Consider the following 57,671-nt stretch of genomic DNA (forward strand, 5'->3'; position numbering starts at 1 on the left):
AGCCCCAGTGGCGCCGGTGATTACGATTACCTTGCCCGCAACGGAGAACCGGCTCGACGAACTAAATGCTTTGGCCATCGGGCTCTCCTAATTGCGAATTGGTGATGGAGGCGCCATAACCACCAACATGGTTGCTGGCAAGTTGCTGCGGTTGACCAGGCTCCGCCGCTCACCCGCCTGTATGCAGCAGGTGTCGAAGGCTTTGAGTACAGTCTCCGTGTCGTCTGTGCAGACGGTGATTTCACCGCTGCACACGACGTAGATTTTCTCAACCGGAGATGCATCCCACACCGCCCTGCCTTGAGGCAGAAGGTGAGAGAGGCCAACAACCGCATCCACGGCAGGCGTAGCTTCAGCCCCCTGAAGGCGCAGACAGAAAATCCCGTGATGACCAGGAGGATCGTAGGGCCGCGCGTCATCGATTCGAGTGACGAACATGGCTCACTCCTCAGCGCCCGATTCAATACGGAAGTCTTGATTCGGGTCAATCATGGCGACCAGACGCACGATGCAGCCGTCACCTTTCTCCCAGCGCCATGGGAATGCTGCGAAGGTCACGCGTTTACCAGTGACCTTATCCAGGTCGCCGCCGACGTTCTCGATACCAGGAATACCGGCATTGAGCAGCGCACGGTGCGCGGGCTCCCACAGAGGGAAGTCCTCAATGACTTCACGACCCGTTTCCGCCTTGTATTCCTCCATGACCCGAGGAAGAAGTGGGCCGACGCCATGCGGGCCGATTGCAGTAGCCAGTGGGTGGTCAAGCGCCTGCTGGTCAACACCCACCATTTTCACGCCTTTGGCGGCGAGCCACTCACCGGCCTCTTTGTACAGGCCAGGCGAGTAGGCGTAGTACTGGCTGTTGTCGCCGTAGTGGTGATGCCATCCGGTGTTGATGATGACGATGTCGCCCGGACGAATGCGCGGACGAGCATTTTCGAGATCCTGGGCAGTGATCACTTCCCACTTTTTCTTCGGAATCGATACCACTACGCCTGTACCGAAGAAACGCTCAAGTGGGATTTCATCAAGGAAGGGTGTGCCTTCGACCACGTGCGCAGGTGCATCGATATGGGTGCCGCTGTGCATGACCGTGGTGATGCGCTGGGTCAGCACTCCGGACTTGGCGTGGTAGTGGATACGTTCAATCTTCACATCTTCGAAGTAAGGCCAATTCGGCACACCGATACCCCACGGGTGGCTGAGTTCGAAGAACTCAATGGAGTCGGTGCTGCTAGGGGCGGCTTTCGGATAAGTAGTCATGACATCTCCAGGATTATTGTTTTTGTTCCACTAAACGGACGACTGGTCCGCTGCGTAAAAAGTAATGAGCCTGAGGTTTCGGGATGTCAACGAAGGGAAAGACAATTGCGCAGTTTTTTTCAGGACCACAGATACGCAAAGTCTGTCAAAGCCGCGTCCGTGTTGGTCTGAAGGGGTAAATAGCGGGAGAAACAAACGATGCAAGTTCTGTATCGCATTGCGGTACATGCGAGCATTTATCAGAAAAATAGAAAACCGTTATTGGGGATGCAAAAATACTGAAAATCATCTGCAGACCGGGCAAACCCATAATGCGGTACATTACCTTGCTATCGAATCAGGCAGCCAAGACAAGCCGTGAAAAATGTATAAACACATGAAAATACTGGATAAAACTTGAATTTTACTTCCCGGGCGGTACCACTCGCCCCGGCATTCTTCCTACTTTCTTTATCAAAACGCCGCCCGCCGATTGACACCTTCGAATGGCCAAACCTAGGCTGAGCCTCATGTGAACCCATGTACCGTAATACGGACATAACAATAAGAGAGTTTCACATGACCCAGCCCTACATTACCGCCAGAACAGTCAAGCGAGTCTGCATTTCAACAATGCGGGCGATGCGTATCGCCGCGAAGAACACCTTCTCACTTGCGAAACGCCTGTTTGACGCTGTCATCAAGGAGTATTCAAAACCTTATCTTTGAATCCGCACATCCAACTGACAACAAGAATAAGTGGAGTGTCAAATTGAGTAAGCACAAGCGGATAACTTATCCATTGGCAGCAGCCTCATTCCTTGCCAGCGTAATTGCCCCGTTGTATGCGCAAGATTATCCAGCTGATGGCTCTTTAAGCCGATGGATGCTTGGCCCTGACTTCGAAAAAAGCACCGGCGTACGCATCAAAGGCGTCATCGATGTCGGCTTTTCACAAAACGACAATACCTCTGATGGAATCTCGCCCAAGCAAGGAAGTGGCAACCATCCCATCACCGGTCCGGCTGACGAAGGTTTCCAGCTCAACGCCTTTCAGCTCACCGTTGAAAAGCAGATCAAAAGCAATGTGATTCCGCGGGTGACACCGCTGCCAGGTCCCCGGCCAGATGAGTTTTCCTGGGGTTTTACTGCAGAGCTGTTGTATGGCCGCAACGCGCTTCCAGCCGCTATGTTCGGGTTTGACCAGCACTGGGGAATCAACCGGCCTGGCAATGTCGACCCGGTTGAGGCGGCGACGAATCGCGACAATTACCTCGCGATGCCTCAAGCGTTCCTTCAGGCCTACATTCCCGTACTGGACGGCCTGGCGATTACTGCGGGACGTTTCGGCTCGGGAGTAGGTTATGAAATCCCACCACCAACTCGTCCAAGCCCCAACTTCTTCTACTCCTACAGCTACGCCCTGGTCGCTCAACCAGATCAGGTATCAGGCGTGCTTCTGTCCACCAACCTGTATCGAGGGTCTGCGGGGCTGCTCGCTGCTGAGTTTGGTGTCGCCGTTGGCCGACAGAATTGGCAGGACAATAATGCTCAGCAGAGCGTATTGGGTGCGTTGAGATACCGTACCCCCGACATGCAGACATGGGTTGATTACAGCTTCATGAGTGGCGATGAGCAGAATGATATCGACCACGACATCCAGATGCCCGTCTCGCGCATCCTTGCAGATGAAGGTCTGCGCCGAGAGCATCACTCACTTGTAGTGCAGCATCAGCTGACGCCGCAATGGAAAGTCATCGTTGAAGGTCTGTACGGTCGACAAGAGGGCGATCGCTCCAATGCCATTGACCTTGTCACTGGCCAGCCCTTTAGTGGTGCACATTATCGAGGCGTGAATGCCACTGCTCGCTACAAATACAGCGAAACCCTTGAGTACGGCGTTCGTCTCGAACGCTTCGAAGACCCTGACGGTTTTGCTCTTTTCCCCACGACGGCGGTTGCCGGAACATTCAACGCAGTCACCCTCGGCGTGAACTGGAATCCCACGCCTCACGTGCTGGTGCGTCCGGAAATTCGATACGACTGGCAATCCGACAATGGTGAAGAAAAAGCCTTCGCTAACGCGCGCGACGACCGGCAGACCACACTTTCAGTCGACGCCAAGTACTACTTCTAACAGTCCTCTCTATAACAACAATCGGAGACTGACATGCATTCCCTCCCTAACCCTCGCTGGGTACTTACTCGTTTCAAACTGTTCTTGGTGATGGCACTGGTTCTCCTTGCCGATTTCACACTCCATGCCCATGCAGAGCCCGCTCCGGTCGTAATCGGTGCGTCACTTCCGTTGTCTGGTTCATTGGCGGGTTTTGGTAGCTATCAGAAGTGGGGCTATCAAACAGCTGTTGACGAAGTAAACGCAGCAGGCGGCTTGCTGATCAACGGTGTGAAAACCCCCGTCAAACTGGTCGTTCGGGATGACAAGACTGATCCCGTGACCACCTCGCGCAACACCCAAACACTGATTACTCGCGACCAGGCCGTGGCCATGTTGGGGTCTTGCACGCCGGCTCTGGTCAACGCCGGCGCCTTGATCGCCGAGCGAAATCGCGTGCCGCTCGTCGCTGGCTGCAATCCCCTCGGCGCGTTCCGGGCGGTGCGCCAGTGGCAATACGCCTGGTCAGTGTTCTTCGATGAGAAGGACGTTGCTGAAGCTCCATTCTTGCTACTCAAAGAACTGAACGTCGCTACGAACAAGAAAATCGCCATTCTTCATGACAACGGTCCAGATGGATCGGTCATCGGCGGCAAGCTCTGGCCAAGCCTTGCCGAGCGCGACGGTTATGAAGTCGTGAGCCGCGCCTCGTTTCCAATCGATAATACTCAGTTCAACTCCATGATCATGGAGGCTCAATCCAAAGGAGCCGAGATCGTGCTGGTGGACGCGATCACGCCGCAAGCTGTGGCCATTCGCAAGCAGATGGAAGCTGCTGGATTCCGTCCAAAAGTTCTGGTGATGGAGAAAGGCGCGGAACCGGAGCAGTTTGCCCTGGCGCTGGGGAAGTTGTCCGATGGCGTCCTCGTGGGCAGCTACTGGGATCCCAGTTTCCCATTCCCACAAGCGCGTGAATTGGCCACCCGTTTTGAGCAGGAAACCAAATCGAGCTTCAGTCAGCATATCGCCGACTCCTACGCCACTGCACAGATCCTCCTGGATGCCATCAGCGCAGCCAACAGCACTGACAGTGCAGCAATCAACGCCGCGATCGCAAAAACGGATAAGGAGTATGTGATCGGCCCCGTCAAATTTGCAGCCGACCATACCTCTCCAATCGTCATGTCAGTAGTGCAATGGCAGGACGGCAAACCGGTAGTTATCTGGCCGAAAAGCAGAGCTACCGGCAAAGCAATCCCTCAGTGAGAAAGCCACCATGCCAAGCCTTGTGATCATCCTCAACAGCCTCGCATCCGGCGTCCTGCTAGGCGCTACATTGGCACTGGCCGCACTGGGGCTTTCGATCGTGTTGGGTGTAATGCGACTGGTAAACCTCGCACACGGCGAGCTGTTGCTGATCGGTGCCTACCTCGGTTACTACCTGCTCAGGCTTACCGGTCTAGATCCGATTCTTTGCATTCCGTTAATCGCGATACTTGCCGCCGCAGCCGTTTACCCACTGGAGCGTTTGCTCGTCGCGCCCTTGATAAACAAAGGGATGGAAGCGGGCATGATGACCATGTTCGGCTTATCCATCATTGCCCAGAACCTGTTTCTCATGTTCTTCAGCGCCGATACACGTTCCATCGATATTCCCTACGCGGCCACGGCACTGCATCTAGGCCCACTCACCATCTCCAGCAGCTACGCGATTGGATGCGGCATATCGCTTTGTGCGATTGCCCTGGTTTATTGGGTAACCGAGAAAACAGCTTTCGGTCGCGAGCTTCGAGCGAGCTCCGCAGATCCCGTGATAGCCCAAGTGCACGGAGTAAATGTTCGCAGGGTGCGTTCAATGGCTTTTGCCCTTGGGGCTGGTTGTGCAGCACTGAGCGGCGTGCTGATCGGGACTGCGTTTTCGTTCACGCCCTCCTCGGGGGCAAGCTACCTGCTGACAGCCTTCACTGTCGTCGTTCTGGGTGGTCTTGGGAGTATCAGGGGAACACTGTTTGGCGGCATCACGCTGGGCGTGCTGCAGAGCGTGGGAGCGATGATGCTTGGAGATGGTTATCGGGATCTCGTTGGCCTGGTTCTTTTCATTGCGGTTCTCACCTTCCGTCCCACAGGCATCATGAATCGAGGAACCGCTTAAATGGATCCGCATGCGGCTGTCACCATGAAAACACCTAAATCACTTTCCAAGCCCACATATTCAACCATTGGCATGTGCGTGACGATCACCGGGTTCGCTCTTGTTTCGACCCGGCTCGATAACTACGGCTTCGAGATTGGCTTCCAATTTCTTTTGTTGCTGGTCATGGCCGAAGCCTGGAACCTGCTAGCTGGCTACACCGGGCTGGTATCCCTTGGCACTGCTGCGTTCGTCGGCATCGGTGGATACATACTGGTAGGCCTGATGAACCAATACGGCATCGACGTTCCGGTGGCACTTTTGCTGTCGGGGCTGGGCGCCGTAGTGGCCGCAGTCCTCGCATCCCGAGCGGTATTCAGACTCCGAGGTCTCTACTTCACGATCGGCACATTGGCGCTTGCCGAGGCACTGCGTCTGTTCATGGTCAACTGCGAAACCCTGGGTGGTGCAACGGGGGTATTCCTCTCGCCTGACCCACCCGAGCTCAAGCATCTGTACTGGCTCGCCTTTGCGACCTTCGTAATGACCTGGTCAATCATCCATGCCTGCGCGGAAAGCAGGCTTTCAGTTCTGTTCCGAGCCGTTCGGGACGATGAGGATGCTGCAGCTCAATTCGGTGTCAGGGTCTTCCGAATCAAGCTGATCGCCTTCGCCATTTCGAGTTTCATCATCGGCGTAGCCGGTGGCCTGCAAGCATTGAAGATGGGCGCCATCGAACCGTATGGAATGTTCAACCTGCAGTGGACGGTCAGCGTGCTGACGGTCGTCATCATCGGGGGCCAGGGACGGCGGTTGGGACCGGTTTCAGGTGCATTTCTGGTCGTGTTGCTAGGTGAGCTGTTCGCAGATTACCCCGCAGTCCATCTATTGCTACTCGGTCTCTTCCTGATCATTGCTATTCGCTTTGCTCCTCAAGGCCTGGTGGGTCTGGCTGAGAAGGTATTCGTACACGCCAAATTCGGAGGTAAACGCTCATGAGCGCAACAACGTCGAGCAACTCGCTCATCAGCGTACAGGGCCTCAGCAAATCATACGGTGGTGTGCATGCCATTCAGGATATGTCGTTCGATCTGCGAAAAGGTGAGATCTGCGGCGTAATCGGTCCCAACGGGGCAGGCAAGTCAACCTTCATTGGCCTGCTTGGCGGCGCCTTGAAACCTACTGCCGGCACGATCCACTTTGACGGAAATGACGTGACGCGCCTGGATGCTGCCGGGAGGGCACGCCTCGGTATAGGCCGGACGTACCAAGTTCCCCGCCCCTTCCTGGACATGAGTGTTCGAGACAATCTGCTCACTGCGATGTTTGCGCTAAACCCCTGGTGCGGCAACGGCGAAGCCAACGACACCTGCGACGCCATTCTGGAGCGCACGGGACTTCTGGGTCAGCGCAATCTCAAGGCCCGTAATCTGCCCCTCCTGCGGCGCAAACGCCTGGAGATTGCCCGGGCGCTTGCGATACAACCCAGGCTCCTCCTTCTGGATGAAGTAGGTGCAGGATTGCTAGACAGTGAGGTTGGTGAACTCATAGACCTGATTCAGTCTCTACGCAGCGAATTGGATTCGGTGATCATCATCGAGCACGTTTTAAGGGTCGTGAGGGAGTGCTGTGATCGCTCCCTGGTAATCAACTTCGGCAAAAAAGTCACCGAAGGACGTACTGATGATGTCTTGGACAGTGAGGAAGTCGCTCAGATTTATCTGGGCGCTCATGGCGGGGCCACATCGCAGAGCAAAGACGCCCCACTTTCAGGTAAAGCTTTGAATCTGGATCGACTGATTGCCCCACGCACAACGACATCCCCTCCCAAGACCTTGCTGTACCTTCAAGACATTCATGCTGGTTATGGCCAGGCCAAGGTCCTCCAGGGCATTACCATTGAGATTGTCGAAGGGGAATCAGTTGCCATTCTGGGCACTAACGGAGCCGGCAAGACCACGCTGTCCAACGTGATTAGCGGCGTGCTGAAGCCCACGAGCGGTGCGCTGCGATTTGATGATAAAGAAATTACAGTAGTCTCTTCGCACCTAAGGGCGCGCTCAGGCATCGCCTATTGCCCCGAAGGCCGCAAGATTTTTGCCAACCTTACGGTTGAAGAAAACCTGCTGATCAACGCCAGAACCAAGGATGTGGCCGAGCTCAGTGAAAGGCTGGAACAAGTGTACAGTTTGTTCCCTGACCTGAAGCAGCGCAGGCGAGATCCCGGTACCGCAATGTCAGGCGGCCAGCAGCAGATGCTTGCCATCGGGCGCGCGTTGATGAGTCGGCCGAAGTTGGTAATCTTCGATGAAATCAGCCTTGGTCTCGCCCCCGTGATGATGGATAAGCTTTACCAGGCTCTAAGCATCCTCAAAGCCGAGGGTATGACGATGGTGATTGTTGAACAGGATGTTCAGCGGGCGCTGGAGATCGCTGATAAGGTTCACGTGCTGGAGCGTGGGCAAATTGCTCTGTCAGGCTCGGCACATCAAATAATGAATGACCCGCGACTACGGGCAATGTATGTGGGAGAGGCCAAATGCTGAACCCCGAGATATCGTCTATGGAAAGCGTGGACTCACAGATCCAGGGCGCACTTGCCAGCGCCGACGACGCAAACGCCAGAAAATCCGGACGGGACAATGGCATTCAAGTCATTGCCCGTGCCGCCGCAATACTCAATGCCTTGAGCGCAGATCCTGAAGGGCTGAGCCTGGGTCAGATCGCTACGAAAGTGGCTCTGGCCCGTTCCACCGTGCAACGGATTGTGCAGGCACTTGAAACCGAGGGGCTGGTCACAGCTGGGCGCAAAGGCGTCAAATTGGGTCCTGCACTGGCTCGCCTCGGCAGTATCGCGCGGATGGACGTGAAAAGTCTGGCCCATCCTCACATGAAGGCGCTTTCGAACGAGATCAATGAGACAGTCGACCTTTCCATGCTGGTCGACAATCAATTGCTCTTCATCGATCAGATCGTATCGGACCGCAAACTGCGAATTGTCTCGGCGGTAGGTGCGCTCTTCCCGTTGTATTGCACCGCCCACGGAAAGGCCTACCTCGCGACACTTTCTGACAAAGAAGTCAGGCAAATCATAGCCGGCAAAATCCGACGTCATACGCTGCATACGGTCACCGATGTGACCGCTTTGATCGAACAATTGCACGCAGTAAGGCGCACCGGCTTTGGTTACGATCTGGAAGAGCATACAGAAGACATCAGCGCAGTGGGCACCGTCCTGGAGGACGTATCGGGCCTCCATTACACGCTGAGCATTACCGTCCCGGCAGCGCGGTTCATGCGCAACAAGGATCAGTTGACCGAAGCACTAGGTCGCTGTCGCAATGCCATCCAGGAGACCTTGATCAAAGCCCGCTCTTGAGCCATTGCCCGCTGAACAGATCGCTCAGCGGGCACTGCGCGACTATCGAGCACTCTTCAAAATCGACTCGATTTCGACCTTGCACTCAAGCAGCGCGTGGATAATTTTCTCGGCCTCTCTTTCAAAACGCAGCTGAGGTACGGCAACCGCAATTGCAGTAACCGCCACTTCGCCAGTTCCCACAGATGCCCGCCCATATAGAGGCGCCAAGTTTGAGAGAACTGGCTTGTCGGCGGTTCGAAACGTCAACCCACCTCAGAAGCAGCCGCCTCCCCCACCACCAACGGCTCCGGCCTGAACAACGGCTTCTTCATCACCAGCTTCACCCACAGCACCGCGATCAGCGAAATCACCCCGAGCACCACCCCGGCGGTACCGAAGATCTTCGCGGTCATCTCCGGCGCGGGCGAGGCGTGCCAGATGGCGAACAGCATGCCGGCGATGCCGACGATCTGCGGCAGCGGGTAGAACGGCGTGCGGAACGGCCGCTTCGCGTGGGGATAGCGCCGGCGCAGGGCGATCACGTCGATGTGCACGACGATGTAGGCCAGCAGCCAGGCCAGCGCCGCGGCCAGCAGCAGCAGGCTCACCGCCTCCGGGTTCTGCCCGAGGATCAGGATCGGCAGGCCGGTGATCGCGGCGATGAACAGCACCGCCACCCAAGGCGTGCGGGTCCGCACGCTGAGGCGCTTGAACTGCGGGAATGCCTGGCCGTTCTCGGCCATGCCATAGAGCATCCGCGGCAACGCGGCCAGGGACGAGTTGACGGTGCTCGCGGTGGCGGTCACCGACGCGGCCACCAGCAAGGCCTTGCCGCCTTCACCGAACAGGGTGGTGGCATAGAGGAAATGCGGCAGCGGGTCGCTCGCCAGCTGCTCCCGCGGAATCAGGAGCAAGGCGCCCAGGCAATAGAGGACGATCACGCCGAAGATGATGCTCAGGCCAAGCATCATCGAGCGCGGGATGTTGCGCTCCGGCCGCTTGGTTTCCTCCACCAGCGGACAGACGAACTCGGCACCGACGAAGCCCCAGATCGCCATCGCCGCGAGGGTCAGGGCACCGGCACCCAGCGGGTTCCAGCCCTGGTCCAGGGCGGTCTGCAGGCTGCCCTCGGCGTGCCCCAGCGCGCCGACGCCCAGGGCCAGGAGCATGGCCACCATCACCAGCGCGAGCACGGTCTGCAGCTTGGCGAAGACGTCGATGCCGAGCAGGTTGAGGCCGGTGAACAGCGCCAGCATGCCGCCGGCCACGACCATCGGCGGCAGCACGCCGGGGTAGACCTTGCCGATGATCAGGTCGAGCAACAGCAGCTCGGCGGACAGGGCGAACATGGCCACCACCATGTAGCCGGAAAAGGTCGCGAGGATCGCCGGGAAGTGGCCGATGGCAACTTCCGTGTAGCTGCTCAGGCTGCCGGCGCGGGGCACCATCAGCGCCAGCTCGGAGAACGACATGGCATAGGTCAGCGCCAGCACATAGGCGATGCCCAGCGGGATGATGAAGCCCAGCCCGGCCATGCCCGCGCCTTGCAGCATCATGACCATCACACCCTGGGACACTACCAGGCCGATGGCCACCGACAACAGGGCCCCCAGGCCCAGAACCCGGCGCAAGCCGCCGGCAGGCTGCGGCGTCGCCGCCATCACTGAAGCGTTCATTGCAGCATCCTTCTTATCGTTGTTGTGTGCAGCGGTATCGCCCGGCGCCGCACGCACGGCGCCGGGCGGGTGAGTCGGCGGTCAGCGCGCGGCCCAGGCGTTGAAGCGCTCTTCCAGCTCCTCGCCGTGATCGACCCAGAAGCTGGAATCCACCAGCAGGCCCTGCTCCAGGTTGGCCGGGGCGGTGGGCAATTGCGCCTGGATGTCCATCGGCAGCGCGCCGAGGGTCTGCTTGTTGACCGGGCCGTAGGGGATGTTCGAGGAGAAGGTCTTCTGAGTGTCCGCCTGGCTGGCGAAGACGATGAAACGCTCGGCCAGGGCCTTGTTCGGCGAGCCCTTGACGATGGCCCAGTGGTCCGGGTCGTAGAGGCCGCCGTTCCAGACGATGCCGAGGTTCGTGCCCTCTTTCTGCGCCACGGCGATGCGCCCGTTGTAGGCCGCGGACATCACCACGTCGTTGGCCGCCAGCCATTGCGGCGGCTGGGCCCCGGCTTCCCACCACTGGATCGAGGACTTGATCTGGTCGAGCTTGGCGAAGGCGCGGCTGACCCCGGCGGGGGTGGCGAGCACCTGGTACAGCTCGGCCTTGCTCACGCCGTCGGCGAGCAGCGCGGCTTCCAGGGTGTATTTCGCGCCCTTGCGCAGGCCGCGCTTGCCGGGGTACTTGGTCGTGTCCCAGAAGTCCGCCCAGGACGCCGGCGGCGTGCCGACCTTCGCCGGGTTGTAGGCCATGACCATCGACCAGACATAGCTGGCCACGCCGCATTCGCTGACGGTGTTGGCGATGTAGTGATCGGCATTGCCCAGCAGCGCCGGGTCGAGCCGCTCGAACAGGCCCTCCTCGCAGCCGCGCAGCAGCTCGGGGCTTTCCACCTCGACGATATCCCAGGAGATCTGCCCGACACTGACCATGGCCTTGACCTTGGACAATTCGCCGTTGTAGTCCCCGGCCACCACCTTGCCGGCGCCGCTCTGCTCGAAGGGTTTGAAATAGGCCTGGTCCTGGGCGGCCTTGGTCGCGCCGCCGAAGGAGATGACGGTGAGCTTGTCCGCCGCCGCCATCGTATTGCCCGCCAGCAACGCGGATACCACTGCCAGTGCGCACGCATGCATTTTCAAAGACATCGACACTTCCTCCCTACTTCTCAAGGTAAATGCCGGGGCAACGCGCACGCGCGAGCGGGCGCGGGTATGGAACCCCGGCACAGTTGGAACGGACAGGCTTGAAAGGGCAGCTAAAGGCGGGTGCGGATTGTTGTTATTGGCCCGCGCAGTGGATGGTCGCGGGTCCGGCACCGGCCTGGTATCGATCGCTCGGGAGCGTCGTTGATTATTCGTATGGCTTCGATTCTGCGGTGTTTCGTGGAACAGGAAAAATATGAAATATGTTCTGTGAAGGCATGAAAAAGCTTTGTAGTGTCAGGCGGGATCTCGACTGCAGCACCGACCTCATCGCGGGCAACGCCCGCTCCCACAGGGTCCTGCGGTGTACGCGAAACTTGTGGGAGCGGGCGTTGCCCGCGATGAGGCCCTCAAGGGCTCAGAGAATCCCGATCTCCCGCGCCGTCCGGTCCACCGCCCGCCGGGTCTTCTCCACCAGTTCCTCCAGGTCGCCCCGGGTCGCCACCAGCGCCGGCGCCATGATCATCCGGCCCAGGGTCGAACGGATGATCAGCCCTTCCTCGAAGCCCAGGGTGCGGCAGCGCCAGGCGATGTCGTTTTCATTGGCGAAACGCTTGCGCGTGGCCTTGTCCTCGGCGAACTGCAACGCCGCCACCAGCCCCGCGCCCTGGATGTCGCCCACCAACGGATGGTCCTGGAAGTGTTCACGCAGCAGTTGCTGCAGATACGGGCCGGTATCGCCCTTGACCTTCTCGACAATCTGCTCGTCACGCAGCGCCTTGAGGTTGGCGATGGCCACCGCCGCCGCCACCGGGTGGCCGCCGTAGGTCAGGCCGTGGGCGAACACCCCGCCCTCTTCCACCAGGGTCTCGGCGATGCGCCTGGACAACACCAGCCCCCCCATCGGCACGTAACCGGAAGTCAGGCCCTTGGCGATGCTCAGGGTATCCGGCTCGAAACCGAAGTACTGGTGGGCGAACCACTCGCCGGTGCGCCCGAAGCCGCCGATCACTTCGTCGGCGCACAGCAGCACGTCGTACTTGCGGCAGATGCGCTGGATCTCGGCCCAGTACCCTGCCGGCGGGAAGATCATGCCGCCGGCACCCTGGAACGGCTCGGCAACGAAGGCGGCGACGTTCTCGGCGCCCAGCTCGAGAATCTTCGTCTCCAGCTCGCGGGCCGCCTGCAGGCCGAAGGCCTCCTCGCTCAGTTCGCCACCGTGCACGTAGTAGTACGGCTCGCCGATATGGGCGAAGTCCGGAAGCATGCCGCCCATCTCGTGCATGAAGCCCATGCCGCCCAGCGCGGTACTGCCCAGGGTCGAGCCGTGGTAGCCATTCCAGCGACCGATCATGATGCGCTTGCGCGGCTTGCCGGCGACCTGCCAGTAGCGGCGCACGGTGCGGATCAGCAGTTCGTTGGCCTCGGAGCCGGAGTTGGTGTAGATGGCATGGCTGTAGTGCTTGGGCAACAGGCTGAAGAGCAGCTCGGACAGCTCGATCACCCGTGGGTGGGTGGTCTGGAAGAACAGGTTGTAGTACGGCAGTTCCTCCAGCTGGCGGGTCGCCGCGGCGGCCAGATCGGCGCGGCCGTAGCCCAGCGCGGTGCACCACAGGCCGGACATGCCGTCCAGGTAGCGCTTGCCCTCGGTGTCCCACAGGTTCAGGCCCTGGCCTTTCTCGATGACCAGCGCGCCCTTCTCGTTCAGCACCTTCTGGTCGAGGAAGGCATGGATATGGTGCGCCGCGTCGAGTTTCTGATAAGCCTGGGTGGTCTTGCCGTTGTTGTTGTTCATGACGGTCATCGAGGATCTCCGTACCTGGCGGGATGGCGACCTACCGATTGGTAGGCTTGCTGGTCAGCATTGTGCGCCAGCCGGCAGGGCAGCGGAAACCAGTAAAAATATGCTCGGGGGATAGGCGAAAGCTATGCAGTGCCACGGCCCTCATTAAATGCAAAATTCGCATACAAGATAATTTGATTTATGCGATCAGTTATTAGAAAAGCACCAAGCGATATTTCACAAACCCCACCCCGCCGCCTTACCTTGCTCGCCACCTTTCCCGCCGACGAAGCCCTGCCATGCCCGCGACCGCCACCTTGCTGAACCAGCGCTACGGCGCCGAACACGCCACGCCCGCCCTGGACAACCCGATCATCGAGCACCTGCTCAACCACCGCAGCCTGCGCAGCTACGCCGACCGCCCACTGCCCCCCGGCACCCTGGAAACCCTGGTCGCCGCCGCGCAGTCGGCGGCCACCTCGTCCAACCTGCAGGCCTGGAGCGTGATCGAGGTGCGCGACCCGCGGCGCCGCGCACGCCTGGCGGCCCTGGCCAACAACCAGGCGCATATCGTCCAGGCGCCGCTGTTCCTGGTGTGGCTGGCGGATTTCTCGCGGGCCCAGCGCATCGCCGATACCCAGGACATCCAGCTCCAGGCCCCGGCCTATTTCGACAGCCTGCTGGTGGGCAGCATCGATGCCGCGCTGGCGGCGCAGAACGCCGTGATCGCCGCCGAAGCCCTGGGCCTGGGTACGGTGTACATCGGCGCCCTGCGCAATGACCTGCAGGCGGTGATCGACGAGCTGCAACTGCCGCCGCTGGTGTATCCGGTGTTCGGCCTGTGCGTCGGCTACGCCGCCACGCAGACCGCGATCAAGCCGCGGCTGCCCCAGGCCGTGACGGTGCACCGCGACACCTATCAGGTCGACCCGCAACAGGAGCCACGGCTGATCCGCCAATACGAAGCGCTGGCCGCCGAGTTCAGCCAGGCCCAGGGCCAGGACACGCCGCCGTGGCGCGAGCAGGTGATCAACCGCCTGAAGGATGAAAGCGCCCTGCACGGCCGCGAACGCATCGCCGCGACGCTCAACGCCCAGCGCCTGGCGCTGCGCTGAGGCCGGCCCGCTGAACGCCCTCACCCATCCCGAGCCGACGCCGGTCGCCAGCACCTTTCAACGCAAGGTGCCGATGATCATCGGCTGCGCGCTGTTCATGGAACTGCTCGACTCCACCGCCGTGCTCACCGCCCTGCCGCAACTGGCGGTGGACTTCGCCGAGCCCGGCGTGCGCATGAACCTGGTGGTGACCCTGTACCTGCTGGCCGTGGCGATGTTCATCCCGCTCAGCGGCTGGCTCGCCGAACGCCTGAGGCCGCGGCGGGTATTCGTCGCGGCGATCGCCCTGTTCGTGGTCAGTTCGCTGGCCTGCGCGCTGTCCGCCAGCCTCTGGCAACTGGTACTGGCGCGCTTCTGCCAGGGCATGGCCGGGGCGCTGATGGTCCCGGTGGGCCAGGTGATCCTGCTGCGCTGGTCGGGCAAGGGCGATCTGCTCAAGGCCATGGCCTACCTGACCATGCCTGCCCTGCTCGGCCCGGTGTTCGGTCCGCCACTGGGCGGCCTGCTGGTGACCTGGCTGTCGTGGCACTGGATCTTCCTGCTCAACCTGCCCATCGGCCTGCTCGGCATCGCCCTGGTACTGCGCCATGTGCCGGACTATCCGGGACAACGCGGTCGACCCCTGGACCTGCGCGGCTTTCTCCTCGGCAGCCCGGCGCTGGCCTGCCTGGTGCTGGCCTTCGAAAGCCTCGGCCATGGTTCGCTGCGCTGGCAGTGGTCATGCCTGTTGCTGGCGGCCGGGGTGCTCTTCGCCCTTGGCTATCTGCGCCACGCACGGCGCAGCAGCGCACCGCTGCTGGACCTGTCGCTGCTGCGTATTCACGGGTTCGCCGTGGTGCTCGGCGGCGGCACGCTGTTCCGCCTGGGCAGTGCCGCGCTGCCGTTCCTGCTGGTCCTGCTGTTCCAGCTCGGCTACGGCATGAGCGCGCTGCAGGCCGGCCTGCTGACCTTCGCCGGCGGCGCCGGAGCGCTGTTGATCAAGTTCATTTCCGTGCCTCTGGCGCGGCGTTTCGGCTGCCGCACCCTGCTGGTCTGGAACAGCCTGCTGGGCGCGTTCTCCATCGCCGTGTGCGCGCTGTTCAGCGCCGATACCGCCCCCGTGGTGGTGATGTTCCTGCTGTTCATCGGCGGGCTGTCGCGCTCGCTGCAGATGACCGCCGTGGGCGCGCTGACCTACGCCGACATCCCGCCCGAGCACTCGGCCAGCGCGGCGACCCTGTCGGCCACCAGCGTGCAGCTCAGCCTGAGCCTGGCGGTGTGCCTGGCGGCCATGATCCTCGGGCTGATCCAGGGCCTGCGCGGACATGCACAGCCGGAGGCCGGGGATATCCAGTTGACGTTGTTGCTGGTGAGTTCGATGTGCCTGGCGGCGGGGTTGGTGTTCAGGCGACTGGCGAACGATTGAGAGTGCGTGTAGAGACCGGACACATCTTCCGGCGCCTGGAGGGAAATCGCATTGAGGCTGCCAGGTGCCTGTCTTGAGTGTTGCAGCGCCTATGAGATCGAGCGCCGCCCGCGCGGCGCTTCGCGAGCAAGCTCGCTCCCACAGTTTGTTGCAACGAACCTATGTCTGATAGACCGCCATTGACCGCCTTGTGCGTTCGACTCGATACCGAGTCGAACCCAACAGCTTTCCCGCGATACATCGCAGTAAGACAAAGGCTGACCACCCAAATCCCACAGGCCATGGCGCGTTGCAACAAACTGTGGGAGCGAGCTTGCTCGCGAAGCGCCGTGCGGACGGCGCTCGATCTCAAGGGCGCTGGCAGAGCATCGTCATGCACAGCGATGCGCCGCGCGGGCGGCGCTCGATCTTGAGGGCGCTGCAAGACTCAAGACAGGCACCTGGCGGCCTTGATGCGCCCCCCACAAAGCCTTCAACGATATGTAGATACCCCTGCCCCTCCAGACACCGCCACTCAACCCAAGCTCCCGGGACTCCGTGAAAAACCCCAAAAAAAAGCGCCCGTCAACGGGCGCAAAGTGATCCACCTTCAACCAAAGGAGTTGTGCAGCCAAAGGTGAATGGGGTGTGCTGCGCAAGTACCGATCAGGCAAGTACCGATCAGAGTACCGACAGCGGGTATTCGACGATCAGGCGAACCTCGTCCAGGTCCGATTCGAAAGCCGTGGCACGGGTATTGGCCTGGCGCACGCGCAGCGACAGGTCCTTGGCCGCGCCGCTCTGCACCACGTACTTGACCTCGATATTGCGCTCCCAGCGCTTCTGGTCGGTGAGCGGGTCGCCATTGGCGTCGCGGCGCATGTACACGGCGTTGGCATTGGAGTAGTCGGCGTCGCTGCCCCTGCCATAGCGGGTCATGAACGACAGGCCGGGAATCCCGTAGCTGGCCATGTTCAAGTCGTAGCGCAGCATCCACGAGCGCTCTTTCGGCGAGTTGAAGTCGCTGTACTGGATCGAGTTGTCGAGGAAGATCGAGTCGGAATGGCGCAGGTAGTCGAAGTCGTCGTCGCCGTTGTTGCGCTGGTGGGTCAGGGCCAGGGTATGGGCGCCGAAACGCAGGCCGAGCTTGCCACTCCAGATGGTGTTGTCGAACTCGCCGAGCAGTTGCCTGCCTTCATCCACGGCACGGTAGGCGTTGAAGCCGGTGATCAGGTCGAGGTCGTCGGCCAGCGGGTAAGTGAAGCTGGCACCGGCGTAGTACTGGTTCCAGGCGTCCTTCAGGCGACTGCCGTAGAGGCTGACGCTGAGGTGCTCGGTGACCGCGTAATCGCCACCACCGTAGGCGACCCAGGGCGAATCCACCGCGCCGCCATAGAAGGTCGCGAAGCCGTCGCGCATATTGCTCGACACCGGCTGGCTCATCGCATGCAGGCGCCCGGCCTGCAGGGTGAGGCCGTCGAAGCTGGTGTTTTCCGCGGTCACCCCGCGAAAGCTCTCCGGCAACAGGCGCGAGTCTCCCGCCGCCACCACCGGCGTGGCCGGGAACACGTCGCCGACCCGCACCACGGTGTCGAGGAAACGCACTTTCGCCGCGCCACCGAGCTTGCTGTATTCGTCGCGGGCCTCGCCATCGCGGTTCACCGGCAGCACGTCGAAGGAACTGCGACCGCCGTTGCGACCACCACCGGTATCGAGTTTCAGACCGAGCATGGCGAAAGCATCGACACCGAAACCGACGGTGCCCTGGGTGAAGCCCGAGGAGAATTTGCCAATGATGCCGTGGGCCCAGGCTTCGGAATAACCGTTGTCACCCGCCTTGCCGTAGGCCGGCGCGGGACCGTCGCGATGGTCGCGGTTGAAGTACAGGTTGCGGTTCAGCACGCTGAGGTTGCTGCCCTCGATAAAACCTTCGGCCTGTTCTTCGGCGTTGACCGCATAACTTGCGGACAATGCGCATAACGCCACCAGATAACGTGGAAACGTGTAACTCATGCAATGCTCCTTCGAGGTGCGGCAGTTTTTATTATGAGAAACCCGACAGGCGCTGTTGGAAGTTGCTTATGCCCACGGGGCGCCGGACAAGAGCGCCGAAGCGATAGTTGCAGAGGACGAATAACAGGAAGGTGATTGGATAATTACAGTTTCGTCATTCGGGACGTTGGCTTGATTACAGAATTGTAATGTTGCCGCCACCGCGCTGATAGCTGCCGCTCATTAGAGTGCCACGACTCTTTCCATCAGGGCCTGGTGGCACGTTCGGCGTTCTCGTCAGGCTTTGCGCCCACGAGGACCCGCAAGTGCCCCGATCCCCCACCCTTTCCCGAACGATCGCCGCGTTCTGCGCGATGCTGGCAGCGCCGTTCGCCCTGGCCGACAGCCTCAGTCTGCCGCAGGCCATCGCCAGCGCCATGGCCCACAACCCGGACCTGGCCGCCGCCCGCCAGGAAATCGGCATCGCCGAAGGCGCCCGGCGCCAGGCCGGGCTGATCCCCAACCCGGAACTGTCCTGGGAGGTCGAGGACACCCGGCGCGACACCAGCACCACCACGGTGACCCTCAGCCAGCCGCTGGAACTGGGCGGCAAGCGCGGGGCACGGATCGAGGTGGCGCGGGTCGGGCAAAGCCTGGCGCAGATGACCCTGGAACAGCAGGTCAATACGCTGCGCGCCGAGGTCGTCCAGGCCTTCCATGGCGCCCTGCGCGCGCAGACCGCGGTGGAGCTGGCGCAGCAGTCCCTCGACCTCACCGAGCGCGGCCTGCGGGTGGTCGAAGGCCGCGTGCGCGCGGGCAAGTCGTCACCGGTGGAGGCCACCCGGGCCGAGGTGCAACTGGCCGAAGCACGCCTGCAACTGAACCGGGCGCGAAGCGAAAAGAGCAATGCCTACCGGCAACTGGCCCAGGTCACCGGCAGCGCCGCCGATGGCGTGGAGCGTCTCGACGCTACCTCGCTGTCGCCTGGCCTGCCGCCCGCCGAAGCGCTGTTGCTCAACCGTCTGCGGGACACCGCCGAACTGCGCCAGGCGGTCGCCCATATCGAACAGAACGACGCCGCGCTGGGCTCGGAAAAGGCCCAGCGCATCCCCAACCTCACCGTCAGCCTCGGCAGCCAGTACGACCGCGCCGAGCGCGAGCGGGTCAATGTGGTCGGCGTGTCCCTGCCCCTGCCGCTGTTCGACCGCAACCAGGGCAATGTCCTCACCGCCGCGCGCCGCGCCGACCAGGCCCGCGACCTGCGCAATGCCGTGGAACTGCGCCTGCGCGGGGAAACCCGCACGGCGCTCAACCAGTGGAGCACGGCCATGCAGGAGGTCGCGGCCTATGACAGCACCCTCCTGCCCGCCGCGCGCCAGGCCGTGGACACCGCCACCCGCGGTTTCGAGCGCGGCAAGTTCGGCTTCATCGAAGTGCTGGACGCCCAGCGCACCCTGATCGTCGCCCGCGAGCAGTACCTCGCCTCACTGGCCATGGCCAGCGAGGCCCGGGGCCGCGTGGAGCGGATCTTCGGCGACCTCGACGCCCTTGACGTCACCCCTTGAACCCGACAGCCCGTCGCTCTGGAGCAACAATGGACAACACACGCAAGATCGCCCTCGCGCTAGCCGCGCTGGCGGCCCTCGGCCTTGGCGCTGCCGCCTGGAATGGCAACGACGCCGGACATGCCGCCGACGATGGTCACGGCCACGGCAAGGCCGCCACCCGCGCGGCCCAGGATGAACATGGCGAGCAAGGCCATGACGAGGACGGCCATGGACAGCAGGGCCATGCCGAGGAAGAAGGTGAGCATGCCGAAGAAGGCGCCCTGCACCTGACCGAGCAGCAGATCGCCAGCGCCGGCATCGAGCTGGCGACCGCGGCGCCGCGCGAGCTCGGCAGCGTAGTCAGCTTCCCCGGGGAAATCCGCTTCGACGAGGACCGCACCGCCCATGTGGTGCCGCGGGTACCGGGCGTGGTGGAAAGCGTACACGCCAACCTCGGCGAGCCGGTGAAGAAGGGCCAGTTGCTGGCGGTGATCGCCAGCCAGCAGATTTCCGACCTGCGCAGCGAACAGCAGGCGGCCCAGCGTCGCGTGGAACTGGCGCGCGTCACCTTCGAGCGGGAAAAGCAGCTGTGGCAGGAGAAGATCTCCGCCGAGCAGGACTACCTGGCGGCCCGACAGGCGCTGCAGGAGGCCGAGATCGGCCTGAGCAACGCCCGGCAGAAAGTCGCCGCCCTCGGCGCCTCGGTCAGCGCCGCCGGCGGCAACCGCTACGAACTGCGCGCGCCGTTCGACGCGCTGGTGGTGGAAAAGCACCTGGCCCTCGGCGAGGTGGTCAGCGAAGCCAGCAACGCCTTCACCCTCTCCGACCTGTCGCGGGTCTGGGCCACCTTCGCGGTGCCCCCACGGGACCTGGACAAGGTCGCCAGCGGACGGGCCGTGCGCGTGTCGTCGCCGGACCTGAACAGTGAAGTCGACGGCACCATCGGCTACGTCGGCAGCCTGCTCGGCGAGCAGAACCGCGCCGCCACCGTCCGCGTCACCCTGACCAACCCCGACGGCGTCTGGCGTCCCGGACTGTTCGTCAGCGTCGCCGTGACCACCCGCAGCGCCCCGGCGGCGGTCACCGTTCCCTTTGATGCGGTGCAGACGGTCGAGGAACGCCCCTCGGTGTTCGTGCGCAGCGCCGAGGGCTTCGACACCCGCGCGGTGACCCTGGGCCGGCGCGACGGCGACCACGTGGAGATCCTCGACGGCCTGGCGGCCGGCGCCGTGGTTGCCAGCCGCGGCAGCTTCACCCTCAAGTCCGAGCTGGGCAAGGCCTCCGCCGAGCACAGCCACTGATGCGCTTTCACAGGATGACTTCGCATGTTTGAACGTCTGATTCGCTTCGCCATCGAGCAGCGCATCGTGGTGATGATCGCCGTGCTGCTGATGGCGGGGATCGGCATCTACAGCTACCAGAAGCTGCCGATCGACGCGGTGCCGGACATCACCAATGTCCAGGTGCAGATCAACGCCTCCGCCCCCGGCTACTCGCCGCTGGAGACCGAGCAACGCATCACCTTCCCGGTGGAGACCGCCATGGCCGGCCTGCCGGGACTGCAGCAGACCCGCTCGCTGTCGCGCTCGGGGCTGTCCCAGGTCACGGTGATCTTCGCCGACGGCACCGATATCTTCTTCGCCCGCCAGCAGGTCAACGAGCGCCTGCAGGTGGCCAGGGAGCAGTTGCCCGAGGGGGTCGAGGCGGTGATGGGCCCGGTGTCCACCGGCCTCGGCGAGATCTTCCTGTGGACCGTCGAGGCCGAGGACGGCGCACGCAAAGCCGATGGCACGCCCTACACGCCCACCGACCTGCGCGAGATCCAGGACTGGATCATCAAGCCGCAACTGCGCAACGTGCCCGGCGTGGCCGAGATCAACACCATCGGCGGGCATGCCAAGCAATTCCAGATCGCCCCCGATCCCAAGCGCCTGGCCGCCTACAAACTGACCCTCAACGACCTGGTCGCCGCCCTGCAGAGCAACAACGCCAACGTCGGCGCCGGCTTCATCGAGCGCAGCGGCGAGCAGTTGCTGATCCGCGCGCCGGGCCAGGTGGGCAGCATCGAAGACATCGCCAATATCGTCATCTCCAGCGTCGACGGCACGCCGATCCGGGTGAGCAACGTCGCCGAGGTCGGTATCGGCCAGGAACTGCGTTCCGGCGCGGCCACCGAGAACGGCCGCGAAGTGGTGCTGGGCACGGTGTTCATGCTGATCGGCGAGAACAGCCGCAGCGTGTCCCAGGCGGTGGCGGCCAAGCTGGAAGAGATCAACCGTACCCTGCCCGAAGGCGTGGTCGCGGTCACGGTGTACGACCGTACCCACCTGGTGGAAAAGGCCATCGCCACGGTGAAGAAGAACCTGGTCGAAGGCGCGATCCTGGTGATCGCCATCCTCTTCCTGTTCCTCGGCAATATCCGCGCCGCGCTGATCACCGCCATGGTGATTCCGCTGTCGATGCTGTTCACCTTCACCGGCATGTTCAACAACAAGGTCAGCGCCAACCTGATGAGCCTCGGCGCCCTGGACTTCGGCATCATCGTCGACGGCGCGGTGGTGATCGTCGAGAACGCCATTCGCCGCCTGGCCCATGCCCAGCATCGCCACGGGCGCATGCTCAGCCGCAGCGAGCGCTTCCAGGAAGTCTTCGCCGCCGCCCGCGAGGCGCGCCGGCCGCTGATCTTCGGCCAGTTGATCATCATGGTGGTGTACCTGCCGATCTTCGCCCTCACCGGGGTCGAGGGAAAGATGTTCCACCCCATGGCCTTCACCGTGGTCATCGCCCTGCTCGGCGCCATGCTGCTGTCGGTGACCTTCGTGCCCGCGGCCATCGCCATGTTCGTCACCGGCAAGGTCAAGGAAGAAGAAGGCGTGGTCATGCGCAAGGCGCGCCTGGGCTATGCCCCGGTGCTGCGCTGGGTGCTGGAACACCGTAACGCGGCCTTCGCCGCCGCGGTCGCCGCCGTGGTGCTGAGCGGCGCCCTGGCCAGCCGCATGGGCAGCGAGTTCATCCCCAGCCTCAGCGAAGGCGACCTGGCCCTGCAGGCCCTGCGCGTGCCGGGCACCAGCCTGAGCCAGTCGGTGGACATGCAGCAGCGCCTGGAGAAAGCGGTGATGGAACAGGTGCCGGAAGTGCAGCGGGTGTTCGCCCGCACCGGCACCGCGGAAATCGCCGCCGACCCGATGCCGCCGAACATCTCCGATGCCTACGTGATGCTCAAGCCCAGGGAACAGTGGAGCGATCCCGGCAAGTCCCGCGAGGCGATCATCGCCGCCGTGCAGCAGGCCGCGGCCAGCGTGCCGGGGAGCAACTACGAGCTGTCGCAGCCGATCCAGTTGCGCTTCAACGAGCTGATTTCCGGGGTACGCAGCGATGTCGCGGTCAAGGTGTTCGGTGACGACATGGATACCCTCAACCGCACCGCGGCGAAGATCGCCACGGCGCTGCAGGGCGTCCAGGGCGCCTCGGAAGTGAAGGTGGAACAGACCACCGGCCTGCCGGTGCTGACCATCAACATCGACCGGGAAAAGGCCGCGCGCTATGGCCTGAACATCGGTGAAGTACAGGATGCCGTGGCCATCGCCGTGGGTGGACGGCAGGCCGGTACCCTGTACGAAGGCGACCGCCGTTTCGACATGGTGGTGCGCCTGTCCGAAGCCCTGCGCACCGACGTCGCGGGCCTGTCCGAACTGCTGATCCCGGTGCCGGCCAATGCCGCGCTGGGGGCCGAGCGCATCGGCTTCATCCCGCTGTCCCAGGTGGCCAGCCTCGACCTGCAACTGGGGCCGAACCAGATCAGCCGCGAGAACGGCAAGCGCCTGGTGGTGGTCAGCGCCAACGTGCGCGGTCGCGACCTTGGCTCGTTCGTCGAGGAGGCCAGTGCCACGCTGGAGCGCGACGTACAGGTGCCGGCGGGCTACTGGACGACCTGGGGCGGCCAGTTCGAGCAGTTGCAATCGGCGGCCAAGCGTCTGCAGGTGGTGGTGCCGGTGGCACTGCTGCTGGTGATGACCCTGCTGTTCCTGATGTTCAACAACCTCAAGGATGGCCTGCTGGTATTCACCGGGATTCCCTTCGCGCTGACCGGTGGCGTGCTGGCCCTGTGGCTGCGCGACATTCCGCTGTCGATCTCGGCGGGGGTGGGTTTCATCGCCCTGTCGGGGGTGGCGGTGCTCAACGGGCTGGTGATGATTTCCTTCATTCGCAACTTGCGGGAAGAAGGCGCGAGCCTGTCCAGCGCGGTGACCGAGGGCGCTCTTACCCGCCTGCGGCCGGTGCTGATGACGGCGTTGGTGGCGTCCCTGGGCTTCATTCCGATGGCGTTGGCGACAGGCACCGGGGCCGAAGTGCAGCGGCCGCTGGCGACGGTGGTGATCGGCGGGATTCTCTCGTCCACGGCGCTGACCTTGCTGGTGTTGCCGGCGTTGTATCAGTGGGCGCATCGGCGGGATGAGGAAGAAGTGGCATAAAAACGAAGCCCACGGTGCGAACCGTGGGCTTTTCTTTTGACCTTGGTTTCTCGACTGTTCTCCTGGGCCTCATCGCTGCATGGGTATCTACACATCTTTGAAGGCTTGGCGGGGAATCGCATCAAGGCCGCCAGGTGCCTGTCTTGAGTCTTGCAGCGCTCTGAAGATCGAGCGCCGCCCGCGCGGCGCATCGCGAGCGCGCTCGCTCCTACATTTTTTGCAACGTGCCATGGCCTGTGGGAGCGGCGTCGCCAGCCTTTGTCGCTTGGCGATCTATCGGGGGAAGCTGTTGGGGTCTACGCGATACCGCGTCGTGCAAACAAGGCGGACAACCATGGCCTGTCAGACATAGGTACGTTGCAACAAATGTAGGAGCGAGCGCGCTCGCGATGCGCCGCGCGGGCGGCGCTCGATCTTCAGAGCGCTGCAAGACTCAAGACAGGCACCTGGCGGCCCTGATGCAGTTTCCTGTCAGGCTTTCGGAGTTGTGTAGATACCCATGCAGCGATGAGGCCCTCACAGACAACAAAAAAGCCAGGCATTCGCCTGGCTTCCGGGTACTTCGCAATCCTCAACTGTCCGCCTTCTTGCCATCCTTCTCCTGCTTCACCACCTGCTCCTTGCCCTCATCGCCGCGATCCCCCCACAGCCGCTGCTGCTCGGCCTGGAACTGCGCCTGGAAGCGCTGGATCCGCTCGAATCCGTCTTCCGCCTGGGCAACGCCGGCGCCGCTGGCGAACAGACCGGCAAGCACAATGACCTTGAGCACTCGCATAACACACCTCACCTGTTGCAGGGCCACAGGGAATTGCGACCCTCGATGCCCGCCAGTCTAAGAAGCCGCAGCTAACAGCAAGGTGAGGCGCAGATGACAATCCCGAAAGCTTCAGTAGCGCCGCGTACTCATCAGCTCGTCCAGCACCCGGTTCGGCACACGGAACGGAATCGCCGCATGGTCCTCCCCCGCCTCGATCTGGAAGTCGCTGCGCAATCCATACTGCGACAGGTTCTCCAGACGCAGCTGCAACGAGCGCACGTCCTGGATCTCCTGGGGCATCTCGCGATCCCCGGCGACCAGGCTCAGGCTGCGGTGGATCAGGTCCAGCTTCCCGGCATGGGCCTTGGCCGTGAACGCCTTCTCATGGGCCAGCAGGTAACGGTCCTGCCACCACAGGCTGGGGCTGATGGCGACGTAGTGCTGGAACAACTGCGGCCGGGTAAACAGCGTGTAGATGGCGAACATCCCGCCGAACGAATGCCCAACCAGGCTGCGCTGGTCCTGGTCGACCTTGAAGCGCTCGTTCACCCTGGGCATCAGGCGCTGCTCGATGAAGTCGAGGAACACGTCCTGCCCACCCTGCGGCGGGTCGTTGCGCTCGGCCGGGGCCGGCGGCGACAGGTCGTAGGCGCGGCGGACGAAGTCCAGCGGGGTGTCGCTCGGGTAGCCGATGCCCACCAGGATCGCCCCGCGCAACCGGTCCTGGGCTCGCTTGGCGGCATGGAACGCCGGGAAGTAGGCGTTGCCGTCGAGCAGGTAGATCACCGGATAGCCGCCGGTCCAGGGCACGTCGCCCTCCGGCAGGCTGACCATGATCCGGTACTCGCGCCCCTCGGCGCTCTTCATCGTCCATTGCTCGGTGCCATCCAGGGTCACCGGTTCGGCCTGGGCCGCCGCGCTCAACAGCAGGATGCCGAGGGCTTTCAACAGGGTACGCATCATGGTCCGCCCTCCCCTTACCAGCGATAGCTGAGGCTGGTGACCACGCTGCGCGCTTCGCCGCGGTAGCAGTAGCCGTCCTGGCAGTTGATGAAGCGCTTGTCGAACAGGTTGCGCGCATTGAGCGCCAGGCGCACGCCGTCCAGGCCACCGCCGAAGTCGTAGTGCACGCCGGCATCGACCAGGGTGTAGCCCTCGTTCTTCACTTCGTTGGCCGGGTCGCCGTAGGTGCTGCCGGTGTAGCGCGCGCCGCCGGACACGCCGACGCCGAACGGCAGCTTGTAATCCAGCCACAACGCGGCGAGGTGGCGCGGCACGTTCTTCGGCACCTTGCCCTGGTCGCCGTTGTTGCCCTTGGTCACTTCGGCGTCGTTGAAGGCGTAGCTGGCGGTCAGGCGCAGGTTGTCGCTGACATCCGACACCGCTTCCAGCTCCAGGCCACGGGACACCTGTTCGCCGGTCTGCACGTTGTTCAGCGGGTTGACCAGGTCACGGGTCTGCACGTTGCTCTGGGTCAGGTGGTACAGCGAGCCGGTGAGCAAGGTACGGCTGCCCGGCGGCTGGTACTTCAGGCCGACCTCGAACTGCTCGCCCTCGGTGGGCTTGTACGGTTGGCCGCTGGTATTCACCCCGCTGACCGGGAGGAACGAGGTGGCGTAGCTGGCATAGGGCGCCAGGCCGTTGTCGAACAGGTAGAGCACGCCCAGCTGGCCGGTGGTCGCCGAGTCGCGGGTGGTGCTGTTGATGTCGGTGAGGTTGTCGTCACGCCGCACATGCACCCAGTCGCGACGCAGGCCGGCGGACAGACGCCAGTTGTCCAGCTCGATCTGGTCCTGGACGTAGGCGCCCATGCGGTGCTCCAGGCCGTCCTGGTCGGCCAGCGGATCGGTCGGCTTGACCACCGGCTGATGGTAGTTCGGCGCCCAGCGGTCGATGCCCGGCGCCGGGCCCCAGGCGTACAGCAACGAGGTGTCGAGCCAGGCGTAGTCGACGCCGCTGACCACGGTGTGGTGCAGGTTGCCGGTGGAGAAACGGCTGACCAGACGGGTGTCGGTGGACAGCGAATTCATGTCCTCGTACAGCCCGACCGCGTAGCGATCGAGCAGGTGCCCGTCGATCAACGCCGTGGGTTGCAGGTACTGGTTGGTGGTGCTGACCTGGCCGTAGCGCAGGTTCTGCTGGACGCTGAAGGTCTCGTTGAAGTCGTGCTCGAACTCGTAGCCGAAGGTCCACTGCCGCTGGTGCAGCTTGTCGTAGTACTCGTCGCCCTGCCAGAAGTCGGTCAGGTGGTCACCCTCCTGGAGCATCATCGGCGAGGCCGCGGTCTGCCGCTCCTGGTACTGGGCCAGGAGGGTCAGGCGGGTGTCCGGGTCGATCTGCCAGCTCAGCGACGGCGCCAGCAGGCGCGACTGGTTGTCCATCTGGTCGACCGAGTAGCCCGAGTCGCGGTATAGGCCGACGGTGCGGAACAGCACGTCGCCGGCCTCGTCCAGCTTGCCGCCGACATCGAACTGGCCCTGCTCGTGGCCGTAGCTGCCGGCCTGCACCTGCACCTCGTTCTTCGCCAGCAGGCTCGGGCGCTTGCTGACGCGGTTGACCATACCGCCGGGGCTGATCTGCCCGTAGAGCACCGAGGCCGGGCCCTTCAGCACTTCAATGCGCTCCAGCGCATAGGCCTCGGTGGAATACAGCGACAGCCAGCCGCTGCCGGGCTGGCGCAGACCGTCGAGGAAGTCGGCGGCGATGGTGGTCTCGAAGCCGCGTACCTGGATGTTGTCGAAACGCGGGTCCAGGCCCGAGCTGCCGACCCGCACCCCGGCGCTGTAGGCCACCGCGTCCTCGACCTTGTTGACCTTGCGGTCGTTGATCTGCTCGGCCGTGACCACGCTGACGCTCTGCGCGGTTTCCAGGATCGACTTGTCGCTCTTGGTCGCACTGCTGGCGTTGCTGGCGAAGTAACCGTCCACCGGGGCGAAGGCGCTCTGCATCGCGGTGCTGTCGATGCGGGTCGGTTCCAGTTGCAGACCGGCGCCGCTGTCGCGCAGGACGACGAAGCCGGAAGCGGTGCGATGCGCCACCAGGCCGCTGCCCTGGAGCAGTTGCGCCAGGCCGTCCGCCAGCGAGCCGCCGGCATTCAGGCCGCTGCTGTTCAGTCCGCGCACATCGTCGGGGGCATAGGACAGGGTGATTCCGGCGCGCTCGGCGAAGCTGCTCAGGGCCTGGGCCAGCGGCCCCGCCGCTACCGCCGGGGCGACGCCGGCCGGGGTTTCGGCGAAGGCCGGCAGGCCGCCCAGGGCCAGTGCCAGGCACACGGCGCGGGACAGGGAGCGAGGCGGAAAGGGAAATGGCTGAAGTCGGGCGGAGCGCATGACGATGTCCAATGAGGGAGAGATATCCCATAACCGGACGAGTCCCTGAAGTCCGACAAAAAATTTTCCCCCGCGTCTAGGCGGGGACCAGGCGTACCCACCAGCGCGTGCGTTCCACCAGCTTCACCGGCAGCAGGTGGGTGAGGTTGTCCAGCAACGAGGCCGGGTCGTCCAGGCGGAACACGCCGGACAGGCGCAACTCGGCGATACGCGGGTCGCACCCCAGCCAGCCATGGCGATAGCGCCCGGCCTCGGCGAGGAATTCGCCCAGGCGAATGTCGTTGACCACCAGCAGGCCACGGCTCCAGGCGAACGGATCGAAGGGACTCTTGCCCAGCTCGGTCATCGCCGCCGCCGACACGCCCAGGCCCTCGCCCGCCAGCAGGCGGCGCTGCCCCACCGGCGAGCGGACCAGCACCTCGCCGCGATCGACGCGGATCTCGCTGAAGCCGTCGCGCTCACGCAGCACGACCCGCGCGTCGCTGCCGCTGCATTCGGCGAAACGGCAGCGGGCCTGCCAGCGCGGGCCGTCCAGCAGCACTTCGCCAGCGCGCAGGAGCAGTTCGCCGCCCCGCACATCCACCGCGCTGTCGCCGTTGAGCAGCACCTGGACGCCGTTGCCCAGGCTGAGGCTGCGCCGTTCGCCGAGACCGGTGGCATAGCCGGCATGCCAGGCCGACGGCAGGCTGACGGCGGTCAGCGCACCGCCACCGACGAGCAGGCCGAGCATCTTCAGGGTGCGCCGCCGGCTCAGATCGGCGGAGGCGCGATTGAGCAACGGGATGCTCTGTTCGGCGCTGGGCAACTGGCTGGCCTGGAACATCCCGGCCATCTGCTGCAGGCGCTGCCAGGCCAGTTGGTGGCGAGGGTCGCGGCGCAGCCAGTCATGAAAGGGCTCCTGCAACTGCGGATTGCCGCGCAGGCGCATCTGCCACTCGATGGCGCTGCGCACGATGTTTTCCGGAACGCGCTCGCCGGCCGGGCTCATGTCGGCGTCTCGAAGCACAGGCGATAGCAGTGCAGCAGCGCGTTGGCCACGTGGCGTTCCACGGTGCGGCTGGACAGGCCCAGTTGCGCGGCGACCTGGGCGTGGGTCAGGCCGCCCAGCTGGTACAGGAGGAAGGCTTCGCGCACGGCGGGCTTGAGGCCTTCAAGCATCTGCGCGATGCGTTCCAGGCATTGCAGGGCTTCGTGGCGGACTTCCGGCGAGGGATGGCTGGCTTCAGGGAGTTGTGCCAGGGCTTCCAGGTAGGCGCGCTCCAGCGCATCGCGGCGCCAGTGGTCGATGACCAGGCCACGGGCGATGCGGGCGAGCAAGGCGCGGGGCGCGCGGGCGGTGATCGGCTGGTTGCGCACCAGCAGGCGCACGAAGGTGTCCTGGGCCAGGTCCGCGGCCTGCTGCGAACAGCCGACCGAGCGCCGCAGCCAGCCGTTCAGCCAACCGTGATGGCTGCCGTAGAGCACTTCGAAAGGAACGATGGAATCCGCTTCATGTGGCGACATGGCACTCCCCGTAGCCGGAACGGCTGGATACGGGGCGGCACATTAATAGCGAATCATTCTTATTTCAACTTTTTACACCGTGCCTCACTCCGCCCGCATCACCGGATCGATGACCTGGGTCAGCAGGTGCTCATGCCCCTCGACATGCCAGTTGGCCCAGATCCGGCCTTTCTTGTCCGGCTCCAGGCTCAACCAGTTGCGCTCGGGCACCAGGTAATGGCCCTTGAAGCCGATGGGCAGCATCCTGGCGCTCACGCCGTATTCGATGGTTTCCTGGCCGGCGCCGAACTTCTCCATGAAGTACACCGCCACCGCCGGCGGCGGCGTGTGCACGATGCCGGTGGACACCAGCTGGAAGATCACCCCCGCGCCATTGCCATGCTGCGGCAGCGTCGACTCGATCACCGCGGCCGCGGCGACATGGACATCGCCCGAAACGATGGTGACCCGCGTACCCAGTGCGGAGAAATCCAGCAGGCGCTTGATCAGACGCTGGCGCTCGTCGCGATGCGGCTTGCTGCGCCAGTGGTCGCGCAAGTCGTCTTCCAGCTCCCAGGTTCCCGGCAGCGCATTGAGCGCCACCTCGGCGGCATTCAGGTCGAGGTAGGCCACCGGCAGGCTGGAGCACACCAGCAGATGCCGGGGTCTGGCCGCGGACAGGCCCTTGAGCCAGGCGAAAATGGAATCCCAGGTGGCCTCGGAAGCGATGCGGGTCGGCGTGAAGCTGCCGTCCTCCTTCTTCTTGAGGTCAGGTTGGCGCTCGCTGCGCAGGTCCGGCACCAGGATCGCCAGCTCGCCCAGGCCCGCATAGACCAGGGTGAAGCCCTGCACCGGCGCGGGTTTCTCGGAAACCACAGGCAGCGCGGCCGGGTGGGTTTCGCCCACCTTGAGCTGCTGCTGGAACAACCGGTAGTACGCGGAAGCCAGCCTGAACAGGTTCTGGTAGACCTCGCTCTCATGCAGGTCCTGCGGGTAGGAACCCCAGCCATCGGTGATGTCGTGGTCATCCCACATCGCCACGTAGGGGATCGCCTGGAGCATCTGGCGCACCCCTTCCTGACTCCAGCGCGAGACATAGAGCTCAGCGAGGAACTGGTCGACCTGGTCCTCCAGCTTCTTGTTCCAGGTCGCCCCCACCTGCTCCTTGTGCGAAAGCTCGGACCAGTCCTTCATCGGCCCGGCGAGCACCGCCAGCGAATCGGTGTAGACCTGGTCGCCGCCCATCAGCAGCAGGTGGAACTCCTTGTCCTTCACGGCATGTCGCTGGCCCATGTCGAACCAGCGCTCGTTGGCCCTGTCGATGACCTTCTTGCGGTACTTCTCGGCGGAAAAACCGTTGCATGACTCGTAGGCGATGCACGGCGACTCGCCCGCGGCGGGCACGTGAAAGCTCGCCAGGCCGTTGCCGACATCGATGTCGCAGCGCAGCGCGGTGTTTTTCTTCTGGGTGACGGCGACCTGGATTCGCCAGACATTGCGCGTCGGTTTGCCGAACGGAATGGCGGCGATCTTCTCGACATCGATCAGCTTGCAATTGACCAGTTTGGCCACGGGTGGCGGATCACCCAGGTCGCTGACCAACAACGCCGAAACGCGATACTTCCCGGCATGGATTCCCTGAAAGTGCACTATCGGGCCGAGTCGCAGACTCATGGCTGATCCTCCCTGATCGTTGGGCAGCAGTCGATTGGCTGTGAATTGCGAGGTAACAATTTGATGCTAGCTGCCGCGCAAGAATCCGCCACACAAAACGATTTTCACGGCCCGGCGTGGGGCCCTTCGCAATCCCCCGTAGGAGCGTGGCTTGCCCGCGAAGGACCGCGCAGGCAAGCCAGCTCCCACGGGGGGAGATGCGCTCAGTCAATGCAGGATCTGACTGAGGAACGCCCGCGTCCGCGGATTCTGCGGATCATCGAAGAACGCATCCGGCGCCGCCTGCTCCACGATCTCGCCCTTGTCCATGAAGATCACCCGATCCGCCACCGTCCGCGCGAAACCCATTTCATGGGTCACGCACAACATGGTCATGCCGTCCTCCGCCAGGCCGACCATGGTATCCAGCACCTCCTTGACCATCTCCGGGTCCAGCGCCGAGGTCGGTTCGTCGAACAGCATGATCTTCGGCTTCATGCACAGCGCCCGGGCGATCGCCACACGCTGCTGCTGCCCACCGGACAACTGCCCCGGGTACTTGTGCGCCTGATCCGGAATGCGCACCCGCTCCAGGTAGTGCATGGCAATTTCCTCGGCCCGGCGCTTGGGCATCTTGCGTACCCACATCGGCGCCAGGGTGCAGTTCTGCAGGATGGTCAGGTGCGGGAACAGGTTGAAGTGCTGGAACACCATGCCCACCTCGCGGCGGATCGCTTCGATCTGCTTGAGGTCGTTGGTCAGTTCCACCCCGTCCACCACGATCCTCCCCTGCTGATGCTCCTCCAGCCGGTTGAGGCAGCGGATGGTGGTGGACTTGCCCGAACCCGACGGCCCGCACAGCACGATGCGCTCCCCCGGCCGCACGCTGAGGTTGATGTGCTTGAGCACATGGAACTGCCCGTACCACTTGTTCATGTCGTGGATTTCGATAATCGGTGCCTGACTCATCATTCGTTCTCCTGACGCTTGTGACCGGTGTCCAGCCGACGCTCCAGGCGCCGCGAATAGCTGGACATGCCGAAACAGAAAACCCAGTACACCAGGGCCGCGAACACATAGCCCTCGGTGGCCATGCCCAGCCAGGCGGGATCGGCGGCGGCCTGCTTGACGCTGTTGAGCAGGTCGAACAGGCCGATGATCACCACCAGGCTGGTGTCCTTGAACAGGGCGATGAAGGTGTTGACGATGCCGGGGATCACCAGCTTCAGGGCTTGCGGCAGGATCACCAGGCCCATCGAGCGCCAGTAGCCCAGGCCCATGGCCGCGGCGGCTTCGTACTGGCCCTTGGGAATCGCCTGCAGGCCACCGCGCACCACCTCGGCGATATACGCCGACTGGAACAGGATCACCCCGATCATGGCCCGCAGCAGCTTGTCGAAACTCATGCCCTCGGGCAGGAACAGCGGCAGCATCACCGACGACATGAACAGCACCGTGATCAACGGCACGCCGCGCCAGAACTCGATGAAAGTCACGCAGACCACCTTCACCGCCGGCATCTTCGAACGCCGGCCCAGGGCCAGGAGGATGCCCAGCGGCAAGGCTCCGGCGATGCCCACGGTGGCGATCACCAGGGTCAGCATCAGGCCGCCCCACTGGCTGGTGGCAACCAGCGGCAGGCCGGCCACGCCGCCACGCAACAGGCACCAGGCGAGCAGCGGATACAGCAGCAGGAAACCCAGGGCATAGCCGGCCTTGCGTGGAAACCGGCGCAGGAACAAAGGCGCCGCGCCGAGCACTGCGCTGAGCACCGTGAGATCGACGCGCCAGCGCTGCGCCGTCGGGTAGTAGCCGTACAGGAACTGGTCGAAGCGCTGCTGCACGAACACCCAGCAGGCGCCCTGCCCGCTGCAGTCGGCGCGGCTGCCGCCGATCCAGTCGGCATCGACGATCGCCCACTGCAACAGCGGCGGCGCGATCAGCCAGACCAGGTACAGGGCGAACAGGGTCAGCAGGGTATTCAGCCAATTGGAAAACAGGTTGGCGCGCATCCACGCCAGCGCACCCACCGTGCGCACCGGCGGCGGCATGTCGGGCTTGAAGACGAAGGCATTCATCCGTGGCTCCTCAGCGTTCGATCAGCGCGATGCGCTTGTTGTAGGCGTTCATCAGCAGGGAAATGCCGATGCTGATGGCCAGGTACACGCTCATGGTGATGGCGATCACCTCGATGGCCTGCCCGGTCTGGTTGAGCACGGTGCCGGCGAACAGCGAGACCATTTCCGGATAGCCGATACCGGCCGCCAGCGAGGAGTTCTTCGCCAGGTTCAGGTACTGGCTGGTCAGCGGCGGAATGATCACCCGCAGCGCCTGGGGAATGATCACCTTGCGCAGCGTCGGCCCTTCGCGCAGGCCGAGGGAGCGGGCCGCCTCGGTCTGGCCGTGGCTCACCGAGCGGATCCCGGAACGGACGATCTCGGCGATGAACGCGGCCGTGTAGATGGTCAAGGCCAGGGTCAGCGCCAGCAGTTCGGGGATCAGTACCCAGCCGCCAGCGAAGTTGAATCCTTTCAATTGCGGCAGTTCCCAGCTCAGCGGGTTGCCGAACAGCAGCACGCTCAGACCCGGGATCACCAGCAGCAGGCCGACGGCGGCCCAGAAGGTGTGGAACGGCTCACCGCTCGCCTCGAAGCGACGGTTGGCCCAACGCAGCATGGCGACCACCGCGACGATGGCCAGCAGAACGGCAATCACGAACGGCCAGAAACCTTCGGCGATCGAGGCGCCGGGCATGTTCAGGCCGCGGTTGCTGATGAAGAAGGTGTCGTTGAGGTTGATGCTGCCCCGCGGTCCCGGCAGGGTCAGGAACACGGCGAAGTACCAGAACAGGATCTGCAGCAGCGGCGGGATGTTGCGGAAGGTCTCGACGTAGACCGTGGCCAGCTTGTTGATCATCCAGTTCGGCGACAGCCGCGCCACGCCGATGATGAAACCGAGCAGCGTGGCGAGCACGATACCGATGCCGGTGACCAGCAAGGTGTTGAGCAGACCGATGACGAAGACCCGGGCGTAGCTGTTGGCCTCGGCATAGGGGATCAGGTGCTGGGCGATGCCGAAGCCGGCGCTGCGTTCGAGAAAGTCGAAGCCGGAGGTGATGCCGCGATGCTGGAGATTGCTCTGGGTGTTGTGGAACAGGTACAGGCCGACCGCGACGACCGCGAGGACCGTGACCACCTGGAACAGCAGTGCGCGCAGGCGCGGATCGGCCAGCGACAGCCGGCGCGAAACGGGGGAAAGACTGGACATGATCGAGACTCTGCAAAACGGAGCGAAAGCGGGTTTGCCCGGCGCCAGGCCGGGCGATGCCGGTGATCAGCGCACGGGCGGTCCGTACTGCAGGCCACCCTGGTTCCACAGGGCGTTGAGCCCGCGCTTGATCTTCATGTCGCTGCCCTGGCCGAGGTTGCGCTCGAAGGACTCGCCGTAGTTGCCGACCTGGGAAACGATCTGCACCACCCAGTCGTTGCGCAGGTTGAGGTCCTTGCCGAGGACGCCGTCGACGCCGAGCAGGCGCGCCACATCCGGGTTCTTCGTGCTCTTGGCCAGTTCGCCGACATTCTTCGAGGTGACCCCGAGTTCCTCGGCGTTGAGCATGGCGATCTGGGTCCAGCGCACCACCGAGAACCATTCTTCGTCGCCACGCCGCACGGCGGTGGACAGCGGTTCCTTGGAGATGATTTCCGGCAGTACCGCGTAGTCGTCCGGTGCCGCCAGCTTCAGGCGCTGGCCGTAGAGCTGCGACTGGTCGGCGGTGAGCACGTCGCAGCGCCCCGACTCCAATGCCTTGAACGATTCGTCGGAGGTGTCGAAGGAGATCGGTGTGAACTTCATGCCGTTGCCGCGGAAGTAGTCGGCCAGGTTCAGTTCGGTGACGGTGCCGGCCTGGATGCAGAAGGTCGCGCCGTCCAGTTCGCGGGCGCTGCTGACGTTGAGTTTCTTGCTGGCGAGGAAGCCCTGGCCGTCGTAGTAGGCCACCCCGGCGAAGAGGATGCCCATGGAGCCGTCACGCGAGGAGGTCCAGGTGGTACTGCGCGAGAGCAGGTCGACCTCGCCGGACTGCAGGGCGGTGAAGCGTTCCTTGGCGGTCAGCTGGGTGTAGCGGACCTTGCTCGCGTCGCCGAAGATCGCCGCGGCCACGGCGCGGCATACATCGACATCGAAGCCGTGGAAATCGCCCTTGGTATCGGCGAAGGAAAAGCCCGGCAGGCCGTCGCTGATGCCGCATTGCACGAAACCTTTTTTCTTCACGTTGTCCAGGGTGGTGCCGGCCATGGCCGGGGTGGACAGCAGCGTCGCCAGCGTCAGGGCGGTCAGGCCCAGGACGGCGGTGCGGGGGGTGTTTGCTTTTTTCATTTCTATCGCCTCGTTTTATTCAGGACGAGCGCTCCCGCCGGTCGATCGGGATCGCCGGGAAACGCGCAAACCAACAGGGAAAAGGCAGAAAGCAGCGGGTGGGCGGTCAGGGCCCGGAGACAACGTGGATAACGTCGGTAAGTGGCATCGCTGGCCCTCTTTTTATTCTTTGGAAAAAGGCCCCCGTGTGCAGGGGCCAAGTGTGAAGCGCCGTCAGAGCGTGCGTTAGCGGCTCTGGCTGCAACGTAACGGCAAAGGGGGCGAGAGAAAAAGCGAATAATTTTGCAAATAGGCGTAAGGGGAACTTACGAATTGAAGGGCGACTTGCACGGAACCTGTAGGAGCGGATTTATCCGCGATCGGCGGCGCAGCCGTCGTAGAACCTGAATCCCGAATCTGCCTGACACACCGTGCACTCAGGTTTTACGGCCGCTTCGCGCCCGATCGCGGATGAATCCGCTCCTACAGGTTCAGCGCAGATCTTGAGGGCTACGCGGACCTTGTGTGAGCGGGTTTACCGGGACGCCGGACCGCCGCGATTGCGGCAGTGAATTCACCGACGCCATCGCGGCGGTCCGGCGTCCCGGTAAACCCGCTCACACAGGGTCCGCGTACAGGCTCAACGAAACCCCCGCGCATGCTCCAGCAGGCACTCGATGAACACCCGCAACGCCGGGCTCTTCTTCTCGCCCTTGCGGTAGGCGATGGAAATCTTTCGGCGAATCTCCGGCACCAGCCGGCTCACCCGCGCGCCCTGGGTTTCAGTGCCGGCCCGCAGCCCGGGGAACATGGCGATGGCGCAGCCCTCGCGAACCAGCGCGCTGGTCACTTCCGCACCCTTGCAGCGGGCGACGATCCTCGGCATGTAGCCCGAGCGCTGACAGGCCTCGGCAAGCATCCGCGTGTAGGTGCCGGACGCCGTGTCGATCACCCACTGCTCCTGCTCCAGCTCCGCCCAGCTCACCTCGTCCAGCCCGGCCAGGCGATGATCCGGTGCCATCATCACGTGGAACACGTCCTCGATCAGCGGCGTCAGCTCGATCCCCGGATCCAGCAGCCCCGGCGGCACATTGAGGTCGTCGATCAGGGCCACGTCGGTCTGCCAGCTGCGCAGGGCGTTCATGCCCTCCTCCGGCTCCATTTCCTCGAACAGCACCTCCAGGCGCGGATGGCTCGCGCGCAGGCTGCGCATGGTCCTGGGCATCAGCGCCGAAGCCACCGAGGGAAACGCCGCGACACGGATATCGCCCGCCACCACCTTCTTCAACTCGGCCATGTCGGCACGGGCCGACTCCAGCTCGGCGAAGATGCGGTTGGCCCGCTCCACCAGGGTGCGCCCGGCGATGGTCAGTTCCACCCCGCGCCCGCGCCGCTCCACCAGGTCGATGCCGACTTCCTGTTCGAGCATGGAGATCTGCTGCGACACCGCCGAGGGCGACACATGCAGCGCATCGGCCACCGCGGCCATGGTCTTGCGCACCGCCAGCTCGCGCAGGGCACCGAGTTTGCCGATATCCATCAGGCCTCCAATCGTTAAGTTAGGCTTATGTATCCTTGAAATATTAATCGCTTTTTTTGGATTTTCACCAGCGATAGGCTGGAAAAAACCCAACAAAAGGTACCGCCGCAATGACGCATTCCTACTTCAACGACAACCTCGCATTGCGCGACCCGCTGATCTTCAAGGCGCTGGCTGACGAGAAGAAACGCCAGCAGGGCCAGATCGAGCTGATCGCTTCCGAGAACTCGGTGAGCCAGGCCTCGCTGGAAGCCCTCGGCTCGGTGATCACCAACAAGACCGTCGAAGGCTATCCGGGCAAGCGCTTCCACGGCGGCGCCGATTTCGCCGATGTGGTCGAGCAGGCCGCCATCGACCGCGCCAAGGCGCTGTTCGGCTGCGAATACGTCAACGTCCAACCGCACTCGGGGACCCAGGCCAACCAGGCGGTGTTCTTCGCCCTGCTGCAACCGGGCGACACGGTCCTGAGCCTCGACCTGGCCAGCGGCGGCCACCTCAGCCACGGCGCCAAGCCCAACCAGTCGGGGCGCTGGTTCAACATCGTTTCCTATGGCGTGCACCGCGAGACCGGGCGCATCGACTACGACAACGTCGAGGCCCTGGCCCTGGAGCACCAGCCGAAGCTGCTGATCTGCGGTGGCTCGTCGTACCCGCGGGAGATCGACTTCGCCCGCATGCGCGCCATCGCCGACAAGGTCGGTGCCACCTACCTGGTGGACATGGCCCACTTCGCCGGGCTGGTCGCCGCCGGCGTGCACCCCTCGCCCATCCCCCACGCCGACTTCGTCACCTGCACCACCACCAAGACCCTGCGTGGCTCCCGGGGCGGCCTGGTGATGACCAACCGCGAAGACCTGTTCAAGAAGCTGCAACCCGCGGTGTTCCCCGGCGTGCAGGGCAGCGCGCACCTGGCCACCATCGCCGGCAAGGCGGTCTGCCTGGGCGAAGCCCTGAGCGACGAATTCAAGACCTACGGCGCCAATGTCCAGGCCAACGCCCGGCTGCTGGCGAAAGTGCTGCAGGACCGTGGCGTGCGCATCGTCAGCGGCGGCACCGACACCCATGTGGTGCTGGTCGACGTGTCGTCCAAGGACCTCACCGGGCAGCAGGCCCAGGACGCCCTGTCGGCGATCAACATCACCTCGAACAAGAACCCGATCCCCTTCGACAGCGCGCGTCCGTCGGAATGGAAAGGCCTGCGCCTGGGCTCCTCGGCCGGTACCACCCGTGGCTTCGGCGCCGACGAGTTCGCGGTGATCGGCAGCCTGATCGCCGACATCTTCGAGGCCCAGGCCGCCGATGAAGCGACCCGCGCCAGGGTGATCGAGCAGAGCCGTGCCACCGTCGCCCGCCTGTGCGGCGAATTCCCGATCTACGCCTGAGAACCCTCGGCGGGACCCGCGTCCCGCCCCCTCTCCCGCTGTTGCAGGAAAACCCGAAATGAGCGTTCAACTTCCCGATGATCCCGCCCGCGACGACGTCCTCGCCGGGCGCCCGGCGCTGTGGCTGAACCCCGGCCTCAAGGCCGACGGCATCGCCGAACCCGGCCTGCCGGTGCGCGCCGCCCAGGTCGCCGAGGCCGAAACCAACTGGCAGCGCCTCGCCCCGTTGCTGCAAACCTGCTTTCCCGAACTGGCCGCGGCCGGCGGGCGCATCCAGTCAGCACTGATCGAAGCCAAGGCCCTGCGCAACGCCCTCGGCTACCAGGGCGCCGACTACGGCCGGGTGTTCGTCAAGGCCGACGGCGACCTGCCGGTGGCCGGCTCGATCAAGGCCCGTGGCGGGGTCTACGAAGTGTTCATGCACGCCCTGAAGATGGCGGAAAAGCGCGGCATCCTCACCCCCGGCGGGGATGTCACCGTGCTCGCCGGCGAGCAGGCCCGCGCCCTCTTCGCCCAGCACACCATCGCCGTCGGCAGCACCGGCAACCTGGGCCTGAGCGTCGGCATCGCCGCCCGCGCCCTGGGCTTCCGTGCCGTGGTGCACATGTCGGCGGACGCCAAGCAATGGAAGGTCGAGCGCCTGACCCGCCTCGGCGTCGAGGTGGTCCGGCACCAGGCCGACTACACCACCGCCGTGGAGCACGCGCGGATCGATGCCGAAGCCGACCCGAGCATCTACTTCGTCGACGACGAGCGTTCGCAGATGCTGTTCTTCGGCTACAGCGCCGCCGCCCGCGAGCTGGCCGCGCAGCTGGATGCCGCCGGGGTCACAGTGGACGCCGAGCACCCGCTGTTCATCTACCTGCCGTGCGGCATCGGCGGCGCCCCGGGCGGCGCGGCCTATGGCCTGAAGGCGATCTTCGGCGATGCCGCCCACGCCTTCTTCGTCGAGCCGGTGCAGTCGCCCTGCGCCCTGGTGCACATGATGAGCGGCGCCGCGGAGCTGGTCTCGGTCTACGACGTCGGCCTGAGCAACCGCACCGAAGCCGACGGCATGGCCGTGGCGCGCATGTCCGAGTTCGTCGCCGAGGTGATGCGGCCACTGCTGTCCGGGGTCTTCACCGTGGCCGACGACGACCTGTTCCGCTGGCTGTGGCAGGCCCACAGCACCCAGGCGATCCGCCTCGAACCGTCCGCCGCCGCGGGCTTTGCCGGGCCCGAATTTGTCGTCGCCAGCCCGCGCGGTCGTGACTATCTGCGCGCCCACGGCCTGCGGGACAAGGCCGCCCAGGCCACCCATGTGGTCTGGACCACCGGCGGCGCCTTCGTCCCGGAACAACAGTTCCAGCAGTTCCTCCAGCGCGGCGCCGCCCTGGTCGGTGGCTGATCCGTCGCCCGTTTTTCAAGAACAACAAAACAACGAGGTAACCCCATGAACCAGCCCTTCCTGGCCGAGCGCATCGACGGCAAAGGCTTCGCCGCCGACCTGGTCGAGCGTCTGCGCGACGATGTCGACGAGCTGCGCGCGCGCACCGGCCACACCCCTGGCCTGGCCGTGGTCCTGGTCGGCGAAGACCCGGCCAGCGCCGTGTACGTTGGCGCCAAGCACCGCCAGACCGTGGCCGTCGGCATGCAGTCGTTCGTCCACCGCCTGCCGGCGCAGACCTGCCAGGACCAACTGATGGCCCTGCTCGACCAGCTCAACGCCGACCCCGAGGTCAACGGCATCCTGGTCCAGTTGCCGCTGCCGGCGCACCTCGACGCCAACGCGGTGATCAACGCCATCGACCCGAACAAGGACGTCGACGGTTTCCACATCCTCAACGCCGGCCGCCTCGCCACCGGCCAGGACGCCCTGGTGCCGTGCACGCCGCTGGGCTGCCTGATGCTGCTCAAGGACCGCCTCGGCAATCTCGCCGGACTCAACGCCGTGGTGGTGGGCAAGTCGAACATCGTCGGCAAGCCCATGGCCCAGTTGCTGATGGCGGAGAACTGCACGGTGAGCGTGGCCCACTCGAAGACCGCCGACGTTCCGGCCCTGTGCCGCGGCGCCGACATCCTCGTGGTCGCCGTCGGCCGTGCCGAGCTGGTGCGCGGCGACTGGATCAAGCCCGGCGCGGTGGTGATCGATGTCGGCATCAACCGCATCGAGCGCGATGGCCGTTCGCGCATCGTCGGCGACGTGGCCTTCGACGAGGCCGGGCATGCCGCCGCCATCACCCCGGTGCCGGGTGGCGTCGGGCCGATGACCATCGCCTGCCTGCTGGCCAATACCGTCACGGCGTTCCAGCGCCAGCACCACCTCGCCCTCCAGAAGGCCGCCGTGGCCGTTTAAGGTGAATCGAAAATGACCAAGAACAAACCCAACTACGTCCTGCGCGTCACCTGTCCGTCGATCCGTGGTGTCACCGCGGCGATCACCGCCTTCCTCTCGGAGCGTGGCTGCAATATCCGCGACAGCGCCCAGTTCGACGACGAGAGCACCAACCACTACTTCATGCGCATCACCTTCCGCGCCGAGGAAGGCCGCTCGCTGCAAGACCTCGACCGCGAGTTCCAGCCGCTGGTGGAGCAGTTCGGCATGGACCACGAGTTCTTCGACGAGCGCACCAAGCGCAAGGTCATCCTCATGGTCTCGCGCTTCGGCCACTGCCTGAACGACCTGCTCTATCGCTGGGGCATCGGTGCGCTGCCGATCGACATCGTCGGGGTGATCTCCAACCACCTGGACTTCCAGAAGGTGGTGCAAGGCCATGGCATTCCCTACCACCACATCCGCGTGACGGCGGAAAACAAGGTCGAGGCCGAAGCCGAGCAGATGCGCATCGTCCGCGCCGCCGGCGCCGAGCTGATCGTGCTGGCGCGCTACATGCAGATCCTCTCCGACGAGATGTGCCAGCAGATGTCGGGGCGGATCATCAATATCCACCACTCGTTCCTGCCTTCGTTCAAGGGCGGCAGCCCTTACAAGCAGGCTTTCGAGCGTGGCGTGAAGCTGATCGGCGCGACCTCGCACTTCGTCACCGCCGACCTCGACGAAGGCCCGATCATCGAGCAGGACATCGTCCGCATCACCCACGCGCAGAGCCCCGACGACTACGTCTCGCTGGGCCGCGACGTGGAAAGCCAGGTACTGGCCCGGGCCATCCACGCCTACGTGCATGGCCGGGTGTTCCTCAATGACAACAAGACGATCGTGTTCCCGCCGTCGCCGGACTCGTACTCGTCCGAGACCATCGGCTAGGCGGCGCCCGCGCTGCCCGGCCAATGGCACCCGCGTGTTTGACCAAGCCTTCGGGTGACCACCGCTCGCGCCCGGATTCCCGTTCCGGGCGCGAGCCCCCCTCTTTGCGCTGTTGAAGTACGCCATGAGCAATCACTGAAGCTTCGGCACTTTCCCTTCCTGAATCTGCACACCCAAGAAAAACAAGGTGCGAGGCATAGCAATGCAAGAAACGACCTGGCTGTTAGGGGTTCTCTTTTCATCCATCGTGCTGATCGTGTTCCTGATCATGAAGGTCAGGCTGCACGCCTTTCTGGCGCTGATCATCGCCTGCTTCGTGGTCGGTTTCGGTTCCGGCATGCCGGCGGCGAAGATCGTCACGTCGCTGGAGGCCGGCATCGGCGGCACCCTCGGTTTTCTCATCGCGATCATTGGCCTGGGCGGCATCCTCGGCAAGATGCTCGAAGAGTCCGGCGGCGCCGAGCGCCTGGCCAAGACCCTGCTGGACAACCTCGGCGCGCGCCGCGCCCACTGGGTGATGGCCATCGTCGGCGCCATCGCCGGGATCCCGGTGTTCTTCGAAGTGGGCTTCGTCCTGCTGATCCCGCTGGTCTACGTGGTCGCCCGGGAGACCCGGATCAACCTGATGTACCTCGGCATTCCCCTGGCCATCTCGCTGATGACCATCCACTGCATCCTGCCGCCGCACCCGGCGGCCATGGCCATCACCGGCATGCTCCACGCCGATGTCGGCACGGTGATTCTCTATGGTCTGCTGGTGGGCATCCCGACCATGATCATTGCCGGACCGATCTGGGTCAGCCTGTTCTGCGCCCGCGACGGCAGCGCCCGACAGCAGGCGTTTCTCGAAGCCCATGGCAAGCAGGCCGCGAGCGAACGCGCCCTGCCGGGCATCGGCATCACCCTGCTGACCATCGCCCTGCCGCTGTTGCTGATGGTGTTCAAGACCGTCGCCGCCGGCCTGCCCGCCGGACCGCTGCGGCAGGTGGCGCAGTTCGTCGGCAATCCGCTGACCGCGCTGATGATCTCGGTGGCCTTCGCCTACTGGTCCCTCGGCCTGCGACAGGGCCGGCGCATGGGCCAGTTGCTGGAAACCACCCAGCGCAGCTTCCCGGCCCTGGCCAACATCATCTTCGTCATCGGTGCCGGCGGCGCCTTCAATGCGGTGCTGATCGAGAGCGGTGTGGGCAAGGCGATCTCCAGCCTGCTGGCGGACAGCGACATCAACCTGATCGTCCTGGCGTGGTTCATCGCCTGGCTGATGCACTTCGCCGTGGGTTCGGCGACGGTGGCCATGGTCAGCGCGGCGAGCATGATCAACCCGATGCTCGCCGCCGACCCGCACCTCAAGCCCGAGATCCTGGTGATCGCCATCGGCGCAGGCTCCATCGGCTGGGCCCATGTCACCGATTCGGCGTTCTGGGTGGTCAAGGAGTACTTGAACGTGTCGCTTTCAGAAGCGCTGAAAAAATTCACCGGCGGTACCGTGGTGGCCTCGCTCGTCGCGCTGCTGGCGACGCTGCTGCTGAACTACACCCTGGGCTGAGTCCCGGGAACCGCGCCAGGGATGGCGCCCTTTCGCGAGCCAGACGGCCATGACCGACCACCGCATCTTTCTCGGCGTGGGCAGCAATGTCCAACGCGAGACCCATATCGACATCGCCCTGGACATGCTCGGCGAGCACCTGCGCGACCTGCGCTGCTCGCCGGTGTACGAGAGCGAATCGCTGGACGGCGCGCATCCGCCGTTCTTCAACCTGGTGGTGTCGGCCACCACCGACCTGTCGGCGCGGGCGCTGATCGGCTGGCTCAAGGAGATCGAGGAACTGCATGGCCGGCGACGTGGCGCGCAGAGCCTGATCACGCTGGATATCGACCTGCTGCTGTTCGACGACTTCGCCGGGCTGGTGGACGGCGTGCGGGTGCCGCGGGGGGAGATCCTGACTCGGGCGTTCGTGCTGTATCCGCTGCAGTTGCTGGCGCCGCAGCTGCGGCATCCGGAGTTCGGCTTGAGCATGGCGGAACTGTGGAAGCAGCTGAAGCCCGGGCCGGTGTTGGCACCTGTCAGGTTTCCGTTTGGCTGTGAGGGCCTCATCGCTGGCAAGCCAGCTCCCACAGGGTTCGCGGTACACACGGTCCTTGTGGGAGCTGGCCTGCCAGCGATAGGCATAGGTATCTACACATCTTTGACGGCCTGCCGGGAGACCGCATGAAGGCCGCCAGGTGCCTGTCTTGAGCCGTGCAGCGATAGGGCCCTGAAGGACAACAGATGCATTTCTGCCCCACCCAACTCCGGCATTCTTCATCGGCTTCATGGGCGCGGCGATCTGTTGCCGGCTGCTGATCGCCGGGTGGGTGGTGAAGCGTAATCCGTTCGCCAGTTCCTGGGTGCTGACCACCCTGATGCTGGTGGCGGTGCTCGGCTTTGGTCACTGGGTGCACGACAGTGTCGGGTATGTGCTGACGGCGGCACTGCTCGGGGTCGGGTACGGGCTGAACTACTCGGTGATCAACGGGCTGGCGGCCAATGAAGCGCCGCAGCGGCTGACGGCGCAGGCGTTGCTGCTGTTCAGCCTGGCGTATTTCATCGGCGTATTCGGCTTTCCGTTCATTGCCGGGAAGCTGATCGGACAGGCCGGGGTGCAGGGGATGCTGGTGGGGATCTGGGTGATTGCCGGGGTGGTCTGGGTGGTCAGTGGCGGGCGCTGGCTGGCCTGGAAGTTCAGGTGATTTCCGGGCCTGCCTCGCAGGCCTTCGCAGGCAAGCCAGCTCCTGCAGAATTAGCGCAATATCAGTTAGAACGAGTCAGGCGGCTTTATGCTCCAGCGCCTCCCACCCCAGGCAAGCGAGCGCCAATGTGCGCGGCACCGCTTCGCGGCCGCTGCTGTACCTGCTGATACTGCGTGCGCTCACGCCCAGTGCATCGGCAGCCTGATCGAGCGTCATTCGATGCCGGAGGCGCCAGCGAATGAAGATCCGCGTGTTTTCATCCGGCGCCGCCTGGGCAAGGGCATCCAGCAACAAGGTGTCCGCGCCGATCTGGATATCCAGCGCCGGCCATTCGACAGTCCACCCCCCATCCCCGAGGGTAGCGCCTGCGAATGCCTTGCCCTGGGCAAGCGGTGCCAGGCCTGGATACGAGGCAAGTGCATCGCTCATGTCCAGATCGAACTGCTGACCATTGGTAAAGGTAAGCGCCAGGCGTGCGCCCGAGCGTGGCCGGACAGCCCGCAGGCGAGGGCGTTTCATCGATGCCATTTCATCCACTCCTTCAACAGATCGGCCTGATTGGCCGCAACCCACGCGAGGGCCTCACGCACCACTCTGGCGGGTGCCCTGCCTTGCATGACAGTCACCAACTCCAGGCTGATCACCACATCTACCCCGCCACCCGTCAAATATGGGGTGGCAAGTGGTCTCTTTCTCGCAACTCGATACGGTACTTTTCGCGAAATCGGTATTGGGTAGACATGGCACCATATCGCCAAATTGGCGATGCTTCAAGAATGTGGCTTTATCCCGACAGGCCATCGATGGTCCGTGGGCATACCCCGCGCACAGTTGCCACCCTCCAGATCGAGCGCCGCAACGCAGCCCCAAATCTGTCACCCCGTGACTTTAAGGCTGACATCGACCGACACCGTCTCGACGACTACCGGCCAGGCCCGCCCATCCACATCCACATCCACATCCAGATCGGCAAACCCGCGTGGATCGAACACCGGTTCCCTGATGCCCGCCGCCCGCTGCCGGTCATAATCCGCGATCAGCCGCAGCACCACCTTGCCCAGCAACGCCGCGCCACGAGATTGACCAACGCCAGCAAGGTCATGGTGATGTCGGTGAAAGCGAACACCGTCCCCAGGTTCTGCACCGAGCCCCAGACGACCAGGCCCAGCACCCCCGCCAGGTAGCGCAGGTTGTTCTCGCCCATGTACGAAATGCATCCGAGCTCGCCCATGCTGCGGAGAAATTTCTGCGTCGGGCCAGAGGACATGGCCATTCTTGCTGGATCAGGCGGCAGGGCTATCATTACGAGATCACGCCGATGCAAGATCTCTGGCATGCCACTTTCAGAGGGCTCAAAGACGATGAAAAGATTTGTCCTCACAGTGCTGGCCCTGACCATCTCCACGCTGACCCTGAGCTCCTGCGAGAGCATGGGCACCAAGGAAAAGATTGGTGCCACTATCGGCGTAATAACAGGCGGGGTTGTCGCCAATAAATGGGGAGATAAAGACAACAAAGGAATCAGCACCGCCCTCGGCGTAGCCGCCGGGTATTTTATCGGCAGCAGTATCGGCAAATACCTTGATGAACGGGATAAGCAGCACATGGCGCAATCCACTCATCAGGCAATTTCAACCGGAAAGACACAAACCTGGACCAACCCTGAAACCAAGACAAGCGGTGAGGCGCGTGTCGTCGAAACAAAAAAAGAGCCAAAACCCGTTGTCGTTCCGGTACTGAAAAGCAAAGTCAAACAAATCCCGCCGCTGGATATCATTGGTGATACTTATCGCGCCAAAAGCATTTCCAATGTGCGCGGCGGGCCAGGCGCCGATTACGTGAAGACGGGAAGCCTGAAGGCCGGAGAGACCGTAAATGTTGTCGGCAAGGTCAAGACCGGTGACTGGTATCTGATCAGCCAGGACGGTGTGGGCAGTGGATTCGTGTCTTCCCCGCTGATGGAACATGTGCCGGGGGAAATCCCTCCGTCATCAGGCACAACCATCGCTCAGAGCGACATCGCGCAGCAGCAGGTCGCCTCCGAGCGAGTCTGCCGCACCATTGAGCAGTCCGTATCCCTGCCCGACGGGTCGCAGAAATCAGAAACCATTGAAGCGTGTCAGGGCGGAGACGGCTGGAAGGTGAAGAGCTGACGTTCAGGTGACCGCACATGAAGCGCCTCCTCCGCACCGGGTTTCTTGCCTTCGCCTGCATGGCTTTGAACCATGCCGGTGGTGCTGAACGGGAGCTCGCGTCGAAGGGCGCGGATGTACGCCTGGCAATCGACAGTGCCTTCAAGTGCGGTCCCAAGGCAGATATAAAAATCATCACGGCATCCGCCGCCTATTTTGACCAGGGCGCACAGACGGTGCAGCAGTTGGTCAATACGGCAAGCGCCATGCTGGGTTTTGAATGCCCGCAGATGTCGCATCTTGCTTTCACCGGACTGACAGACAGCGTTGTCGTGTTTGAAGCCGAAGCAAAGAAACAGCAGAAATGGGCACTGCAAACAGGCCCTGCCCCTCTGGAAGCACTGGCGCTGTTCTTCAGCCTTTATCAGCCTGATTTTTTCCACCTGGGCAGCGCGCAGCAAAAGCTGCAGAGCTATCGCAAAGTCACCGGGATTGAAACGAGCTATCAGTACGAGGCTCTGGATGAACAGATAAAGCGGCTTTCCAGCATTATCGATGGCGACACCGAAAAGCTCCGCGCGTATCTCCAGGGGCAAGGCGGGAAATTCCAGAACTTTGAATCCGCCTTGAGCCACTACCAGGATGTGCTGACGACTATAAAGCGTTACGTCCCCGCGCAATACGAGGCATACAACGCGGTCTTCACCGAGGAAGCAAGCCGCTTGAAAGACCATTACTGGTCATCGCGCGTGGCTGTCCTGTTTGATAGCGAGAAGCCGCTGAAGGACATTATTGCGAATGCGGTCGCCATGGCGAACGCGGCACCTTCCGGTGAGTTCAAACAGTACATGGACTCTCAGCTTGCCGCGTGGATCGGCGAAGAAACGACGCTCATCCAGGAGGATATAAACGACGCGCCACTCGATGAAGCAGCCTGGGCAGCCGGGTATCTAGCGGAACTGCCGTCGTCACAGGACGTGCAGGCATTGCCGCAAACCGCGGCCTTGATTGCCTCTTCGAAGGCCGCGCTCCCAGCCCGCGTGGCGCAAAGGATAGAAACCCTGCAAGCGCTGGCGGTCGAAGTCATCAAGGAATCGGGGGCCAGTTATGCGGATGTGGATACGATTCTGGAGACCGGCTTTTCGCTGGCGGGAGAGTTTGAAGAGTCCGGCTTCGCGGACGCAGGGCATAGCCTGCTGGCGGCGATGGTAAGCCATATCGAGCAGGTTCTGAGCGCCGGGCTGGAACAGTACAAACAGGATCTGACAGCGCTCGAACTCACGGACGAAAACGCCAGCGCCTTGCAGGAGCAGGCCGTTTCATTCCAGGAGCTCAGTACGCAATTTGCGGGTTTCGCGGCCTATCAGAAGGCCGCCGAGGACAGGCTGAGAGCAGATGGGAGCGACGTCGCGGAACGGGCGGCCCCGGCCCACAGCGGAGAGCCGGATGGGCAAGGCATACGTGCTTGTGACAGGGTGGCGGCTGACAGCCACGACCCGCAGAAGCTTGCGGCTGGCATCGACTTCGAGACAGCGGACATTGCCGGTTTTGACGTTGACGAAGCGTTGGATGCCTGTATCGCTGCCGTAGAGAACGATCCCAGCGATACCCGCCAGCAATTCCAGCTTGGTCGCCTGCTCTGGTTCACGGGTGATCAGGAGTCGGCGCGCGACTACATCGAGCTCGCGGCCTCGAAAGGCTATGCCGCCGCCGTCTATCTCCGCGCTGAAATGCTGCTGGCCACATCCGATGACCCGGATGCCTTCGTTGATGCCCTGAATCTATACAAGGCTTCAGGAGAAGCGGGCTATGCCAAAGGCCTTGTGATGGTCAAAGAGCTGAACCCGAACGGCATTGATTTCTACAAGGACATTCCGCCGCCAACGCCACAGGAAATTGTGCAGGCGTTGCCAGTAAGAGATGCCTCGTACGGGATACTGGGTGTCACCACATCCATCCGGGTTGTCGATGCGAAAGTAAAGGAATGCTTCCAGACATCGGCGACAGAATTCTTCTGCGAGTACATGGTGGTTGCCGAATGCGGCACCAGCGGAAGCATGGGAGAGGATCAGATGATCCAGTTCATGAATCAGATGATGAAATTCGCCTGTGATAACTCTATGGAGTATACGTTCAGTAAGTTCCGTAAGGTTGGCAGCAAGAAATGGCAGCAAATTGAAGAAGACATATAGTGAGAAAAAACCCCGAGCGCAGGTAAACGCCAGCCATAGGATATGGAAATAGATCAGGGCTGGCCTGAGTCCTCTTTAAGCTCCAAAGCGGCCTCTGAAACTGTTAAAACCTCTAAAGACTCCCCATCCCCATCAACAAATTCGACCTCATAATGATCGCTATCCAGGCAAAGCAATACAACCCCGATACAGCCAGGAAAGACATGAGCCGATAGAGACTTTACTGCAACGACTACATCGTATTCCTTAAACATGTAATGACTTCCGACGCTGATTCATTTTTTTGCAGGAATGGCCGTTACAAGCCGAACCACTCCATCGGTGTTTCTAATCCAGCTGAATTTTACATCGATAACTCTTCCATTCGCACCTTTGATTGGGATTATTTGATTAAATTTTTGACCGTACTGGGTCAGGGCTGTTTTTACTGATTTTTTCTCGTCAAAAACAATTTGCCTGGACAGGTCAGCAGCATTTCCATTATTGAAGCCTAACGCTTGATCAAACCACTTCGCCTTACTGCCGCCGACTGGATGGTCTTTGTTTAATAGATACCTGTCCAGTTTTTCATTTACGCTTGCGCGAGTGATGCTGCCTGTTGCGCTAGAGTCATGACATTCATTATGTACCCACACCGAGCTTTTGTTGCTGTTGCCAATACCACTTACAAAGTAAGTTCGATAATCGCTCACACTGAGGTTATAGGCAGTCAGTGAAGCTTTTTTAACGCTTGCACCAAGAACCTCTACAATCGTGCCGAATGAGGTGAGTAGAAAGTCGCCAGCCTTTAAGTATTGCGCCTCTACCCACCTACCCGTTGCATTTGTGCCCGCTTTTTCATGGCGCGTTGACCTGTTCTCTTCAACCCCATGGTTGCTGACATAAAACGGATGAATGCGATTCGAGATAATTGTCTGCGTTTCGCCACTCTCCGGATTGCGAACCGTGACCTCGACGGACTCATCATACATATTGGAATAATGTGCCGTGACAGGTTTCCAGTCCATGTCACCCGTGTATTCGTTTCTTGACCAGACATAATCCTGCCCAGCCACCAGTGACTTGATAGCCCGCAGGCCCTCCCTGGTTAAAACCTGGGTATCACCATGAAATGAGCACGTACACTTCCCAGCGAGATCGCATCGTTGAAAATTCTTACTCGCCTGATTGAAGGCGGTAGTGATTTTCTTCTGCTGCTGGGCAGCGTTGAATTTCTTTCTCAGTGAGTCCTGTATTTTTTTAGCCGATGCCTGCGCGGCCTGACGCTGGGTCGCGAGCTCTTTGGTCTTGAACTGTTTGCCCGGCTGGTACGCCGCGATATTTTTTGCACCAGAACTGGCTTTGAACTTTTCGCTGAGAGTAAGAACCCTCACAGGTTGAGGAGTACTGGCTTTCCCAGAGGTGACACGTTGCTTTTGCAGGAAGTCCTGCTTGAGCCGCAGTAATCGCTCCTGTCTGTTTTTTTCCAACCCCTGTTGTTTCAGGGCACTCCGGTCAACGGCCTGTTGCTTTGCGAAAACCTGGTCTTTGGCCGCTTTCCTGAATTCTGATTCGGCCCGTTGTGAACTCGCTTGTCGCTGACGATCCAAGGCCAACTGACGCTGCTGCATGGCCTGATCACGCTGCAGTTGCATAGTGCGCTGGGCGTCCTGTTGCCGCGCCCGCATGATCCTCTGCTGCTCTGCCTGCTGCTGGCGTATGGCGGCTTGTTGCTGACGGGCTTGATCCTGTTGCCGTCGCATCTGTTCCTGCTGGCGCTGCATCTGCATTTGCTGTTGCTGCTGTTGCTGCTGCATCTGTTGCTGGCGCTGCATTTGCTGCTGGCCGTAGTAGCTGTCATAACGCTGGGCCAACGCGCTCCCACCCATGATCATGGCCATCAGCAAGGCCAGCGTGAAGGTGATTCGAAAACGGGACAGCCGCATGGTGTGCCCTCTTCCGCGTTGCGCGGTCACATGACGTTTCGTGGCCAGATGTCAGGATCACGCCAATCAGGTCATAGCGCAGGCCATCGCCTCGCCGTGCGCATGGCTTTCAGCGTAGCAGCGCCTCAGGCTCCATACGATTGGAAGGGCTTAAAAGGCAAGCCCGGTCAGGCTCACCCGGAGTGCGCCGATCCATCCGAACACCGTCGCAAATCGGTACGAAACTTCACCCTCCTCCGACTTTTATGTAGGCAATTTCCCAAGCATACTTCCCGGCCGTATCAGCCGTTGCGCTCTGTGGAAATGCTGCCTAGTCTTCGCCGGTCGTTGCACATCGACGACCGGCTTTGACAGGCCGTTTTCATAGGCGCCGGCTGCTATGGCAGCTGTGCGTGAGGGCGCATTCGTGCGCGCCGGGGTACCTATGACTCGGTCTGTCAACCCACGTACAGTTGCCACCCTTCTGTTTGACAGCAGGTTGGTGGTAATCCCTTCACTCATAGGATTACACCCATGAAAAAGCACGTCCCCGACCCACCCCCAGTGATGACCATCCGCGAAGGTCTCTGCCCCGAAGAGGCCATCCGCCTCGCCGGCCAGCACCTCGAGAAAGCCATCGACCACGCCAACGAGGCGACCGAAGACCTGCCCACCAAACAGCGCTGGCTGATCCAGGATTCCATCCTGCAGATGCAGATCACCCGGGCGCTGCTGAAGGCGTCCGCAACCGGCACCTCGGTAGTGATCTGACCGCCCCATCGCTGGCAAGCGGCGTTCTGCTTGCCAGCGATTGGCATGGGTATCTACACAATTTTGGCAGCCTCGATGCGGCCCGAACGTCTCCCCCTACTCGACCCTCAGCAACTTGATCGTCGCCTGCGCCCAAGGCTGCCACTGCGCGCTGCCCGGCCGCTTGCCCACCGCGCACAGCACATAGACCCCCGGCATCATCGGCGTGGCCCGATCCATCAACGGCTGCTTCAGCACCGACTCCGCCTCGCCATAGCCCTTGGGCTGCTCGCACGGCGTCTCGTCGGCCGGACCGATCTTGTAGCGGATACTCTCGAACGACTCGTCGATCAACATGCCCCAGCGCACCGGCATGCGCTCGCCCGCGACCTTCGGGTCGACCGGTTTGCTGTCACCATGGCCCTGGCGGTGGATGACGATGCCGGTGCCCGGATCCAGACTGGAAGGATCGAACGATCCATCGGCCTTGAACGCTTCGACCAAATGCTCGATCGAAGCGAAATAGGAAGTTCCCAACTTGCCAACCGGCTGCCCGCCTTCGATCTCGCAGGGTTTCCCCGAGCCACAACCCTCCTCGCGCAGACCGGTGGAATGCACGCCGATGATCGCCCACTCGCCCCTGACGAAGATCGGTGCCCCGGAAGACCCGCCGTAAAGACCAATGCACGCATTGGGATTGGCACCCGGCCAGAACCAGGGCACGTCCTTTCGCGGTTCGACCTCAATCACGGTTTCGAACAGCGCGGCAGGTTGCCGGCTCGAACACTCGGAATAACGCAGGTAATGGTCGCGGAACAGCCCGATCGGTATATGCGCGATATCGATATCAGGAACAGCGCCTTCAAGGGCTCGCACGCGCAAGGGTTTGAAACCCCGCGCGAGCATCTGGCCGTAGGTTTCGCCCAGTTGCTGCACGCCAACGTCGGTCGACTTCAGGGTCGAATACAGGATCCTGACGATGGGAATACGAACATGCTGATCCTTGTTGTCGTGGAAGTACGAAGGCGTGAAAAACCAGCCCTCGCCCATCGGCCGATCCATGACCACCTCGTTATCGCCCGTCAACCCCGCGGCACAATGGCCCGCGGTCAGGATAAGCGCCGGCTTGTCCGGATCCGGGGTATCGCTGCCGGCCACCAGCGTTGCCGTGCAGGACCAGCCGATACCGATGGTACCTTTCAACTGGCCGACGGAAAAAAAGCGCTCCGACGTCACGTCATGCGCGGACAACAGCGGCGCCAGTTCCACGTTCGCCGGCGCAGGCTGGTTGAGCAGGTCCGACCAGGTCAGTTGGGCGTACAACGCGCAAAGCGCGGCGCCGCAAGCGGGCAGTCGTTTCATGGTGGTCTCCCTTGGTTTCAGCGCTCCCGGTGGAAACGCTGATGCCATTGAACAGGGAGCGCCCTCGCCCGTCAGCCTGACAGAAGTACCAGGTAGGGCCCCGCTGGCAGCTGGCGGGTGCAGGTTTCATGGCCGCTTCGCACCCGTTCGCGAGTAAACTCGCTCCACCGTGCCGCCTCCCTTATTCACAACCCATGACCAGCACCCCGATCCCCATCCTCGACCTCGGCCGCGACTACGACCAGCGCTACGCCGACGCCGACCTGCACTACGACGCCCATGGCCACCTGTCCGCCGTGTTCGGGCGCAATGTCGCCGTGCACCGCCACGATCGCTTCTTCCAGCTCCACTACATGACCAAGGGTCAGGTCCACGTCTACCTCGACGACACCCCTTATCGCCTGCACGGTCCGATGCTGTTCTTCACCCCGCCGGGCATCCCCCATGCCTTCGTCACCGATGCCGAATGCGAAGGCCATGTGATCACCCTGCGCCAACCCTGGGTCTGGCAGATGTTCAGCGACGGCAAGCGCGCCCCGGACCCGCGCCTGGAGATCCCCCTGTGCGTCAGCCTCGCCGACCTGCCCGGCGAACTGGCCGCCGAGGCCACGCAGATCGACCAGCTGTTCCACCTGCTGCAACGGGAATTTCGCGCCGACCTGCCCGGTCGCGAACTGAACCTGCAGGCCCTGGTGCGGCTGATTCTGGTCACCCTCCTGCGCCTGGCCGGCAACGCCCAACCCGACTGGCAGGTCAACCGCCCCGACCTGCTGCTGTTCCACCGCTTCAACCTGCTGGTGGAACAGCATTTCCACGAGCACTGGCCGATGCCGAACTACGCCGAACTGCTGGGCCTGACCACCGCGCGCCTGAACCTGGTCTGCCGGCGCATCGCGCAGATGTCGGCCAAGCGCGTGGTCTGGGAGCGACAGGCACAGGAGGCTCGGCGCCTGCTGCTGCACAGCGGGATGTCGATCAACGAGATCTGCTACGAACTGGGGTTCAAGGACCCGGGGTATTTTTCGCGGTTCTTTACTCAGCAGGTGGGGATGAGTCCGCGGGACTACCGTGCCGAGAACCTTACGAAAAATACAAGTTTTCCAGCCTAAGCGTCATTCAGCGCTGAACTCCGCCACTTCATCATGCTGACCAGCCCCCAAGGCTTCCGATAACTACAATCAGCGGAGACCAGCATGCCCCCTGCCCTGCCCGAGACCACCCGTCCGTTCACCGGCGCCGAGTACCTCGAAAGCCTGCGTGACGATCGCGAAATCTACATCTACGGCGACCGCGTCAAGGACGTCACCACCCACCCGGCGTTCCGCAACTCGGCGGCCTCCATCGCCCGCCTCTACGACGCCCTGCACGATCCCGAGCACCACGAGCAATTGTGCTGGCCGACCGACACCGGCAACGGCGGCTACACCCACAAGTTCTTCCGCATCGCCGAAACCGCCGAGCAACTGCGCGAGCAGCGCGACGCCATCGCCGCCTGGGCGCGCCTGTCCTATGGCTGGATGGGACGCACGCCGGACTACAAGGCGGCCTTCGGCGCGGTGCTCGGCGCCAACCCGGAGTTCTACGGCGAATACGCGGACAACGCCCGCGCCTGGTACAAGCGCATCCAGGAATCCTGCCTGTACCTCAACCACGCCATCGTCAACCCGCCGATCGATCGCGACAAACCGAGCGACGAGGTCAAGGACGTGTTCATCCGCGCAGTCCGCGAGGTGGAAGGCGGGATCATCGTCAAGGGCGCCAAGGTGGTGGCGACCAACTCGGCCCTGACCCACTACAACTTCATCGGCTTCGGCTCGGCCCAGGTCATGGGCGACGATCCGGACTTCGCCCTGATGTTCCTCGCACCGATGAACAGCCCCGGCCTGAAGCTGATCTGCCGCCCGTCCTACGAGCTGCAGGCCGGCCTGACCGGCTCGCCGTTCGACTACCCGCTGTCGAGCCGCTTCGACGAGAACGACGCGATCCTGATCCTCGACGATGTTTTCGTGCCCTGGGAGAACGTGCTGGTCTACCGCGACTACGAGCGTTGCCGCCGCTTCGCCAGCGCCGGCGGGTTCGGCCGCCTGTACCCGATGCAGGGCTGCACGCGCCTGGCGGTCAAGCTGGACTTCATCTCGGGCCTGCTGACCAAGGCCCTGGAATGCACCGGTTCGCTGGAGTTTCGCGGGGTGTCGGCGCAGGTCGGCGAGGTGATCGCCTGGCGCAACCTGTTCTGGTCGCTGACCGACGCCATGTGCGGCGCGCCGGAGCGCCAGGACAGCTGGAGCACCCCGGCGCTGCTGCCGAGCAACCAGGCCCAGCAGGTCTACCGGGTGATGGCGCCGACCGCCTACCCGGCGATCAAGAAGATCATCGAGCAGACCGTGGCCAGCGGCCTGATCTACCTGCCCAGCGGCGTGCGCGACTTCGCCAACCCGGAGCTGGACAAGTACCTCGCCACCTACTGCCGCGGCTCGGGCGGCATGGATCACCATCAGCGGGTGAAGATCCTCAAGCTGCTGTGGGACGCCATCGGCAGCGAGTTCGGCGGCCGTCACGAGTTGTACGAAATCAACTACGCCGGCAACCAGGACGACATCCGCCTGCAGACCCTGGCCTACGCCCGCGCCAGCGGCGCCATGGCGGGCATGCAGGGCCTGGTCGAGCAGTGCCTGTCCGACTACGACGAGCAAGGCTGGACCGTGCCGCACCTGCACAACCCGACCGATATCAATGCCCTCGACGGCATCCGCCAGTAACCGGAGATCCGTGATGAACACTCAGCAACAGGCGTTTCGCGAAGCCATGGCGCACCTGTCCGCCGCGGTCAGCGTGATCACCAGCTACGGCCCGGCCGGGCGCTGCGGCATCACCGCCACCGCGGTGTGCTCGGTGACCGACACGCCGCCGACCCTGCTGGTCTGCGTCAACCGCAACAGCGCGCTGAACGCGGTAATCAAGGCCAACGGCCGGCTCTGCGTGAACGTGCTGGCCAGCGAGCACGAAGAAGTGGCCCGGCATTTCGCCGGGATCACCCAGGTGACCATGGAACAGCGCTTCGGCCTGCATGACTGGCAATTGCAGGAGGCCGCCCAACCGAAGCTGAGCGATGCCCTGGCCAGCCTCGAAGGCCGGGTGACCCAGGTGCAGGAAGTCGGCACCCACTCGGTCTTATTGGTGGAGCTGGAGGATATCCAGGTGCGCGACAGTGGTGATGGGCTGGTGTATTTCAGCCGGGCGTTTCATCCGCTGGTGCGGCCGAGCGCTGCCTTGTAGGAGCTGGCTCGCCTGCGAAGGACCGCGCAGCGGTCCCAGACTTCACCGCCATCAGGGACCGCTGCGCGGTCCTTCGCGGTGGTTCGTCACACGACGAGCCTCGCTCCTACAGGTCCTCCCCAGGCAAGCCAGTCACTACGGGGTCCGCGTTCGCTTCAGTCGAAATCACTCGCCGCATGCCGCTCCGGCAACTGCTCCGCCTCATCCCCCCAGGTCTTGTTGACCCGCTGCCCACGCTTCACCGCCGGGCGTTCGGCGATCTCGTCGGCCCAGCGCAGCACATGGGTGTAGCTCTGCGCATCGAGGAATTCGGCGGCGCCGTAGACCTTGTTGCGCAGCATCTCGCCAAACCACGGCCAGCAGGCGATATCGGCGATGCTGTATTCGTCGCCCGCCACGTAGCGGTGCTCCGCCAGCTGGCGGTCGAGCACGTCGAGCAGGCGCTTGACCTCCATGGTGTAGCGGTTGATCGGGTACTCGAACTTCTCCGGCGCATAGGCGAAGAAGTGCCCGAAACCACCGCCGACGAAGCCCGCGCCGCTCATTTGCCAGAACAGCCAGTTCAGGCATTCGGCGCGCTTGGCCGGGTCCTTGGGAATGAAGGCGCCGAAGGAGTCAGCCAGGTGCAGCAGGATCGAACCCGACTCGAACAGGCGCAGGGCCGGCTTGAAGCGGGTATCGAGCAACGCCGGGATTTTCGAGTTGGGGTTGAGGTCGACGAAGCCGCTGCCGAACTGCTCGCCCTCGCCGATGCGGATCAGCCAGGCGTCGTACTCGGCGTCCTTGAAACCGGCGGCCAGCAACTCTTCGAGCATGATGCCGACCTTGGCGCCGTTGGGCGTGGCCAGGGAATACAACTGCAGCGGGTGACGGCCCTGAGGCAGTTCACGCTCGTGGGTGGCACCGGCGATGGGCCGGTTGATATTGGCGAACTGGCCGCCGCTGGCCTTGTCCCAGGTCCAGACCCTGGGTGGAGTGTAGGGTTGATCCGACATACACAAGCCCTCTTCGATGTAGGCAAAACAGCCGTCTTTATCAGCCATTCGGCAGCGTCGGGCAAGCCAGCGTTCACTTTTCCCACCTCGCCGTCGGCAGCCGGGCCTGGAGGCGGTGCGCGCCCGTCTTTAAAGGGCGCTGCCGCGGGTTGGCGTGTAGAACAGCGAGGACAGCGCGCCTTCGTGTTCCAGCAGGTGGATCTTCTTCTCGATGCCGCCGGCGTAGCCGGTCAGGCTGCCATCGCGACCGATCACGCGGTGGCAGGGGATGATGATCGAGATCGGATTGTGCCCCACCGCCCCGCCGACCGCCTGGCTGGACATGCTCGCCAGGCCCGTGCGCGCGGCCACCGCCTTGGCGATCTCACCGTAGGTGGTGGTGGCGCCGTAGGGGATCTCGCAGAGCAGGGTCCAGACCGCCTGACGGAAGTCGCTGCCCAGGGGGGCCATGGGCAGCTCGGCGATGGCGGGCTGTGCGCCGGCGAAATAGCGGTCGAGCCAGTCGCGGGCCTGGATCAGGAAGGGCAGGTCGTCGTTGACGATCAGTTCGCCCGGGGAGCTGTCGCCGAAGTACTTCTGACCCACCATCCACAGGCCCATCAGGTGGCTGTCGCTGCTGGCCAGCTGCAGGGTGCCGACGGGGGATTGG

General features: G+C 63.1%; 48 protein-coding genes and 3 pseudogenes (2 of these 51 only partly in view). 25 read left to right on the plus strand and 26 right to left on the minus strand.

Features of this window, described 5'->3' with window-relative positions; genetic code table 11:
* The 3 genes in view from CHB99_RS23040 to CHB99_RS23050 are tightly spaced (at most 9 nt apart) and all read right to left on the minus strand, a layout consistent with a single transcriptional unit that may run on beyond the window.
* Positions 1-78: the beginning of an SDR family NAD(P)-dependent oxidoreductase gene (locus CHB99_RS23040; protein ID WP_042128565.1), read on the minus strand. The gene continues 720 nt to the left of window position 1, outside the view; 78 of the gene's 798 nt are visible here — the first part of the coding sequence; the start codon lies at positions 76-78; its stop codon lies off the left edge, out of view.
* Between the two features lie 9 nt (positions 79-87).
* Positions 88-438: a cupin domain-containing protein gene (locus CHB99_RS23045; protein WP_042128563.1), complete on the minus strand. Its 351-nt coding sequence runs from the start codon at positions 436-438 to the stop codon at positions 88-90.
* 3 nt (positions 439-441) lie between these two features.
* Positions 442-1,263 carry a cyclase family protein gene (locus CHB99_RS23050; RefSeq protein WP_042128562.1) on the minus strand — a complete coding sequence of 274 codons (822 nt, stop codon included), beginning with the start codon at positions 1,261-1,263 and terminating at the stop codon, positions 442-444.
* A gap of 558 nt (positions 1,264-1,821) precedes the next feature.
* Here CHB99_RS23050 and CHB99_RS29865 point away from each other — a divergent pair.
* The 7 genes from CHB99_RS29865 to CHB99_RS23080 are packed head-to-tail and all read left to right on the plus strand — an operon-like array spanning position 1,822 to position 8,868.
* Positions 1,822-1,971 carry a hypothetical protein gene (locus tag CHB99_RS29865; RefSeq protein ID WP_156994715.1) on the plus strand — a complete coding sequence of 50 codons (150 nt, stop codon included), beginning with the start codon at positions 1,822-1,824 and terminating at the stop codon, positions 1,969-1,971.
* A gap of 43 nt (positions 1,972-2,014) precedes the next feature.
* Positions 2,015-3,379 (plus strand): outer membrane beta-barrel protein, encoded by a 1,365-nt coding sequence (locus CHB99_RS23055; protein ID WP_141137325.1) that lies wholly within the window; start codon positions 2,015-2,017, stop codon positions 3,377-3,379.
* 33 nt (positions 3,380-3,412) lie between these two features.
* Positions 3,413-4,624 carry an amino acid ABC transporter substrate-binding protein gene (locus tag CHB99_RS23060; protein WP_042128560.1) on the plus strand — a complete coding sequence of 404 codons (1,212 nt, stop codon included), beginning with the start codon at positions 3,413-3,415 and terminating at the stop codon, positions 4,622-4,624.
* Between the two features lie 10 nt (positions 4,625-4,634).
* Positions 4,635-5,510, plus strand: a complete 876-nt coding sequence (locus CHB99_RS23065) for a branched-chain amino acid ABC transporter permease (RefSeq protein WP_042128558.1) — start codon at positions 4,635-4,637, stop codon at positions 5,508-5,510.
* On the plus strand, positions 5,511-6,488 hold the full coding sequence (locus CHB99_RS23070; RefSeq protein WP_042128556.1) for a branched-chain amino acid ABC transporter permease: 978 nt from the start codon (positions 5,511-5,513) through the stop codon (positions 6,486-6,488). It begins immediately after the preceding gene.
* Positions 6,485-8,035 carry an ATP-binding cassette domain-containing protein gene (locus tag CHB99_RS23075; protein ID WP_042128554.1) on the plus strand — a complete coding sequence of 517 codons (1,551 nt, stop codon included), beginning with the start codon at positions 6,485-6,487 and terminating at the stop codon, positions 8,033-8,035. Before CHB99_RS23070 ends, CHB99_RS23075 begins: the two co-directional genes overlap by 4 nt.
* Complete coding sequence (locus CHB99_RS23080) at positions 8,029-8,868, plus strand: IclR family transcriptional regulator (protein WP_052419528.1); 840 nt, start codon at positions 8,029-8,031, stop codon at positions 8,866-8,868. Before CHB99_RS23075 ends, CHB99_RS23080 begins: the two co-directional genes overlap by 7 nt.
* A 245-nt stretch (positions 8,869-9,113) precedes the next feature.
* Here the strand turns inward: CHB99_RS23080 and CHB99_RS23085 are convergent, their stop codons facing one another.
* The 3 genes from CHB99_RS23085 to CHB99_RS23095 form a co-directional block, all read right to left on the minus strand.
* Positions 9,114-10,511 (minus strand): APC family permease, encoded by a 1,398-nt coding sequence (locus tag CHB99_RS23085; RefSeq protein ID WP_042128552.1) that lies wholly within the window; start codon positions 10,509-10,511, stop codon positions 9,114-9,116.
* A 96-nt stretch (positions 10,512-10,607) separates the two neighbouring features.
* Positions 10,608-11,588 carry an ABC transporter substrate-binding protein gene (locus CHB99_RS23090; protein WP_377698255.1) on the minus strand — a complete coding sequence of 327 codons (981 nt, stop codon included), beginning with the start codon at positions 11,586-11,588 and terminating at the stop codon, positions 10,608-10,610.
* 478 nt (positions 11,589-12,066) lie between these two features.
* On the minus strand, positions 12,067-13,443 hold the full coding sequence (locus CHB99_RS23095; protein ID WP_089266652.1) for an aspartate aminotransferase family protein: 1,377 nt from the start codon (positions 13,441-13,443) through the stop codon (positions 12,067-12,069).
* A 287-nt stretch (positions 13,444-13,730) separates the two neighbouring features.
* Between CHB99_RS23095 and CHB99_RS23100 the strand changes: the two genes are divergently transcribed.
* Positions 13,731-14,546: an NADPH-dependent oxidoreductase gene (locus CHB99_RS23100; protein WP_042128545.1), complete on the plus strand. Its 816-nt coding sequence runs from the start codon at positions 13,731-13,733 to the stop codon at positions 14,544-14,546.
* 73 nt (positions 14,547-14,619) lie between these two features.
* Positions 14,620-15,951: an MFS transporter gene (locus CHB99_RS23105; protein ID WP_084702910.1), complete on the plus strand. Its 1,332-nt coding sequence runs from the start codon at positions 14,620-14,622 to the stop codon at positions 15,949-15,951.
* Between the two features lie 660 nt (positions 15,952-16,611).
* Here the strand turns inward: CHB99_RS23105 and CHB99_RS23110 are convergent.
* Positions 16,612-17,943, minus strand: coding sequence for an OprD family porin (locus CHB99_RS23110; RefSeq protein ID WP_042130633.1), 1,332 nt, complete (start codon positions 17,941-17,943; stop codon positions 16,612-16,614).
* Between the two features lie 353 nt (positions 17,944-18,296).
* Between CHB99_RS23110 and CHB99_RS23115 the strand changes: the two genes are divergently transcribed.
* Genes CHB99_RS23115 through CHB99_RS23125 form a run of 3 tightly spaced genes read left to right on the plus strand, consistent with a single transcriptional unit; the run spans position 18,297 to position 23,941 of the window.
* Positions 18,297-19,487, plus strand: coding sequence for a TolC family protein (locus CHB99_RS23115; RefSeq protein ID WP_084703031.1), 1,191 nt, complete (start codon positions 18,297-18,299; stop codon positions 19,485-19,487).
* Positions 19,488-19,516: 29 nt separating this feature from the next.
* Positions 19,517-20,770 (plus strand): efflux RND transporter periplasmic adaptor subunit, encoded by a 1,254-nt coding sequence (locus CHB99_RS23120; protein ID WP_042130636.1) that lies wholly within the window; start codon positions 19,517-19,519, stop codon positions 20,768-20,770.
* Between the two features lie 24 nt (positions 20,771-20,794).
* Positions 20,795-23,941 carry a CusA/CzcA family heavy metal efflux RND transporter gene (locus CHB99_RS23125; RefSeq protein WP_042130638.1) on the plus strand — a complete coding sequence of 1,049 codons (3,147 nt, stop codon included), beginning with the start codon at positions 20,795-20,797 and terminating at the stop codon, positions 23,939-23,941.
* A gap of 571 nt (positions 23,942-24,512) precedes the next feature.
* Here CHB99_RS23125 and CHB99_RS23130 read toward each other — a convergent pair.
* The 11 genes from CHB99_RS23130 to CHB99_RS23180 all read right to left on the minus strand — a co-directional run bounded on the left by CHB99_RS23130 (position 24,513) and on the right by CHB99_RS23180 (position 37,055).
* Positions 24,513-24,710, minus strand: coding sequence for a hypothetical protein (locus CHB99_RS23130; protein WP_141137326.1), 198 nt, complete (start codon positions 24,708-24,710; stop codon positions 24,513-24,515).
* 117 nt (positions 24,711-24,827) lie between these two features.
* The gene (locus CHB99_RS23135; RefSeq protein ID WP_042128844.1) at positions 24,828-25,661 is read right to left on the minus strand and encodes an alpha/beta hydrolase; all 834 of its coding nucleotides are present in this window, start codon (positions 25,659-25,661) and stop codon (positions 24,828-24,830) included.
* Between the two features lie 14 nt (positions 25,662-25,675).
* Positions 25,676-28,027: a TonB-dependent siderophore receptor gene (locus CHB99_RS23140; RefSeq protein ID WP_042128843.1), complete on the minus strand. Its 2,352-nt coding sequence runs from the start codon at positions 28,025-28,027 to the stop codon at positions 25,676-25,678.
* A 76-nt stretch (positions 28,028-28,103) separates the two neighbouring features.
* Positions 28,104-29,015, minus strand: a complete 912-nt coding sequence (locus CHB99_RS23145; protein WP_042128841.1) for a DUF4880 domain-containing protein — start codon at positions 29,013-29,015, stop codon at positions 28,104-28,106.
* Positions 29,012-29,530, minus strand: coding sequence for a sigma-70 family RNA polymerase sigma factor (locus CHB99_RS23150; protein WP_042128840.1), 519 nt, complete (start codon positions 29,528-29,530; stop codon positions 29,012-29,014). The genes CHB99_RS23145 and CHB99_RS23150 overlap by 4 nt, the downstream gene beginning before the upstream one ends.
* Before the next feature lie 84 nt (positions 29,531-29,614).
* Positions 29,615-31,183 (minus strand): alkaline phosphatase D family protein, encoded by a 1,569-nt coding sequence (locus CHB99_RS23155; RefSeq protein ID WP_042128838.1) that lies wholly within the window; start codon positions 31,181-31,183, stop codon positions 29,615-29,617.
* A 207-nt stretch (positions 31,184-31,390) separates the two neighbouring features.
* Entirely contained in the window at positions 31,391-32,134 is a 744-nt protein-coding gene (locus CHB99_RS23160; protein WP_089266650.1) for an amino acid ABC transporter ATP-binding protein, read from the minus strand.
* The gene (locus CHB99_RS23165) at positions 32,131-33,240 is read right to left on the minus strand and encodes an amino acid ABC transporter permease (RefSeq protein ID WP_042128834.1); all 1,110 of its coding nucleotides are present in this window, start codon (positions 33,238-33,240) and stop codon (positions 32,131-32,133) included. The genes CHB99_RS23160 and CHB99_RS23165 overlap by 4 nt, the downstream gene beginning before the upstream one ends.
* A 10-nt stretch (positions 33,241-33,250) precedes the next feature.
* Complete coding sequence (locus CHB99_RS23170) at positions 33,251-34,429, minus strand: amino acid ABC transporter permease (RefSeq protein ID WP_042128832.1); 1,179 nt, start codon at positions 34,427-34,429, stop codon at positions 33,251-33,253.
* A gap of 66 nt (positions 34,430-34,495) precedes the next feature.
* Complete coding sequence (locus CHB99_RS23175; RefSeq protein ID WP_042128830.1) at positions 34,496-35,536, minus strand: amino acid ABC transporter substrate-binding protein; 1,041 nt, start codon at positions 35,534-35,536, stop codon at positions 34,496-34,498.
* Positions 35,537-36,155: 619 nt separating this feature from the next.
* Positions 36,156-37,055 carry a LysR family transcriptional regulator gene (locus tag CHB99_RS23180; RefSeq protein ID WP_042128828.1) on the minus strand — a complete coding sequence of 300 codons (900 nt, stop codon included), beginning with the start codon at positions 37,053-37,055 and terminating at the stop codon, positions 36,156-36,158.
* A 110-nt stretch (positions 37,056-37,165) separates the two neighbouring features.
* Here CHB99_RS23180 and CHB99_RS23185 point away from each other — a divergent pair, with 110 nt between their 5' ends.
* From CHB99_RS23185 to CHB99_RS23215, 7 genes and pseudogenes are all read left to right on the plus strand, one after another.
* Positions 37,166-38,437 carry a serine hydroxymethyltransferase gene (locus tag CHB99_RS23185; protein WP_042128827.1) on the plus strand — a complete coding sequence of 424 codons (1,272 nt, stop codon included), beginning with the start codon at positions 37,166-37,168 and terminating at the stop codon, positions 38,435-38,437.
* A 58-nt stretch (positions 38,438-38,495) separates the two neighbouring features.
* On the plus strand, positions 38,496-39,824 hold the full coding sequence (gene dsdA / locus CHB99_RS23190; RefSeq protein ID WP_042128825.1) for a D-serine ammonia-lyase: 1,329 nt from the start codon (positions 38,496-38,498) through the stop codon (positions 39,822-39,824).
* 45 nt (positions 39,825-39,869) lie between these two features.
* Complete coding sequence (folD, locus tag CHB99_RS23195; protein ID WP_042128823.1) at positions 39,870-40,772, plus strand: bifunctional methylenetetrahydrofolate dehydrogenase/methenyltetrahydrofolate cyclohydrolase FolD; 903 nt, start codon at positions 39,870-39,872, stop codon at positions 40,770-40,772.
* 12 nt (positions 40,773-40,784) lie between these two features.
* Complete coding sequence (purU, locus tag CHB99_RS23200) at positions 40,785-41,681, plus strand: formyltetrahydrofolate deformylase (protein ID WP_042128821.1); 897 nt, start codon at positions 40,785-40,787, stop codon at positions 41,679-41,681.
* A gap of 202 nt (positions 41,682-41,883) precedes the next feature.
* A complete protein-coding gene (locus CHB99_RS23205) occupies positions 41,884-43,227 on the plus strand; it encodes a GntT/GntP/DsdX family permease (RefSeq protein WP_042128819.1) in 1,344 nt (447 codons plus the stop codon).
* 49 nt (positions 43,228-43,276) lie between these two features.
* Entirely contained in the window at positions 43,277-43,894 is a 618-nt protein-coding gene (gene folK / locus CHB99_RS23210) for a 2-amino-4-hydroxy-6-hydroxymethyldihydropteridine diphosphokinase (RefSeq protein ID WP_052419537.1), read from the plus strand.
* Between the two features lie 85 nt (positions 43,895-43,979).
* Positions 43,980-44,411: pseudogene (locus CHB99_RS23215) on the plus strand (MFS transporter); the annotation flags it as partial.
* 75 nt (positions 44,412-44,486) lie between these two features.
* Here CHB99_RS23215 and CHB99_RS23220 read toward each other — a convergent pair.
* The 3 genes and pseudogenes from CHB99_RS23220 to CHB99_RS30205 form a co-directional block, all read right to left on the minus strand.
* Positions 44,487-44,939, minus strand: coding sequence for a DUF2442 domain-containing protein (locus CHB99_RS23220; RefSeq protein WP_042128817.1), 453 nt, complete (start codon positions 44,937-44,939; stop codon positions 44,487-44,489).
* Positions 44,927-45,153 (minus strand): annotated as a pseudogene (locus CHB99_RS23225) (DUF4160 domain-containing protein). The gene CHB99_RS23220 and the pseudogene CHB99_RS23225 overlap by 13 nt, the downstream one beginning before the upstream one ends.
* A 133-nt stretch (positions 45,154-45,286) precedes the next feature.
* Positions 45,287-45,618, minus strand: a pseudogene (locus tag CHB99_RS30205) (alanine:cation symporter family protein); the annotation flags it as partial.
* A gap of 127 nt (positions 45,619-45,745) precedes the next feature.
* Between CHB99_RS30205 and CHB99_RS23235 the strand changes: the two are divergent.
* On the plus strand, positions 45,746-46,564 hold the full coding sequence (locus CHB99_RS23235; protein ID WP_052419536.1) for an SH3 domain-containing protein: 819 nt from the start codon (positions 45,746-45,748) through the stop codon (positions 46,562-46,564).
* A 17-nt stretch (positions 46,565-46,581) separates the two neighbouring features.
* A complete protein-coding gene (locus CHB99_RS23240; protein WP_042128810.1) occupies positions 46,582-48,735 on the plus strand; it encodes a tetratricopeptide repeat protein in 2,154 nt (717 codons plus the stop codon).
* 53 nt (positions 48,736-48,788) lie between these two features.
* On the opposite strand, the gene CHB99_RS23245 is transcribed toward CHB99_RS23240, so the two are convergent.
* Both CHB99_RS23245 and CHB99_RS23250 read right to left on the minus strand, forming a co-directional pair.
* Complete coding sequence (locus CHB99_RS23245) at positions 48,789-48,989, minus strand: DUF4926 domain-containing protein (RefSeq protein WP_084702930.1); 201 nt, start codon at positions 48,987-48,989, stop codon at positions 48,789-48,791.
* Positions 48,990-49,010: 21 nt separating this feature from the next.
* On the minus strand, positions 49,011-50,660 hold the full coding sequence (locus CHB99_RS23250) for a polymorphic toxin-type HINT domain-containing protein (protein ID WP_052419535.1): 1,650 nt from the start codon (positions 50,658-50,660) through the stop codon (positions 49,011-49,013).
* A 513-nt stretch (positions 50,661-51,173) separates the two neighbouring features.
* On the opposite strand from CHB99_RS23250, the gene CHB99_RS23255 reads away from it, so the two are divergent.
* The gene (locus tag CHB99_RS23255) at positions 51,174-51,410 is read left to right on the plus strand and encodes a hypothetical protein (RefSeq protein WP_141137327.1); all 237 of its coding nucleotides are present in this window, start codon (positions 51,174-51,176) and stop codon (positions 51,408-51,410) included.
* A 96-nt stretch (positions 51,411-51,506) separates the two neighbouring features.
* On the opposite strand, the gene CHB99_RS23260 is transcribed toward CHB99_RS23255, so the two are convergent.
* A complete protein-coding gene (locus tag CHB99_RS23260; protein ID WP_141137328.1) occupies positions 51,507-52,751 on the minus strand; it encodes a trypsin-like serine peptidase in 1,245 nt (414 codons plus the stop codon).
* Between the two features lie 194 nt (positions 52,752-52,945).
* Between CHB99_RS23260 and hpaA the strand changes: the two genes are divergently transcribed.
* From hpaA to hpaC, 3 genes are all read left to right on the plus strand, one after another.
* Positions 52,946-53,860 carry a 4-hydroxyphenylacetate catabolism regulatory protein HpaA gene (gene hpaA, locus CHB99_RS23265; protein WP_042128804.1) on the plus strand — a complete coding sequence of 305 codons (915 nt, stop codon included), beginning with the start codon at positions 52,946-52,948 and terminating at the stop codon, positions 53,858-53,860.
* 84 nt (positions 53,861-53,944) lie between these two features.
* Positions 53,945-55,510 (plus strand): 4-hydroxyphenylacetate 3-monooxygenase, oxygenase component, encoded by a 1,566-nt coding sequence (hpaB, locus tag CHB99_RS23270; protein WP_042128803.1) that lies wholly within the window; start codon positions 53,945-53,947, stop codon positions 55,508-55,510.
* 13 nt (positions 55,511-55,523) lie between these two features.
* The gene (gene hpaC / locus CHB99_RS23275; RefSeq protein WP_042128802.1) at positions 55,524-56,027 is read left to right on the plus strand and encodes a 4-hydroxyphenylacetate 3-monooxygenase, reductase component; all 504 of its coding nucleotides are present in this window, start codon (positions 55,524-55,526) and stop codon (positions 56,025-56,027) included.
* 155 nt (positions 56,028-56,182) lie between these two features.
* Here hpaC and yghU read toward each other — a convergent pair whose 3' ends face one another.
* A complete protein-coding gene (gene yghU / locus CHB99_RS23280) occupies positions 56,183-57,022 on the minus strand; it encodes a glutathione-dependent disulfide-bond oxidoreductase (protein WP_042128801.1) in 840 nt (279 codons plus the stop codon).
* Positions 57,023-57,151: 129 nt separating this feature from the next.
* Positions 57,152-57,671, minus strand: the 3' portion of a protein-coding gene (locus CHB99_RS23285; RefSeq protein WP_042128800.1) for a methylated-DNA--[protein]-cysteine S-methyltransferase. Its footprint extends 20 nt past the window's final position; 520 of the gene's 540 nt are visible here — the last part of the coding sequence; its start codon lies beyond the right edge, outside the window — the gene reads right to left on this strand; its stop codon occupies positions 57,152-57,154.

Origin of the sequence: Pseudomonas japonica (assembly GCF_900188455.1) — a bacterium.
GTDB lineage: Bacteria > Pseudomonadota > Gammaproteobacteria > Pseudomonadales > Pseudomonadaceae > Aquipseudomonas > Aquipseudomonas japonica.

Coding starts and splice junctions, on each gene's coding strand:
- CHB99_RS23085 (WP_042128552.1), bottom strand. CDS start 10,511: ATGGCGGCGACGCCGCAGCCTGCCGGCGGCTTGCGCCGGGTTCTGGGC.
- CHB99_RS23245 (WP_084702930.1), bottom strand. CDS start 48,989: ATGTTTAAGGAATACGATGTAGTCGTTGCAGTAAAGTCTCTATCGGCT.
- CHB99_RS23060 (WP_042128560.1), top strand. CDS start 3,413: ATGCATTCCCTCCCTAACCCTCGCTGGGTACTTACTCGTTTCAAACTG.
- CHB99_RS23115 (WP_084703031.1), top strand. CDS start 18,297: ATGCTGGCAGCGCCGTTCGCCCTGGCCGACAGCCTCAGTCTGCCGCAG.
- CHB99_RS23120 (WP_042130636.1), top strand. CDS start 19,517: ATGGACAACACACGCAAGATCGCCCTCGCGCTAGCCGCGCTGGCGGCC.
- CHB99_RS23100 (WP_042128545.1), top strand. CDS start 13,731: ATGCCCGCGACCGCCACCTTGCTGAACCAGCGCTACGGCGCCGAACAC.
- hpaA (WP_042128804.1), top strand. CDS start 52,946: ATGACCAGCACCCCGATCCCCATCCTCGACCTCGGCCGCGACTACGAC.
- CHB99_RS23140 (WP_042128843.1), bottom strand. CDS start 28,027: ATGCGCTCCGCCCGACTTCAGCCATTTCCCTTTCCGCCTCGCTCCCTG.
- CHB99_RS23160 (WP_089266650.1), bottom strand. CDS start 32,134: ATGATGAGTCAGGCACCGATTATCGAAATCCACGACATGAACAAGTGG.
- CHB99_RS23105 (WP_084702910.1), top strand. CDS start 14,620: ATGATCATCGGCTGCGCGCTGTTCATGGAACTGCTCGACTCCACCGCC.
- CHB99_RS23240 (WP_042128810.1), top strand. CDS start 46,582: ATGAAGCGCCTCCTCCGCACCGGGTTTCTTGCCTTCGCCTGCATGGCT.
- CHB99_RS23090 (WP_377698255.1), bottom strand. CDS start 11,588: ATGGCGGCGGCGGACAAGCTCACCGTCATCTCCTTCGGCGGCGCGACC.
- dsdA (WP_042128825.1), top strand. CDS start 38,496: ATGAGCGTTCAACTTCCCGATGATCCCGCCCGCGACGACGTCCTCGCC.
- purU (WP_042128821.1), top strand. CDS start 40,785: ATGACCAAGAACAAACCCAACTACGTCCTGCGCGTCACCTGTCCGTCG.
- CHB99_RS23155 (WP_042128838.1), bottom strand. CDS start 31,183: ATGAGTCTGCGACTCGGCCCGATAGTGCACTTTCAGGGAATCCATGCC.
- yghU (WP_042128801.1), bottom strand. CDS start 57,022: ATGTCGGATCAACCCTACACTCCACCCAGGGTCTGGACCTGGGACAAG.
- CHB99_RS23175 (WP_042128830.1), bottom strand. CDS start 35,536: ATGAAAAAAGCAAACACCCCCCGCACCGCCGTCCTGGGCCTGACCGCC.
- CHB99_RS23095 (WP_089266652.1), bottom strand. CDS start 13,443: ATGAACAACAACAACGGCAAGACCACCCAGGCTTATCAGAAACTCGAC.
- CHB99_RS23205 (WP_042128819.1), top strand. CDS start 41,884: ATGCAAGAAACGACCTGGCTGTTAGGGGTTCTCTTTTCATCCATCGTG.
- folK (WP_052419537.1), top strand. CDS start 43,277: ATGACCGACCACCGCATCTTTCTCGGCGTGGGCAGCAATGTCCAACGC.
- CHB99_RS23110 (WP_042130633.1), bottom strand. CDS start 17,943: ATGAGTTACACGTTTCCACGTTATCTGGTGGCGTTATGCGCATTGTCC.
- CHB99_RS23145 (WP_042128841.1), bottom strand. CDS start 29,015: ATGAGCCCGGCCGGCGAGCGCGTTCCGGAAAACATCGTGCGCAGCGCC.
- CHB99_RS23070 (WP_042128556.1), top strand. CDS start 5,511: ATGGATCCGCATGCGGCTGTCACCATGAAAACACCTAAATCACTTTCC.
- CHB99_RS23165 (WP_042128834.1), bottom strand. CDS start 33,240: ATGAATGCCTTCGTCTTCAAGCCCGACATGCCGCCGCCGGTGCGCACG.
- CHB99_RS23065 (WP_042128558.1), top strand. CDS start 4,635: ATGCCAAGCCTTGTGATCATCCTCAACAGCCTCGCATCCGGCGTCCTG.
- CHB99_RS23255 (WP_141137327.1), top strand. CDS start 51,174: ATGAAAAAGCACGTCCCCGACCCACCCCCAGTGATGACCATCCGCGAA.
- CHB99_RS23260 (WP_141137328.1), bottom strand. CDS start 52,751: ATGAAACGACTGCCCGCTTGCGGCGCCGCGCTTTGCGCGTTGTACGCC.
- CHB99_RS23050 (WP_042128562.1), bottom strand. CDS start 1,263: ATGACTACTTATCCGAAAGCCGCCCCTAGCAGCACCGACTCCATTGAG.
- CHB99_RS23135 (WP_042128844.1), bottom strand. CDS start 25,661: ATGATGCGTACCCTGTTGAAAGCCCTCGGCATCCTGCTGTTGAGCGCG.
- CHB99_RS23080 (WP_052419528.1), top strand. CDS start 8,029: ATGCTGAACCCCGAGATATCGTCTATGGAAAGCGTGGACTCACAGATC.
- CHB99_RS23185 (WP_042128827.1), top strand. CDS start 37,166: ATGACGCATTCCTACTTCAACGACAACCTCGCATTGCGCGACCCGCTG.
- CHB99_RS23075 (WP_042128554.1), top strand. CDS start 6,485: ATGAGCGCAACAACGTCGAGCAACTCGCTCATCAGCGTACAGGGCCTC.
- CHB99_RS23045 (WP_042128563.1), bottom strand. CDS start 438: ATGTTCGTCACTCGAATCGATGACGCGCGGCCCTACGATCCTCCTGGT.
- folD (WP_042128823.1), top strand. CDS start 39,870: ATGAACCAGCCCTTCCTGGCCGAGCGCATCGACGGCAAAGGCTTCGCC.
- CHB99_RS23220 (WP_042128817.1), bottom strand. CDS start 44,939: ATGGCATCGATGAAACGCCCTCGCCTGCGGGCTGTCCGGCCACGCTCG.
- CHB99_RS23170 (WP_042128832.1), bottom strand. CDS start 34,429: ATGTCCAGTCTTTCCCCCGTTTCGCGCCGGCTGTCGCTGGCCGATCCG.
- hpaC (WP_042128802.1), top strand. CDS start 55,524: ATGAACACTCAGCAACAGGCGTTTCGCGAAGCCATGGCGCACCTGTCC.
- CHB99_RS23150 (WP_042128840.1), bottom strand. CDS start 29,530: ATGTCGCCACATGAAGCGGATTCCATCGTTCCTTTCGAAGTGCTCTAC.
- CHB99_RS23235 (WP_052419536.1), top strand. CDS start 45,746: ATGCCACTTTCAGAGGGCTCAAAGACGATGAAAAGATTTGTCCTCACA.
- CHB99_RS29865 (WP_156994715.1), top strand. CDS start 1,822: ATGACCCAGCCCTACATTACCGCCAGAACAGTCAAGCGAGTCTGCATT.
- hpaB (WP_042128803.1), top strand. CDS start 53,945: ATGCCCCCTGCCCTGCCCGAGACCACCCGTCCGTTCACCGGCGCCGAG.
- CHB99_RS23250 (WP_052419535.1), bottom strand. CDS start 50,660: ATGCGGCTGTCCCGTTTTCGAATCACCTTCACGCTGGCCTTGCTGATG.
- CHB99_RS23180 (WP_042128828.1), bottom strand. CDS start 37,055: ATGGATATCGGCAAACTCGGTGCCCTGCGCGAGCTGGCGGTGCGCAAG.
- CHB99_RS23125 (WP_042130638.1), top strand. CDS start 20,795: ATGTTTGAACGTCTGATTCGCTTCGCCATCGAGCAGCGCATCGTGGTG.